We start from the raw sequence: 57,671 nt of genomic DNA, 5'->3' as shown, positions 1-57,671 counted from the left end.
CATATAGTCTAATTATTAAATCATCACTATCTTCCGCCTTTTTTATAACCTCAATCATTATATTATCTTTATTTACACTAGCCAGACTTAATTTACCTTCTAAGGTTCCTTCATTTGCTTCAGTAATTTTTGTAAATAAAGGTGTATTTAACTCATAGGCTTCATTAACGGTTTTTGCTTCCTTCCATGTTCCTGTGTGAGTATATATTGAGTATGTGAAGAAGTGTTCTTCCTTATCTGCATCTGGATTTGGATCACATGTTGATTTTAATAATGTTAATCTCATATTTCCGTCCTTTATATCATGACCATATTTACAATCATTTAATAATGAAACTCCAAAACCACCTTCTGATAAATCAGCCCATCTATGGCCACATACTTCAAATGCTGCAACATCCCAAGATGTATTATTATGAGTTGGTCTAGTTACATTCCCATATTGAATTTCATAAGTAGCCTCCTTAGCATTAATATCTATTGGGAAAGCTGTCTTAACTAAGATATCTTTTTCCTTCCAATCCATAAAGGTTTCAAAATCTATTCTCTCTACATCTTTATAAATATGTATTTTTTGAATTATTTTCGAATCTAAGAAATCTCTTTCAACCTTTAATGTACTTCTTACAGGACCTTCTTCAATAACTTCAATATTTTGAATATCATCTATTCTCCACATTTTTTCTTTATAATATATATCTATATCCCAGTTATCAAAGCTCATCGGTTTATCTTCAAAGGCTTGAAGTTCATTACCTATTGCTCCCTCTTTTAATATTTCTCTATTTGCTTCCTTATTTATAAATGAAATAATTTGTCCTTTACTATCAAATTTAATCTTGAAAAATCTATTTTCTGCTTCTTCCTTAGAAATCTTAACTAATTCATAGTTAGATTTTGTTGCTTCTATAATCCTAAAAGATTTATATCCGTTGGATGGAATATTTTCAGCAAAAAATATAGCCTTATTTCCCTCTATTTTTTGACATGGAATTTCAAAATTATTCTCATCAATAATTGCTGGATTTTTTATATCCTTTGGTATTTCAAAAGTTGCAATATCATTTCTATTGAAACCTAAAGTATTAAAAACTACTAGGCTTCTTTCCTTAATATTAATATTAGAAAGTATATCATCCATAGTATTTTTAATTAGATTATCCACATTTTCTAGCAATTCCTTATACTCAACATCTGTAACATCATAAACTTCTTTAATAGATGAGCCTGGAATAATATCATGGAATTGATTTAATAATATTTTTTCCCATGAATTATTAATATTATTTTGAGGATACTCATTACCTAATAATAAGGAAAGAGAATTAAGTTTTTCTGCAGCTGTATATAGATTTTCACATTTCCTATTATCTCTCTTATTTCTTGCCATTGAAGTATAGGTACCTCTATGGTATTCAAGATATAATTCTCCTACCCACTTTTTCAAGGTTTTATTTCCTAATACTTTTTTCTCTAATCTCTTAAAATAATCAAGTGATTTACCCATTTTTACTTTTGGTGCCCCTGGTATTCCTTTAGCTAATCTTCTAGCATTTTCAAGCATTTCAATAGTAGCACCACCGCCACCATCTCCCCATCCAAAGGAAACTAATACATCATTATTTATATTCTTATTTTGATATCTTCTCCATGCTCCCATTATTGCATCTGGCTGAATATGCCCATTGTATGTTGTGAAGTGAGACTCTCTATCCTGTCTAGGAGTAGTAGTTGTTATAAAATGTGTTAATACTTCACTTCCATCTATACCCTTCCACATAAATGTATCATTTGGAATTTTATTGAATTGATTCCAAGCTATTTTAGTTGTCATAAAATAATCTATATCTGATTTCTTAAGTATTTGAGGTAATGCTGCTGAATATCCAAAAACATCTGGAAGCCATAATATCTTATTATCTACGTTAAATTCTTCTTTGAAAAATCTTTTTCCATGAAGTATTTGTCTTACTAAGGACTCTCCTGATGTAACATTACAATCTGCTTCGAGCCACATAGATCCCTCAGCTTCCCAAACTCCTTCTTCAATTTTTTTCTTTACTCTTTCATATATTTGAGGATAATCTTCCTTTAGCATCTTATAAAGCTGTGGTTGAGATGACATAAATATATACTCTGGATACTCTTCCATTAGCTTTAATACAGTTGCAAAACTTCTAGCTACTTTTTCTCTTGTTTGTGCCACAGTCCAAAGCCAAGCTACATCTATATGTGTATGTCCTACACAAGTTGCAATTATATTTTCATGACCACACATTTCTCCATAAAGCTTTTCATTTAGAAAATTATTTGCCACCTTAACACTTTCATCATATTCTTTTGATTTTGCTCTTCTAAAATCAATTAAGTTTATAGCTTGATTTAAAATAGTTATCATATCTATTCTATTTTTATCCTCTATATCTAACTCTTTACATACATCTAAAGGAACCTTTAAATTCCAGTATAACTCTCTAGAATTCAAATCTAATTCTACTAATTTCCCATATAATGTAGCTTTTTTATTAGAAAGCATACCTGCATATGCCTGTAAATCTATATCATATCTTGTTCCAGCAATAGCATTATGAGTCAAAATTACTTCTCTATGATTCATATCTAGACCTTGTACTTCTTCTTCATTGACATATAACATAAATTGAGGATTTGTTGCATCCCATCCTTCATCAAAAGTATGGAAGTTTAGGGCTATTACCTTTCCATTAAGATGCTCTGGAACTTCTATAGAGCACTTAAACCATCCATGGCAGTCTCTTCCACCCCATAAATCTCCGCTTCTAAATTCTCTCCAGTCCTCTTCTTTAGCTCCCTTTATTAAATTTATGTTATTGTAATTCCCATCAATATACTTATAAATTTCAAGAGATATCTCACTTCTATGTATATTTTTAGCTATTTCATTGCAAGTCTTTTCAATTCTTTCTAACAAATAAAACATAACTCTTCTCCTAAAAATATTAATATTTTAATTTATACTCTTAATTAATCTTCTATTGATTTTATACCTAATTTATTTATAAAAATTATTCTTTTACTGCTCCAATTGTTAATCCACTTACAAAATATTTTTGGAAAAATGGATAAGCAAAAATAATAGGTATGGTAGTTATAACAACTATTGCCATTTTAACTGTTTCTTTTGGCATTTTTGCTACTGCTTCAGTAGCAGATACCCCCATAGTATTGGAATTGTTTATTAAGAATTCCATTGATGTTTCTAGCTTTATAAGTAGATATTGTACTGGTATTAAACTATTATTATCTATATAAAGCATTGCATTAAACCAATCATTCCAAAAGCCTAAGGTTAAAAATAAAGCTATAGTGGCTATTCCTGGTAGTGATATGGGTAGTACTACTTTCATAAATAATACAAATTCAGAAGCTCCATCTATTTTTGCAGATTCTACAATTGCATCAGGTACTGAAGTTTTAAAGAAAGTTCTTAAAATTATAATGTGAAATGAACTGACACAAATAGGTAATATAAGAGCCAGTATATTATTTTTTAGGCCTAAAAATCTTGTTACTACTAAATATGATGAAACCATACCACCTGAAAATAACATTGGGATAAATATTAGCTTAGTAAAGAATTTTCTATATGCAAAATTCTTTCTTGATAATGCATAAGCAAAAGTTGTCATTATAATTAAACCTAATATTGTTCCAGTAATAGTTACTATAATAGTTATTCCATAGGCTCTAATTATATTGCTTCCTGATTTAAATATATATTTATAAGCTTCTAAGCTCCACTCTTCTGGCCAAAATCTATATCCATTTACTTGTAAGGATGCCTCACTAGTGAAGGAAACCATTAAAACAAATAAAAATGGTACTATACATACTGCCGCTATTATTAAAAACATTATATTTAAAATTGTATTGGTTGGTTTTGATATTGAGTTAAATCTGTTTGGTGCTTCTTCCACCTCTTTTACTTCTTCTATTTCTTCTATATCTTCTTCTTTAGTCTTATTAGAAATATTTTTAATTCTCTCTTCCATATTCTACACCGCCTTTATTTTAGAAAAATGCATTTTCATTATCTACTTTTCTAACAATTCCATTAGTAACTAATATTAAAATAAGTCCTACAAAGGATTGATATAATGCTGCTGCTGAACTCATTCCTATATTACCTAAGTTCATTAATCCTCTATAAACATAAGTATCTATAACATTAGTTACTGAATATAAGGCTCCTGAATTTTTTGGAAGCTGATAGAATAATCCAAAATCTGCTCTAAACATTCCACCTACTGCTGTTATAAACATTATTAGCAAAACAGGCTTTAATGAAGGAATAGTTATATATTTTATTTGTTGCCACTTAGTTGCTCCATCTATCATTGCTGCTTCGTAGTAGCACTTGTCTATTCCGCATATAGATGCTAAATATACAACTGTTCCATAACCTACTGACTTCCATTGACTCATAAATATTATTATTATAGTCCAATACTTAGGTTCAGTATACCAAGATATTTTATCTTTACCTAAAGCTGTAATAATACCATTTATATATCCTTTTTCAGGACTTAAAAATACAAATAAACAATAACTTACAACAACCCAAGATAAAAAATAAGGTAAGAACATAGAGCTTTGATAAAACTTAGATAGTTTTTTATTTAATAGTTCATTAAGTAAAATAGCAAATGTAACTGGAACTACTATACCTAAAACTATAAAAACTATATTATATAAAACTGTATTTCTTGTAATTAGCCATGCATCACTACTATTAAATAAAAATTTAAAATTACTAAGTCCTACCCATTGGCTTTTTATCAAGCTTTCTATAAATCCACCACTAATTCTCCAATTTTTAAAAGCAATTACTATACCTATCATTGGTAAATATGCAAATATTAAAAACCACACTGTTCCTGGCAGTGTTAATAGTAAAAATTCTCTATTTTCTTTTAACTTTTTTAATGTTGATTTATTTTTCTTTTTATCTAAGTTCTTAAATTTAGCCATTTCTTAACCTCCTTTTCTGTAACTCTTCTTGCGTTAATTAAAATATATCATACTTAAAATTTACCATAAAGTTGAAATACTTTAGATTTAGTGAAGAAATTAAAGTTTTATAAGTTAAGAAAAGGAGCTGCCGAAGCAGCTCCTAAATTAAAAATGTAGAATGTAAAATGTAGAATTATTGATGTAATTCCAAAGGAATTACTAAAAAGATATATATTTTAGAAACTCCTAAGGGAGATTCTCCCTTAATTTTGCATTCTTAATTTTTCATTTTACATTACTTTATATCCTATTTTATGAATAATTCTTCATTTCTCTTAATGTTGATGGACAAACTCCATAATATTTTTTAAATTTTCTATAGAAATAACTAGTATCAACATATCCTACTTCTTTAGCTATATCGTTTATCCTCATATTTGTATTAAGTATTAACTCCTTTGCCTTAATATTTTTCACTTTGTTTAAATATTCTGAAAACGAACAGCCTATTTCCTTTGAAAAAATTTGTCCTAAATATGAACTATTTACATTATATTGATATGCTAGAGTTTTTAAGCTTAGCTCTTCATAATATTTCTCATTTACTATATGTACTATTTGTTGAACTACAGGGCTATATTTTATTGTGCTTTCACACATTGACTCAATAAGATCTTCTATTTCCCTAAGTATAAAGGCTTTAACACTTTTTCTAGTACTTTCATTACATAACTCTATTATTGTATTGCTTAGACCATCTTCGCCATATTTTTTTTCAATATTAAATTCATCTGATATCTGATCAATCAATACTATTACTCTTATTGAAAAGTCATAAATATTTTTAGGTGTTAAATTTTTATTCCCCAGTATTTCTGATATATACTTTCTTAAAGACTTTTTATCTTTTTCTATAATTAACTTGTTAATATAATCTATTTCATCCTTAAAGCTCTTATTATTTTCTTTTATATCTCTAATTTTCTCTTTATATATACATGTATTAACCCCTTCTGTTAATATATATTTTTTAAATTCACTAGCTACTTTATAGCTTTTTCTTATATCTTTTATATCAAAAGCAGTATCTCCTACACCTATAAAGATGTCATTATTAGACTCCTTAATAAGAGACTCCTTAATATTTTCATAATAATTAATAATATCTTTTCTAGACATATCTTTATCCCAAGAATTTATTAATATAACTTGATCATCATATTTATAAAGGATATCGAATCTATCATTTGTATTTCTTTCTATTATATCTTCAATGTACACTTTATTTTCTTCATTTTCTTTTCTTAGCATTTTTATATTAGCAACAGTATATATTTTGTTGTATATATCTATTGAAATGGGCTCTTCCATATTATATATAAAGTTTTCATCTATCATTTCTTCTAGATATTGAATTAATTTTTTATTCTTATCTAATAAAATGTTTTTTTCCTTCTTTTTTAAATCTAATCCTTCAACAATCTTACTCATAGCTTCTTCAAGTTCTTCTTCATCTATAGGCTTTAATATATAGCTTTCAACACCATAACTTATTGCCTCTTTTGCATAAGTAAAATCATCATATCCTGAAAGAATTGTAAATCTAGTATTAGAATTTATTTTTTTTATTTCATTAATTAATTCTAGTCCTGTTAATTTAGGCATATTAATATCTGTTACTATTATATCTACGGCTCTATTTTTAAATTTATTTAAGGCTTCTTCTCCATTATGTGCTATTTCTCTTACCTTTAATCCGAGGTTTTCCCAATCAATAATATTCATCAGTCCTTGAGTAATTAATTTTTCATCATCAACTAACATAACATCATACATAAATTACACCTCTTTACATAAAATTTTTAGTATTAAAGTTACTCCACACCCTTCATTCCTTAATATATTTACTCCATAGCCTTCCCCATATTCATTAACAATTCTTTTATTTACATTTACTATTCCTATAGAATCATTCTCCTGTTTATTATTTAGTAATTTGTCCTTTATTTTCTCTAATTTTTCATCAGATATACCTCTACCGTTATCTATTATCCTTATAAAAATATCCTTTTCTTCTTTACTTACATCTATTTTTAAAAGGTTATCATCATCTTCAAATCTAATTCCATGTACAAAATAATTCTCTATTAATGGCTGTATTGAGAATTTCACAATTTTATATCTTTCAAGCTCCTCTGGACAATTTATTTCGAAATTAAAATTATCATAATATCTAAATTGAAATATTTCTATATACTTTCTACAATAGTCTAATTCATCCTTTAAAGTTATTATGTAACTATCCTTTACTTGCTTTCTAAATAAGAAGGAAAGGTTATATAGCATTTTCCCAACATCCTTAGCTCCATTGCAAATGGCTTTCATTCTTATTGACTCTAGAGTATTGTACAAGAAATGAGGATTAATCTGGTTCTGTAGAGCTATCATTTCTGCTTTCTTTTGTTCAATTTCTGCTAAATATATTTTTTTAATATGTTTATTTAAATCCTTACACATTATATTAAAGTTTTCAGAAATATAATTAATCTCATCATTATCAGATGTAATTGGAATTTCTACATCTAAATTACCATTCTTCACTTTTTCCATAGCAACTAATATGTTATCTGTTCTATCACTTAATAGTTTTAATTTAATATATAAAATAGATAAGGAAATCATTAGAAGTAAAATATCCACAAAAAATATAGATTTAATTAATCCTGGAGATATTTTATTAACCTCTCTCTTTTCCATCTTAGATACAGAAATTATTTTTGAAGGATTCATAATTTTATTTATATAGTATTTCTTATCTAAATTTACCTCACCCTGGCTATTTAATATTTCATCATAATATTTATATTTTTCATAATTATATTCACCATCAGATTTGTATATAATATATCCGTCACTATCTAAAACCATCACTTGATGATCATTGTTATATTTTTTCACTATATCTTTTACATTATTTAAGTTATATGTAAGGATTATTAATCCTTTACTTTCTAAATTAATTGGATCTCTTACTTCCCTTATAAATCTTAGTGTATTCTTACCTGATAAAATGCCCTTAGTTCTTTCTTCTGTTGTTATATCATCTTTATTTATATCTATTACTTTAATTTGATTTTCTCTATTAAAAGAACTTTCCTCCATTCTACTGTAACTTACCAAGGAAATTTCCTCTAAATTATAATTTAAATTAAATGAATTTCTTACAAATCTTTCAGTACCATTATAGTAATTACTTGAACTTTCAGCCAGCCTGTCTAACTTATCTGTTACATAAGAAATTGTATCCCTTTCCATAAATCTAAGTATATCTTCTTCAACACTTAAATCACTATGCATATTCTTTATAATTATCTCACTAGAATTATTTATCCTATTTATTTCATCATTAATATCGTAAAGGATTTTTTCATTAATATAGGATTTCATTTCTTTATTGTTCTGTACAAATGTATTTACAAAATAAAAATCAAGTGCTGTTATTAAAAAAATAGTAACTAATATGTTAATGGTAAATAATCTTTTATATACTGTTGACTTTGTTATTTCCATATCTCTACCCTTTCAGTATATCTTATATATATATTTAATCATATTAAAATTTCTATTTAAAGTTGTTCATAGGTGCTAAATTATATTTTTATTGTACTTTTTCTAGATAAAACTGTAATTTTCCTCCATAAAATTGAATTTATATACCCATTAAACTATACTACTTATTACAAGTAAAAATTTAAGGAGGGATTTTTATGTTCAATAATTTATTTAATTTTGAAAAAATCTTTGACTCATTTAATTATGTTTTCTGGTTTTTCTTATTGAATTTATTTTTTATGATCTTTAATATTCCTTTAATACTCTTCTTTACATTTGTAGGCATAAGTAATATTTTCGAGTATTTTCCTTTATTTTTATTAAGTTTACTTCCAACTATGCCAACATTTACTGCATTACTTTATTGCATGAATAAAATAATGGTAAATAAAGATTTAGACATTATTAAAGATTTCATAAAGGGAATTAAACTTAATTTCAGGCAATCATTTCTAATCTGGTTCATTGAACTTTCACTAATAACTATACTTTATTTTAATATAAGATTTTTCGCTTTAATCAAGCATAATATACTCTTAATTTGCTTATTTTCTACCATTCTTATTATTTTAGCTACTGTTACCCCTTATATTTCTATACTTATTAGCAGATTTAAAATGAAAACCATTGATACCTTAAGAACAGCCTTTGTTCTATGTTTTACAAGACCAATATTAACTATAACTAATATATTGTTGTTTATTTTTTCTCTTATTTTATTTGAAGTAGCTCCAGGTACAATAGTATTATTTATCTCTAGTCTACTATCTTTTTTATTACTATTTATAAATAAATCCTTATTACTAGAACTAGATAGTATATCAAAGGAACAGAATATTTAGGATTAATAAATATATGATATATTTTAGGAGGAATATTAGTGAAATATAATAATGAAAAACTTAATATTTTTAAAGATACATTAAAAGAAATAGGAACAGAGCTTTCAAAATCAATCAAAGATGAAAAACTAAAAAAATTATTTTTAAATTGTTTTATAAATACTATTGATACAACTGTATTTTATCAGGAGAATGATACTTTTATTATAACAGGTGATATTCCTTCAATGTGGCTTAGAGATTCCACCTCTCAAGTAGAGCATTATTTACCTTTTGTAAACAAATATCCTATACTTAAGGATTTATTTATTGGGTTAATTAATAGACAAATTAAGTGCATTAAAATTGACCCCTATGCTAATGCTTTTAACAGAGAGGCTAATGGGCAAAAATGGGATAATGATATAACTAAGGATAGCCCCTGGGTTTGGGAAAGAAAATATGAAATTGATTCCCTTTGTTTTCCCATAAGATTAATTTATAAGTACTGGAAAACTACAGATGATATAAGCTTTTTTAATGGGGATATTAAAGAGGTTTTTTATACAATTATTAATTTATGGGAAACAGAACAATATCACTTAGATAAATCTGATTATTCTTTTCAAAGATTAAACTGTCCAGAAAGTGATACTTTACCTAAGGAAGGTTTGGGAAATCCAGTTTCTTTCACAGGGATGACTTGGTCTGGCTTTAGACCTAGTGATGATGCATGTAAATACGGTTATTTAATACCCTCCAATATGTTTGCAAGCGTTGTATTAACATATATAGAGGAAATTTCTAAGGTCATATATAAAGATGACTCTTTAAGTTCTAAAGCTAAATCTCTAAGAGTTCAAATAGATGAAGGAATAGAAAAATTCGGTTTAGTTGAACATAAGGATTTTGGTAAAATTTATGCCTATGAAACTGATGGCCTTGGTAACTACAATTTAATGGATGATGCTAATGTTCCTAGCCTTTTATCAATACCATATATAGGATATAAACCAATAGATGATGAGGTTTATCAAAATACTCGTAAATTTATTTTAAGTAAAAATAATCCTTATTATTATGAAGGTAAATATGCCTCTGGAATAGGTAGTCCACATACTCCTGAAGAATATATATGGCATATAGCACTTTCCATGCAAGGATTGACTTCTAATAACAAGTTAGAAATAGATGAATTACTTAAAACTTTAATCAATGCTGATGGGAATACACACTATATGCATGAAGGTTTTAACTGCAACAATCCTAATGAATATACAAGAGAATGGTTTGCTTGGTCTAATTCATTATTTGCAGATTTCATATATAAAAAATTAATAAAATAACTTCAAAATAATAAATGGAGCTACTCTTAGTATAGCTCCATTTATTATTTAAATTATCTAGTTTCTTTCCATTCATCTATTTGTTTTTGCATTTCAGCTATAACTCTATCTACTCCTTGTTCTTTTAACTTAGCATTTAATTTTTCTAAGTATTCATCTACATCAACTGAGCCACTAAAAATAGCTGATTTAAATTCTTCTATAACATTATTTATTGCAGCAATTTCATTAGATACACTTGAAGAATCAAACTTAAATCCTAGGGCTGGTGACATTATAGAATTATCGTTGAATTCTTTAAATTCTTCCCATTTAGTATCTGGTTCACCTTCTAGTTTATAAGTTATAAATAAATTTCCTAATGAAAAATATGGTACATCATAATTTTTTTGTTCTGGATTAATAAGCTTTATATGATCCTCTCCAACTTTTTCATAATGAAGACCTTCTACACCAAAGTTTATAATATTTCTTAAAGTTTTATCTGTATTCAATAATGATAAGAATTCAAAAGCCTTATCTTTATTTTTTGAATTGCTTGATATTGCAACTAATGACCCTGTTGTAGAACCATTTGTAATTAAGGTCTGTACTATAGGACTTGAAACTACAGGGTAGTTTAGTGATTTTGACCAAAGTTCATCAGCATAAGGTTGTCCATCTGCTTTTGTTACAAATCTTTTAACTGATTTATCATCTTGAGCAGTTGCAGAGTCTGCATTTATATATCCAGCTTGATAATACTTTCTTAAAGTATTTAATCTATCTTTCATTTGTTGTGTTTCAAATATATTCTTTATAGTTAAAGATGTGTCATCTGATTCTATACCAACTGGATCTACTATTGAATCAAAGAACACTCCATAAGAGAAGCCTTTGGTAATATATAAAGGAACTACATCTGGTTCATTTTCCTTAATAACTTTTAACCATGGCTCTAAATCTTCTAAGCTATGTATATCTTGATATGGTATATTATATTTATCTACGTATTCTTTAGTAAATACCCACATTGGTGCTACTCCCAGTTCTTTTTGATTTGGTGCAGCATAAACTTTTCCATCTATAGTTGCTCCTTCCCAAAATCTTGGATCGATAGCTTCTTTTAAATCCTTTCCAGAATCAGAATTTAAATAATCATCTAATTCTAAGAAAGCTCCTTTTCTGGAATTTCCTAAATAATCTCCTGCCCATGAAGATGTAAAGGCTAGATCATAATCTTCACCTGAATTAATTACAACAGACATTTTTTGATTATAATCCCCAAATCCTATAAATTTCATGTTTATATTAGCATTTATTTTTTCTTCTAAGTATTTATTTGCTTCAGCTAATACCTTATCTAAATCCTTTGGTTCTTCTCCAATGGTATACCAAGTTAAAGTAGTTGGAGTGCCGTTATTTGAGCCAGAAGCTTCTGTTGAATTCCCACATCCTGTTAATATAGCTGAAATTGCCATTATTGTGCATGTCGCAAGGGCAACCATCTTTTTTATTTTTCTCATTATCTGCCTTCCTCCTTATTTCATAGCTTTTATAAGAATTATTATAATATGTATAAATATCCTTTTATAGTGTACTTATTTTATATTTCATTAACTAAATCTAGGTAAATTATATAAAGTAAACAAAAATAGCCCCAAGAGCTATTAACTCTTAGGGCTATTTTTACTTTCATCTATGAAATTTAAAATTATCTAAATACTACAGAATTCACTTTAAAATCTTCACACTTATGAGTAACTATAGAATATTCAAAAGCTTGCCCATTATCTAAGTATGCTACTTGTTCTATTATTCCTAAAGGCTCATTCTTTTTAATATTTAAAAGCTTTTGCTCATATTCTGAAGACTTCTTTATAGTTATTGTCCTATGAGCACTTTTTATTTTTAAGTTAAGTATTCTTTCTATATACTCATAAATTGATCCAGATAAATGCTGTTTCTTTAAGCCTGGTATTATTTGAATTGGCATATACATTTCTTCTAAAACAGCTGAAACACCATCTACTACCCTTACACGAATTATTTTGTATACAAAATCCTCTTCAGTTACTAATAATTTTTTTGCAATGTTATTATCTGCATTGATTACTTTATATTCAATAATATTACTTTCAATCTTATGATTTACATAGAAGGAAGATAGACCTCTAAATTGAGTAGAAGCTATTAAATTATCTCTTTCCTTTGGATTTATATCTTTAACAAAGGTGCCACTACCTCTTCTCTTAACTAAAAGACCTTCTGCAACTAATATATCTAAGGCCTTTTTCACTGTCATCTTACTTGAATTATATTTATCACATATCTCTTTTTCAAAGGGAAGTCTTTCATTAGGTAGATACTTCCCATCTATTATCTTTTTTCTTATATCATTAGATATTTCAACATACTTTAACATAATCTCTCTCTCTTATATTTACAGCCAACTAAAGTCTATAGAATTTAAAAATGCTCTTGCTATAGCCATATGACCTGTTGCATTTGGATGAACTCTATCTAATGCAAAGGTAGCTGAATAATTATTTTCTAAAAGCTCATCAAAGGCTTTTTGTGTATCTACAAATATAGCATCATACTTATCTGCTAGTTCCTTAACTACTTCTCCGTACTTCTCTACTTCTACTCTCATTAAATCACTTTTATTGCTTTCAATAAAAAATGGTGTAATTAATATTAACTTCTTTAAACTAGGCAATGTTTTTTTTATTAATTCTTCTAAAGTATTTCTATATTCATCTATATACACATGTTCTTCTATTCTAAGAGGATGTTCAAATTGTCTCCAAATATCATTTATACCTACCATTATTGATAAATAATCTGGATTTAATTCAAGTACATCTCTATCCCATCTCTCTTTTAATTCCCTTACTCTATCTCCACTAACACCCATATTAATTACTCTATTATTATTATCCTTATAGAAGTTCTTTAATAAGCTAGAAACAAAACATACATATCCGAAACCTTCTGCTCCATTGCTTCCTTCTCCTATAGGTAATCTTCTACCACAATCTGTTATTGAATCTCCTATCATAACTAATTTTGTGTTTTTTTCTAATAACATCTAACCCACTCCTAACCCTTAAAGTACCTAGCAATTACACTTTCGGCTAATTTAAACTTAACGCTATAATCCCTAATAAGTTTCTCTTCTTCTTTTTTGGGGGATTTCATCGGCCAGTCCCAAAAGCAAAATCCTTTTATAAAATTTTTATTAATACTTTCTTTTAATAATTCATTATAAAATTCATATTGTTCCTTTTCACTTTCCTCACCATTTATGGTTACACACCAATCATTAGGTGCCTTTCCCGAAGCTTTAACTGATGGACATCCTGCTTCTGCAAAGAAAAAGGGCTTATTATACTTATTAACTACTCTTTCTATCCTATCAAGTTCTTTTCCAATATGTCCTAATGGATAATAACCTGATGATGATATATAATCTAAGCTATCCCACCATTTAACATTATGCTCTTGGTATTTATCACAATTATAAGTTAGTTTTCCACTATAAATCTTCCTTATTTCTGAAACTAAATATCTCCATTCCTCTTCTCTATGATCAGTTCCAACCATTTCACAGCCAATGATAAGCATATCCACATTATTTTTCTCACAAAATTCAGCATAGTAAAGCAAGTAATTATTATAATTATTAAACCAATCCCTCCACTTAGGTTCACAAGGAACATCTTCATCAAAAAATCTAATATAGGCTCTCCAATATCCATCCATAACATTCAGCATTGGCTTTAATATAACCTTTAAATCTTTACTTTTAGCATAATTTATTAATTCTACTAACTCTGTTTCCTTTGGCATGTGCTTACCTTGCCAGAAAATATCAGTTGAATAGCAATGTTCTTGTACTGCTGCAAAGGAAAAAGTTATTGTATTCACATAACATTTTTCTATCTGGTAATCTATTTCTCTTTTTACATCTTCACTAATTACATCTTTTGACCAATTCCATGTAATAAAATTAAAGCTTCTTATTTCAAAATTTCTTCTCATATCTCCTCCTATAGATTTTGATCCTTTTATTAATTTGTAATAGCTTTATGATTTAACTTTACAAATAAAAATCCAAATAAACTAATTGAAAATAATACTAATATTTCTTTCATAGCTATTCCTAAAAGTATTAAAGCAATAAAGATAAAAATAGTCTTTAAAAGTGCTTTAATATTTTTAAACATTATAATTACTATATTCATATAATTGAAATTCTTCTCTTCATATAATGTCCTTAGAGCATAGTAGCTCCAATAAACACTTATAATTGTGTAAATGTACATAAAGAGCATATTTACACTAGTAGCATATGGGATACTAATTCTTTTTAATAAAAATATAGCTATCAATAGCATTAATGTATAAATCCCAGTTAAAACTTCTTCCCTCTTATGTTTCATTAAATTAATAAGGAATTTTGAAGTAAAATATTTTATAATTCCTGAATAACCATCTATCTCTTCATCTATTAATTCCTTCATAACTTCAATTACAGTAAAAATAACGGGAACTAAGGTGAAGGAAAATAATCCTAAAGCAAGATAAACTATAGCTAATATATTTGTTATCATTATTACATAAAGTGTATTTACAAATTTAAAAGTCTTGTTATTCATTCTATACCCCTCTTATTTAACAGCTCCATCTACAAAGCCATTATAAATATATTTTTGTAAGGCTATAAATACTATTGCTGTTGGAATCATAATTAATATTACTCCTGCTGCTATTACATTCCATTGACCTCCATAAGGTCCTATAAACTTGTATAATGATGTAGCAACTGTTCCTAATTCTTGGCTTGGTGCATATAGGAATGGTGTATAAAAGTCATTATATATTCCAACTCCTCTTAAAATAATAATTGTGGCTATTGCTGGTTTTAATAAAGGTAAAATTAATTTATTAAAAATATATAAATAAGATGCTCCATCTAACATAGCTGCTTCATCATTAGCAATAGGAATGGACTCCATAAACTGCATCATTATATAAATACTCATTACATCTGCACCTAGATACAAAATTATAGGTGCCCAAATAGTGTTGTATAATCCCAGTTTAGAAATAATTTGGAAAGTTGCAACCTGTGTAGTAACCATAGGTAAAAACATTGGAAATAAATACATAAGTAAAATTAATTTCTTTAATTTAAAATCAAATCTTTGAAGAACAAAGGCAACCATAGCCCCCATTAATATAGTTCCTGCTAAGGAAATAACCATAATAATTGCAGTATTCTTAAATCCATTTAACATTCCACCATCTACAAAGGCTGTTGCATAGTTAGAAAAATTAAATAAATGCTTTGGTAGTGCTAATTTACTAGACTCATAAAACTCTTCATATCCCTTGAAAGATGCTAAAAATATAGTCAATATTGGAAGTATAAATATGAATGCTGCTAATATACATGATATATACTTTAATATATTCCAAGCAATTTTCCTTATTTTTGATTTCAGTATATCTTTTTCACTCATTATTTTTCCTCCTTAAAGAAAATATTTTGAATAAGTGCAACAGTTGCAACTACAAACATTACTACTACTGCCATAGCTGATGCCTTTCCTACTTGATTAAACTTAAAGGCAGTATTCATAGTTTCAATTACAAAGGTTGAACTTCCATTAGCTCCCCCAGTCATAATATATGGTATTTCAAATACTGAAATAGCTCCTGATATATTAAGAATTAAATTTAGCTTAATTATATTTTTTACTGATGGAACTAATATATATCTAATTTTATGCCATTCTCCTGCTCCATCTATTTCAGCAGCTTCAAGAACTTCTGTGGATACTGATTGCATAGCTCCTAAGAAAATAATGAAGCTATATCCTATATATCTCCAAACTGATGTAAATGCTAATGAATAATTAACTGCATTTTCATTTCCTAGCCATAATGTTATAAATTTCTCTAGACCAAATATTTTCATTATTGTATCTAAAGTTCCTTCTGGTTGAAAGAAGAATAAAAACATTAATGAAATAGCAACTCCATTAATTAAATATGGAAAGAAAAATATGGATTTGAAAAAGTTCTTACCTTTTAATTTTGAATTAACTAATACAGCTAAGTAAAAAGCTAAAATTAATTGAATTATTCCACCTACAAAATAATAAATACTATTTTTAAATGCTCCAAAAATATCTGGATTACTAAATATATCTATGTAATTTTGCAATCCAACAAAGGTCTTTGTTCCATATCCCTTCCAGCTTGTAAAGCTATAGGATATCATATTTATTGCTGGTAAATAGGTGAATAACACTAAAAAGGTTAGTGGTATTATTAAAAATAAGAATATTATTATTCTTCTTTGATATTTATAATCTAATCTACTAAACAAGACCCCATCCTCCTACTTAATAAAGAATAAAGTTTAAGCTGCCGCAAAACAACTCAAACTATTATTACATCTTTTTATTTTTTTATTATGCGACAGCCTAATATAAAATTATCTTTTAAAATACATATTTATTTGCTTAATTTTTCCTTACTCTTTTGCCAATTATCGTTATATTTATTAACAACAGATTCAAAATCAGCACGACTCTTCTTTGCTGCAATTACTGCTTCTTGAATATAAGTTCCTTCCCAGAATTTAATTCCTGCATCAGCTGCTATATTAGTAGTTAAATCACTTGCTGCTTGGTCAGTTTCTGCTGGATCTGAGAACATTAATTCAACTCCAGAATTCATATATCCTTTAACAACAGGATTTGTTGATTCTTGTTTTGTACTTGATGGTATTAAACCTTCTTTATCAGCATAGCCTGAGGTAGTATAGAATTTTACAAAATCTATAGCTTCTTCTTTATATTTTGAATGCTTACTTACTGCTATATATTGATCTGGACCAGCTTCTGCTTTTAATTTACCAGTATTATTTGTTGGGAATGGTGCTATCCCAATATCTTCTGGACTTGATGAAAGCCCTTGAACTTGAGGAACTGCCCACATTCCTAAAGCCATCATAGCTATCTTTCCATTTGCCATATCAACCTTTGATTGCTCCCAGTTAGTTGTAGTTAAATCTCCTTCAACCCAACCACTGCTTACAAATTTATATAATATTTCTAATACATCTCCTGTTGGTTTTCCTGATAATAATGCATTATCCATTTTTCCCATATCTCTATAATAATATGGAGTTCCATAAGCTACAGTTGCTACTGAATCATATTGCCCTAAAGGCCACTTATCTTTAGAATTTATTGCTAGTGGTACTACTCCACCAAGTTTAGCAAGCTTGTCCGCTAAATCATAAAGTTCATCTAATGTTTTTGGAAATTCATTATATCCTGCTTGTGCAACAACTTTTTTGTTATAAACTATTCCATTTGCTCCAAGTCCATTAGGAATTCCATAAACGGTATCTTTATCTGCTCTTTGATTAATTGACCTATAATCTTTAAGTTCCTCTACAGTTCCTAATGGTTCAAAGAATTGTGATAATTCTTCAGCAGTAATAGCTGGTAATATATTAAGTACATCTCCATAATCATTAGTGTTCATTCTTGTCTTAACAACACCTTCGTAATCTGTTATCCCTTCCCATTCAATCTTTACTCCAGTTTTGTTATAATACTCATCTCCAATTTCTTTAAGAGTAGTATCAATAATATCTGTTCTATGTGTTAATACCTTTAGCGTAACTCCCTCTTCCTTTGATGTTGTCTTTGAACCACAACCTACAAAAAGTGTTGCAGCAAAAATTGATAAACAAATAGTGCTTATTAATTTCTTTTTCATTAATTTCCCTCCCATTTATATTACCTTTTATACTTTTTAGAAAACGTTTCCTTTAAATACAATTTTATCACCCTTTATTTTAAATGTCTATACTTTTTATATTTATAAATATACTTTTATTTTTAAGTTATATTCATTTTTCGAGTTTATTATATAAAAATATTAATACGGTAATATTTTATAAATTTCTAATAAAAAAAGCTATCATTAGTAGATTTGTATCCACTAGTGATAGCTTTTTACATTATTTGGTCCCCTGGGGATTTTATTAGTTATTTCTTTGTAAGTAATGGAATAATGCACCCATGAGATTTGCATCATTTTCAAATTTACATTTTTCTATTACTGGTCTTACCTTAGCAGCAGTAATTTTATTCATTATAATATCTAGCTTTTCATTTATTCTATCTATAAAATCTTCCCTACCACTAATTGCTCCACCAATTACTATTTTTTCTGGATCATAAGTGTATTGTAAGTTAAATATTCCTATTGCATTATTAAAATAAAATTCATCTATTGCCTTAATACAATCCTCATCTCCTGATTCAGCTAATTCAAATATCTTTCTTCCATCTATTTCATCCTCTGAAAGTCCCTTTAGCTTAGCAACATTTTTTGCTAATGCTCCAGTTGCTCCTACTTCACTCCAAGTCTTAAAGATTGAATCTTCTCCATTTTTATTAGCTTCTAAAATGAAATATCCAAACTCTCCACCATGAAGATTGTTTCCCTTATGAATTTTCTTATCTTTAATTACAGCTCCACCTATTCCAGTTCCACAAACTACAAAAAGTACATCATTATTATCCTTTGCACTACCTCTCCAAACTTCACCTAAAGCTGCACAATTTGCATCATTTTCTATTTCCAAAGTTAGTCCTAAATCTTCTCCAAATATTTTCTTAAAGTTAGGTCCATGAATACAAGGCAAAGCACTTGCTCCTCCAATTATTCCAGTATCGCTGTCTACTCCTCCTGGAGCACTAACAGCTACCCCTGCTATATTATACTCTTCCTTAGCCTTTTCTACTTCTGAAATCATAGAAGACTTAAAATCATCAAAATTATTTCTTACTGATTTATAACTTCCTTTTTTTATAAATTCTCCTTTTTCTGTCATAATAGCATATTTTACACTACTTCCACCAATATCAAATACAATATAGCTCTTCATCATTTCTCTCCCTTATATAAAATATTTAGACTTAATATAGTCTATTTAAAACCCATTATTTTTAGACACTTCTTTTATCCATTTTCCTGACTTCTTTATAGTTTTCTTTTGCGTATTTAAATCTACAGCTATATATCCATATCTATTTTTATAAGCATTAGTCCAAGACCAACAATCTATAGGAGTCCATGAATGATATCCAAAGCAATTAGAACCTTCTTCAATAGCTTTATGAAGATAACTTAAATGTTCTTTTAAAAAGTCTATTCTATAATCATCTTCTATATATCCTTCAGAATTTATAAATTTATCTTCTCCTTCAACTCCCATACCATTTTCAGAAATATACCATGGTATATTGTTATAATTGTCTCTTATATTAATTGCAATATCATAAATAGCTTCAGGATATATCTCCCAACCTCTGTATATATTCATTCTTCTTCCTGGCATTTCATAATTATCAAAGTATTTATCAGGCATCCATCCATTAGAATTATCGAAGTCGCTCTCCTTTGCCTTTACCCTTCTTGGTTGATAATAATTAACCCCTAAAAAGTCTACAGTATAGTTTTTAATAATATCTAATTCTTCATTTGTGTATTTCCAAAGCACATTTTCATCTTTTAAAAGCTTTACAAGGTCCTTTGGAAACTCTCCTTTTACTGCTGGATTTAAAAATGAGTTATTAAAGAAGTTATCAGCAATTTTAGAAGCTTCTAAATCCTTTTCATTTTTAGCATCTCTTGGATATGCAGGAGTTAGATTTAATACTATACCAATTTGTCCACCATCTTTTCCATATCCACCATCTTTATATTCCTTAATTACCTTAGCTGAAGCTAAATTTAAGTTATACAAAACTTGCATTGCTTTTTTACCATCTACTATTTTAGGATAATGGAACTTATATAGATATTCTCCTTCAACTATTACAATTGGTTCATTGAAGGTTGTCCAATATTTAACCCTATCTGCAAATAAATCAAAGGCTACCTTTGCAAATTTAACAAATAAATCAACCACATATTTTGATTCCCATCCACCATACTTTTCATACAATTCTATTGGTAAATCAAAATGATGTAAATTCATCACAGGAATCATTCCATTTTTTACAATTTCATCAATAACATTATTATAAAACTTTACTCCATCTTCATCAACTTCTCCAGTCTCAAAATTTTTAATAAGACGAGTCCATTGAATAGAAGTTCTTAAGCTATTTAATCCAATTTCCTTAATCATTGCTATATCTTCTTTATAGGAATTATAAAAATTTGATGTAACATCTGGCCCTATCCTATCAAAGAATGCCTCTGGCTCTATTTCATACCAATAATCGAAAAGATTTTTATTCCTCTTATTAAAATTACCTTCGCTTTGTGGTCCTGAAGTTGCTGATCCCCACCAAAAACCTTCAGGAAAAATATATTTATTTCCCATGTTCCTTCTCCTCCTCTAGCTATTATAAATAAATTATATCTATATACTTAAAATATGTCTATACTTTTGTATAATATATATATATTTAGATTGAAACTTGTAAAAATAGCTATAATTATTTGATAATTATAGCTTTAAATTCATGGGTATCATATCTATGTCTTGAAAATGAATATTCAAATACTTTTCCGTTGTCTAAATATCCGATTCTTTCTATTTCAAGTACAGGTTCATCACTTAGTAATTTTAAATATTTCTTATCTAGCTCATCTGATTTTCTTGCTCTTGCTGTAGAATGACAGCTTTGTATCTTATATTTTAATTTATCTTCTATATAACTATAAATTGATCCTTCAACATCTGGCTTCTTTATTGAAGGGAAAAGATATAATGGCATATATGTTTTTTCTATAACAATTGCTTTTCCATCTACATATCTAACTCTATGTATAAAACAAACAAAATCATCCTTTTCAATCTTTAGATTTTCAGCCACCTTATCATCTGCATTTATAATTTTAAAATCTAATATTTTAGTTTCTACATTATGCCCAACCATAGTGGCTGTTAATCCTGCAAATTGATTTTGAATAGACAAATCCTCTATTTCATCCTGTGATATATCCTTTACGAAGGTACCTGATCCTCTTCTTTTTACTATTAAACCTTCAGCAACTAATAAATCTAATGCTTTTTTTACAGTCATCTTACTAGCATTAAATTTTTCACACATATCTTTTTCAAAAGGTAATTGATCATTAGCTTTATATTCCCCACTGGCTATTTTATGTTTTATGGAAGTAGCTATTTCCTCATATTTAGTCATTTAAAATCCCCTTATCTTCTATTAAATACATATATTATATATTATAAAGTATATATATCATAAAGTATATATCTACAATTAAAAAGCAATAACTTTTTAAAACTGTAAATTAAAGAAAAAAACTCCTTTCGGAGTTTTAATCTTTTAATTATAATTTGTAAGTTTTCGATATTAAACTACTGGGTAACTCTTTAATACTTTAATATTTCCTTTAATTTTATAACTTCCTAAAGTTGCTGGAATTAAGAAGCTATCACCCATTTTTATATTTTCTAGGAAGTCTTTACCTTCAATTGTTCCTTCACCTTCAACACAAGTATACATATCAAAGTTATCTTCATTACTTTTATCAAGGTATTCACTATCTATTGATATTTTTTCTATTCCAAAATATTGATTTTTGCAAAGAATACTTTGTGAATATCCTTCGTACTTAACTTCTTCCTTCTCACTTAAATTTTCACATTGAAGGTCAAAATTAATAACATCAAGGGCTTTATCAACATGAATTTCTCTTGGTCTTCCATAATCATAAACTCTATAAGTTACATCACTATTTTGTTGGATTTCTGCTATAATAACCCCTTCACAAATAGCATGTACTAACCCACTATTAATTAAGAAGCAATCTCCTTTTTTAACTTTAATTTTATTTAAGCATTCTTCCACTGTATTATTCTTTATTGCTGCTTCAAATTCTTCTTTAGTGCACTTCTTTGTCCCAACTATTAAAGAAGCTCCTGGTTTTGCATCTATAACATACCAAGCTTCAGTCTTACCATAATCGCCTTCATACTTTGCTGCATATTCATCTCCTGGATGGACTTGTACTGATAATTTTTCTTTTGAATTTATTAATTTAATTAGTAAAGGAAATTTTTCTAATGTTACTTTATTACCAACTAAAGCATGTCCAAATCTATTTATTAACTCATCAAATTTAATTCCTTTAAATTCACCATTTTCCACTATTCCAGTTCCATTTGGATGGCAAGCTATATCCCAGCTTTCTCCTATTTCACCTTCTGGAAGATTATTTCTAAAATTCTCAAAATCTCTTCCACCCCAAATTTTTTCATAATATAAATTTTCGAATTTAATTGGATACATAATTTTCCTCCTTTTAAGCAAAAAATATATACTTTGTATTTATAATTATATATATTTTGAATTAATTGACCAACATAAATTTTTCAATACATTCTGCAACTGATGAAACTATATATTTTGAATATCTTTTTAGTTCATCTTCAGCATAGTGAAAGGTAAAAGAATGTTTTACAGCTTCAAACATGCTAACATCATTCCATGAATCCCCTATAGCATAAACATTCTCTTCAGTAATTTGTTCTTTTTCTATTAAATCCCTTAAGGCATTTCCTTTTGAACATCCTAATGGAACTATATCTATGTATTTATCATTTCTATAGGCAATAATACTATCTCCATATTTTTCATTTATGTTATTTTTAATATTTTCAATTTCATTTATTTCCTTCTTAGGACTATACATGGTAATTAAACTTATATTTTCTTTTATTTCTTTGAAGGAATTTACTCTTATTTTAATAGGATATGGTAAATCATCACCCTCTGTTAATATATATGTAACATATCCTGATTCTAAAGAAATAAAAGTATTATCATCAAATATATTTTCAAGAATATTTTCTATAATATCTTTTTCTATAAACCTTTGCTCAATGATATTTCCTAATGAATCTACAACTAATGCTCCATTTAACAATATATAATAATTTGCAATTATATTACTTTCTTCTTTTAGCATACCTATTCCATTATAAGGTCTTCCAGTTGAAATTACTAATAGGTTTCCTTCCTTTTGAAGTTTATAAACAAAATAATTATTTTCTTTAGTAACTTTATTATCCTTTAATAAAGTTCCATCTAAATCTGTAGCTAATAATTTTCTCATTTTAACCCCCTTAACTCTTTTTCTCAAGATTATTTTACCATAATTTATTAACCTCTACTTATAAATTTTATTTTACTAATACAATATTAGAAGATAATACTAGGAATTAAAAATCCTTTCCTTCAAATAATATTTATATAAGGAGGAGTTTATATGTCAAATATTCAAAATAACAAAAACATTTATTTACCAGAACATAGAACAGGATATGCTCCAGAAGCACATTCTTTAATTAGCCATGGTAAAGTAGAAGGTCCCTCTTCAATATTACCTAGTACTGTTGAAGATCCAATTGTTGTAAATAATATTTCTAATGCAGAATTTGATTACACAGAACAGTTGGATACACCTTTAAGTGATGATATTTAAAAAATTTATAGGAGGAATGTACTATGTCTAAATCTAATAATAAAAAGAAAAGAACAGATGGAACAATTCCTATGAAAAATAAAGATTTTGCCACACCAATAAAACCAAATAACCAATCAGCTTCCTTTGATTATAACTTTGATAGGGAGCACATAGATAGAGTAAGTAAAACCAATCAGTTTTATTAATATTAAATAATTATTTATGATAACCACTTAATTATCTTTATTTTATATCGATAATTAAATTGGTTATCTTTTTTTATTTGCTTAATTTATTTTTAATATATAAGGAGATTGGTATGAAAAAAAAATTAAAAAACAAGAACACTAAATTAAAAAAAATCAATATGATTTCAACTAAACTTATAATTACCTTTACTTTACTAATTGTTTTATTATTATTTATTTGGGGATTAGGAATTTTCAGTATGCATAAAATTAATGTAGCTAGTAAAAACCTTTATTTAAATAATACTCTTGGAATTTCATATATAAATGAATTAAGTGAAAACTCTACATATAATTATCTTAGTAGTAAGCTATTACTTAATATTACTAACGATAACATTCAAAGAAAAACAACAATTCAAAATATCTCATATAATAATACTCGTAATGAACAACTAATTGACTTATATGATAAAACTATTACTTCAGATGAAAACAGGAAAAGATTTGACGAAGTAGTTGAAAGTATAAAGAAAAATGCTGATACTTCTAATAAAATTATGGATTTAGTAGAAGATGATAAATATGAAGAAGCCTCTACTTATATTCAAGAACTTGATAATTTAAGAAATGAACTTACACTTAAATTAACTAGATTAGTTGAATTAAATAATGATTGGGCTAAAGATTCTATTAAAACAAGTGAAAGTATTTATAGTTATTCTATTGAATTATCTACTATAGTACTAGCATTTGCATTGGTAGCAGCATTAGTAGCAGCAGCAATAATAACTTCTAGAATATCAAAATCCTTAAAAAAAGTATTAAAACTATCAGATAGATTATCTAAATATGACTTATCCGAAAGTATAGAAATCAAGTACAAGGATGAATTTGGAGAAATTTCAACGGCTTTAAATATAGCTCAAGAAAACTTAAAAAATATAATAAATACTGTTACAAATACTACTAGGGATGTTAATGTATCTAGTGAAAACTTTGCTATGGGAATTGAAGAAATTACTGTCCAATTTGATCAAATCAATGAGGCTACACAAGATATTAATTCTACTATTCAAGAAACTAGTGCAATAACAGAAGAGTTAGCTGCATCTATAATAGAAGTTTCTTCTAGCATAGGAATTCTTTCTGAAAAAGCTAATGATGGTAATATGAATGCTGAAAAAATACAAAGAAGATCTACAAAAATTAAAGATAATACTGAATATGTAATTAAAAATACAAATTCTATTTATAAAGACTTTGAAAATGATATAAAATCTTCTATAGATAAAGGAAATGTAGTTAATGAAATAGTAAATATGGCAAACTCCATTGAAGAAATTGCAGAACAAACTAATCTTTTGGCATTAAATGCAGCTATTGAAGCAGCTCGTGCAGGTGAGCAAGGAAAAGGCTTTGCAGTAGTAGCTGAAGAAGTTAGAGTTCTTGCTGAGCAATCTAAGGCTTCTGTTCAAAATGTTAAAAATACAATAAGTGAAGTAAAAACTGCCTTTAATGATATTACTACTAGTAGTAATAATCTTCTAAACTTTATTGATAAAGAAATAATGACTGAATTTAATAAATTTATAGATGTTGGTAATAAATACGAAAAGGATGGAATATTCATAAGAGAAATGAGTGAAAATATAGCTGCTATGTCTGAAGAAGTTTCAGCAACTATGTCTGAATTAAGCGACGCTATTCAATCACTAGCTTCTATGTCACAAAATTCATCTGGTAATGTGGATAACGTAAAAACTAGCATAACTGAAACTACTGATACTGTAATAATGATGGTGGATACCGCTACAAGACAAGTTGAGTTATCTCAAGAGCTTCTTGATCTTGTATCAAAATTTAAAATTTAAATCTTTTTATAATTTAGGGACAGTAATTAGTTTTCTATAAAAACAAAACTAACTACTGTCCCTTACAATTTTTTATTCATTTGTAGCTTTTCTATTTCTCATAATTCTTTGTCCAGTACCGTTGCAATTACCATTTCCCTTATTTTCTGAATTATAACCATATCTATTTCCTTGTCCAAGCCCTTCGTTATTTCCATTATCACCTTCTTCATAATATGGACAATCTGCATTTCCTAATCCCTTATTCTCTTCACTATAATAAGGACAATTTGGATTCCCATAAGTTTTACTTTCATCAGTAGTTATGTTTGCTTCATTTACTGTAGTATCTTCATTGGTTTCTGCTGCAAAGGTTGCAACACTACCTCCAACTATAATTACAGACATTAAAGCAATTGATAGAGCTAACTTTTTCATAATCATCATTCCTCCTAACTTCTTTATATCTATATAATAGCTAGTATTTTTTATAGTATAATGATTAATTTGTGATTAATTTGTGAAAACTATCTCTTTATTAAATTACTTGGGATAATAAAGTAAAATTCACAGCCTTCCATCTGCTTACTTCTAATTCCATAATTAAAATTATGTACTGTAAGTACTTCTTTTGAAATAGCTAATCCTAATCCCATTCCTCCACTTTTTTCTCCTTTATAATATCTATCCCATATATTTTTTTCATCAGTTTCATTTATGCCTACTCCATAATCCTTAACATAAACTTCTATTCCTTCTACTACATTTCTTACGCCTAAAATGATATTTTTCTCACTTTTAGAATGCTTTATGGCATTAGTTATAAAATTACTTAAAACCCTATATAGATATCTATTATCAATAGGAACCAAGAATTTTTCTTCTTCTATTTCACTTTTTAAAATTAGCCTTGTATTTAAATTCAATGTATTTTTTAATTTGTAATAACTTTCTTCGATAAATTCTATAAAATCAGTATCTTTAGGATTTATAATACTTTTATTTTCTCTAATCTTACTTAATACTAATATCTCATTTACTAAGTCAACTAATATATCTACCTCGTCTATTATATTTTTAGCATATTCTATTAATTCTTTTCCTTCAACTAATCCATCTTTTATAACTTCACTATTGGCTCTAATAACAGTTAAAGGGGTTTTTAAATCATGAGTAACATTGCTAATAAATTCCCTTTGAAGTCTATCTTTTATTTCAAGCTCCTGAGACATTTTATCAATACTAGTATTTAACTCTTCAATTTCATCCTTAGTATTAATATCTAACCCCTTTGAATATATTCCTTTTGAAATATTATCAGCCCTTTTTTGTAATTCTACTATTGGCTCTGAAAATTTCTTTCCCATATATAAGGCACTAATACTTGAAATTATAATTGAAATTAAAAATATTAAAGCCATTATAAGGTTAACACTTTTTATTAAGGACCTTATTTCTTCAAATTCTTTATATACTACTATATCCCCATATTCTGTTGTAATTTTTACTCCTATATAGGTATTATTATTTTTATCTTTAAAGATTTCCTTACCACTAATGCTAGTAAAATCAATATCATTCATAGGATTATTCATACCACCCATTTGTGCCATATGTCCTTTTCCATTTCCGTTTGGTTTACACATATTTGTAATTGAATCATCATCTATTAATACAGCATAAACATTAGCTAAATCTACCTTTGCATCATTTTTTGCTGCTTCTAAAACATACTCACTTAATTTCTCTAAATCAGAATACTCATTGTTAATATAAATCTTTGGAAGTATAAAAGAAGTCAATAATATTCCTACAACTGCTACTATTAAATTAACAATAATCATATATTTAATAATTCTTTTACCTATCTTATTCATTTTCAATTGTAAGGCTATAGCCTACCCTCCATATAGTTTTTAAATTATCTCTAAAGAAAGTAATCTTCTCCCTAAGTTTTTTTATATGAGTATCAACAGTCCTTGAATCACCATAAAAGTCATATCCCCAAACCTTTAATATTAAATCTTCTCTTGAATATACTCTATTTTTATTTTCAATAAAGAATAACATTAAATCATATTCCTTAGGAGTTAATATTATTTCTTTATTATCTTGGAAGACTCTTCTATTATTATTCTCTACCTTTAAGTTTCCTAAATAAAGCTCGGCTATTTCTTCTTTTTTTAAATTCCTTAGTCTTAATGAAACCCTTAATACTAATTCTCGCATACTTATTGGCTTAACCATATAATCATCTGCACCTAGCTCAAGCCCAAAGATTCTATCCTCTTCTTCTCCTCTAGCACTAGTAATAATAACTTGTGTATTATTATTTATAGATTTTATCTTTTTTAAAAGATACCATCCATCCTTATATGGCATCATAATATCTAAAATTACAAGGTCATAAGTATTATTTTCTATTAATTCATCTGCTATTTTCCCATCACTGGCTAAATCAATTAAATATCCTTCTTTCTCTAGATATAATTTCATTACTTTACTAATTTGTTTTTCATCCTCTACTATAAGTAACTTTTCCATATTTCCTCCATAAACACATAGCAATTTATTAATTAAATTGTTTTCTAATATAATTATCTCATTATTTTTACTCAAAGGGAAATATTAGGGCTAAGTCTGATAAACTAAAGTTAATTGGATCTTCTGTGGCATAAGAATTATTTCCAAAGAATAATCCTGGATTATTTTCTAATCTATTTAATATAAATAAGATGTAATAATTTAGAGGAGATATATTTATTATATTTGTATATAAAGAAAGAATAGCATTACTGTTAGATATAACTATTATTAATTGTGGTGCATAGTCCACTGTTATCTCTGGATTATTTTCAAGGGTAGTGTTAATAAAATCATTGGCTTCTTTATTACTATGAATAGTATTTTCTTTAGAATGCTTAATATTACCTATTTCTACTTCATTTATATATAACCCTACTAAAAAAGTTTCTAAACTTATTTGTAAATTAGTTTGAACATTTGAACTTCCAAGGGCAAAGCACCCTGTGGTGGAATTATTAATTTGTGAATTTGTACTTATAAAATAAAATACTCTATTATAATTTCTAAAAATTAATTCTCCATCTTTAATTATAGGATTAGCATTACCTAAAAACTCACTACAGGGTGGAACTTCTCCACCAGCAAAGGGATTACAATTATTATTGCTCATTTATATCACCACATCTTCTGCATAAATCTATATAATAAATAAATCTATAATATTAAAATATAATGTTTTATACCAATATATTCTATTTCTATTAAAATTTATGTATAATAATATATAAAATATACTATCTATAAAGATTGGAGGAGAAATGGAATCAAAATATTTGATAGTCATATCATTTGATGCTGTATCATCAGAGGATATTGATAAACTAAAGGAATTAAATAATTTTAAATACTTAATAGATAACGGTAGCTTAATAACAAATGTTGAGAGTATTTATCCAACATTAACTTACCCAGCCCATGCTACAATTACCACTGGTATGTATCCTAAAAATCATGGGATTATAAATAATACTTTAAATAAATTTTCTGACATAAGCCCAAATTGGTATTGGTATAGGAAATATATAAAAGCTCCTACCTTATATGATTTAGCAGCTGAAAAAGGATTAACTACTGCTGCTTTATTGTGGCCAGTTTCTGGACGCAGCAGCATAAATTATAATTTAACAGAAATATTTGCTCCAAAACCTTGGCAAAACCAATTGGTTATGTCTGCTTTATCTGGAAGTGTTAAATATCAATTAGATTTAAATAAGCGTTTTGGACATTTAAGACATGGCTTGTCTCAACCTGCTTTAGATAATTTTGTACATGAATCTGCAAAATATACTATTGCTAAATATAAACCTAATTTATTATTAATTCACTATACAGATGTTGATACTAATAGACATTATCATGGATATGATAGCAAAGAAGCTAATGAAGCTTTAATAAGACATAACGAAAGATTAGGAGAGTTAATAAATACTTTAAAAGAAGCAAATATATTTGAAGAAAGTACTATTGTTGCTTTAGGTGATCATAGTGCTTTAGATGGTGATTATTTAATTAGACTTAACTCCTTATTTAGGGAAAAGGGCTTACTTAAGGTTAATGACAAAGGAGTAATTAAATCCTATAAGGCTGTAGCCAAAAGCTGTGATGGTTCTTCTTATGTATATCTAAAGGATAAAAATGATAGCAAAACTTATACAATAGTTAAGGAATTATTAGAAGAACTAAAAAATAGCGAAAATTCACCTATTGAATTTATATTAACATCAAAAGAAGCTGAAAATGAAGGTGCTGATCCTAATTGTAGCTTTATGATTGAAGGTAATAATAATTTTTATTTTGTTAATGAAGCTTTAGGAAGTGTAATTGAAAAAGTTAAAGAAAATGAAGTTGGAAAGGTACCTCATAGAACTAAGGCAACTCATGGATATCATCCTAAAAAGGCTAACTATACTACCTTCTTTATGGCTTATGGCAATGGCATAAAAAAAGGATTTAAAATTAATGGTGGGAAGCTTATAAATCATGGCCCTACACTAGCTAAAATCCTAGGAGTTGATCTTGGAAAAACTGACGGAGAAGCAGAATTAAGGATTTTTGAGTAGGTTAATGCAAATTACATATAGTGTTCTCCGTCTCCGTCGCAAGCTCCAAGTCGACTTCCAAACAATATATGTAATTTGCAATACTATAATTAAAAAAAATAATTTAAAATTTAAATAATGAAGAAACTTAGTAATTTCATTTTTAATTTTTTCATTCTTACATTAATGTATTTCAACATAAAATTATACTCTATATTTTATAGAGTACTTATAAAATAAATTCAGACAAGCTGAATTTTTAAAGGGGGAAAATATGAAAAGTTTAACAAAACAAGAAAAGAGTTGGGCATTTTATGATTGGGCTAACTCTGCTTATTCAATGACAATTACCTCTACTGTATTGCCTATATATTTCAAATCTGTTGCATCAGCAGGTGGAATGTCCTCCGCTAATTCTACAGCTCTTTGGGGATATACAATTTCTTTATCTACTATGGTTGTATCATTACTTGCACCAATTCTTGGTACCATAGCAGATTATAAGGGAAATAAAAAGAAGTTTTTTAAGTTCTTCTTTAGTATTGGTGTATTTTTTACAACCTTACTTGCTTTTATTCCAGAAAATAATCCTATATTATTATTAATTTGCTACGGCTTTACCTTAGTTGGATTCTCTGGAACTAATATTTTCTATGATGCATTTTTAATAGATGTAACTAATCAGGATAGAATGGATAAGGTTTCCTCCTATGGCTTTGCTCTAGGATATATTGGAAGTACAATTCCATTTATAATTTCAATAGGAGTTGTTTTACTTTCTCAAAAGGAAATTCTACCTATTAGTCTTCCCCTTGCATGTAAGATAACCTTTTTAATTACATCAATATGGTGGATGATATTTACCATTCCAATATTAAAGAATGTTAATCAAATATATTATGTTGAACCTGAAAAGAATCCTGTACAAAAATCCTTTAAAAGATTATTTACTACACTTAAAGCTATTAAAAGTCATAAAAATATATTCTTATTCTTAATAGCATACTTCTTCTATATAGATGGTGTAGATACTATTATAGGTATGGCTTCCTCCTATGGAACTGACCTTGGAATTTCTATGGTATCCTTACTTATAATTTTATTATTGACTCAATTTGTAGCTTTCCCATTTACAATATTATATGGCAAGCTATCTGAAAAAATTGGGGGTAAAAAATTACTTTATATTGGAATAATTACTTATACTATAATATGTATTTATGGATACTTTATAAAGACTACCTTAGACTTTTGGATTTTAGCCATGGCAGTTGGATCTGCTCAAGGTGGTATCCAAGCAATTTCTAGATCCTTCTACGGAAAGATGGTACCTAAAGAAAATGCAAATGAATTCTTTGGTTTCTATAATATCTTTGGAAAATTTGCAGCTATTATGGGTCCATTCCTTATGGCAATAATAACTCAAGCAACTGGTCATACTAGAAATGGTATTTTAAGCTTAATAGTATTATTTGTAATAGGATTCCTTTGCTTAACAAGAGTAGATGATACTAATCATAAAGCTTCTATGATTAAAAATAAAGATTTATCAATGTAATTTCTTCGGATTCTGAAGTGCAAAAATTAAAATCACATTAAAATTCACATAGCCCTAAATCAAGTATTTAACTTGCTTTAGAGCTATTTTTATAAAATATATATTCACAAAAAAATTAATATTTTTTCAAAAAAGTATTTTAATGGTAATAAATTGAATTTGATGGTATTATAATATCAAATAATATTTCGTAATATTAAATTGAGAGGTTATGTTGATGAAAAGTTTAATAAAATCTACATTATTAATATTATTTTTTGCACTGCTATTAATAGGGTGTAATACTACTACTGCTGATAAAACTAATAACGAAATTAGAGAAATAGCATATAACTGGTTAGATGATACCATTAAATCAGAAATAATTAATTCAGATACTGCAACTATAGGGAAAGTAATATTTACAAGTGAGCATTTTGTTGCTACAAAAACGAAGAGTATGGATATAAGAAATATAGAAACTTTTAGAGTAATTTTTAATACATCAAAGGACGATTTATTAGGATATATAGTTGTATATTTAGAAGAAGATACTCTTAATGTATTAGGTATGGATTATAGAGAATAATTTTTAAACTATTAGGAATTTAAAAAGGTCGAGCTTATGCTCAACCTTTTTTGTTATAATTTTGCTGTATCTTCCCTATTTAATTTTTTCATTCTTTAATTCTTTCATAAAAATCTTCATTTAAGAAACTCCTAGGGAGTTTCCTCCTAAATTCTACATTTTACATTCTTCATTATTCATTTCTCTATGCTGTTACATCACTTTTTCTGCCTTCTATTGCAGAAGTAATCTTTTCTCCAACTTTCTTTAGTGAAACTGAAATAGCAAGGAATATTACTAATATTAATCCTAAGATTAATAAGTCTTTTCCTACTATACTGTAATTTATAACATCAGCTGATATTACTTCTCTTAATGCTTGTACCGCATAAGTAAATGGCATAAATGGATATAATACTTTGAAGAACTTAGGTAATACTTCTAATGGGAATGTTCCTGCACAAGCTGTAAGTTGTAGTATTAGTAATATTATTGATAACAATCTTCCTGCATCTCCAAATAGGGATATAAAACATTGCACTATTGCAACGAATACTAAGGATAAGAATATATTAGTTAAATAATACACTCCTATATTAGTTGGTTTTAATCCTAACATTAGTACTACAGTACTTACTAATATAGCTTGTAAAATTCCAACAAAGGCATAGGATAAATACTTTCCAGCAACAATATCAAAATTAGATAGATTTTCTTCATCCTTTAACTTAGAAGGGATTACGAAGAACATCATTATTGCTCCAATCCATAAGGATAATGGCATAAAATATGGTGCAAATCCTGTACCGTAATTTGGTATCTTATTTATTGCTTCTGAATTCATATTAATTGCTTGGGATGCAAATTCACCCATATCTTTTGCTGAATTAACTAAGCCATTTTTTAATTTATCTGCACCTTCACCTAATTTATCACTTAATTCCTTACTACCATCATAAAGTTTATTAACTCCATCTGTTAATTCTGGAACTGCTGAAGTTAATTCAGTTATACCTGAATTTAGTTGTTGTTGGCCATCTACTAACTTATTTGAACCCCTTGATAATTCATTAGTACCATTTGCAAGAGCTGTTGATCCATTATATAAATCAGTTATTCCTGCTGATAATGCTGGAAGATTAGAATTTAATTCATTAGCTCCTGCATTTAACTTACTAGCTCCTGTATTGATAGTATTTAATCCATTGCTTAAATTAGCTGTGCTATCAGCTATAGTTTTTAATCCAATTCCAAATTCACTATTTGAAGGATCTAAACCAGCATTTAATTGATTTAGTCCTGAACTTAATTGTCCAACCCCCTGTTGAACTTGTCCAACTTTAGAAATTAAAGAAGTTGTACCATTTGCTAAGGCTTTTGAGCCTGCTGTGTATTCAACAATACCTGTTTTTAAGTTATTGTTACCTTCTACTAAACTTTGTACTAATGGTTCATTAGTTTTTGAAGCTTCATTAATTTTTTCAGTAATTTGTAATGCTTGATTAATTAAAGCATTTTTTACATTAACATCTGTTTCATTTGCTGCTTTAGTTAATAATGAAGTAACCATAGCATTTGCATCAGATGAACTTGATACTCCTGCAACTAATTTATTTATTCCTTCACTAACTTGTGCATATCCTGCTGATACAGCATCTGACTTATTAGCAATTGTATTAGCACCTTCACTTAATTTTGCTATATCTTCTTGTCCTGCATTTAATGCTTCATTTAATTGATTTGCCCCACTTTTTAATTGTCCAACTGAAGGATAAATAGTTGAAGTATAGGCATTATATAATGCTTTACTTCCGTCAGCAATTTGTTGTGATCCTGAATTTGCTGTAGAAATTCCTTTACTTAAATCTGAAGCTCCATTACTTAATGCAGTAACACCATTACTTAATGTTGGAACTTTTCCATATAATTGTGAAAGTCCAGCATTTAATGCTTGTGATCCATTTGAAACTTCATTTATTCCATTGTTTAAGGCTACTTGACCATTTAATAATTGTGATGAACCATCACTTAATTCATTAGCGCCATCTGCTAATTCTGTAACCTTGTCATTTAAGGTACTTAAACCATCATTTAGCTTTTTGCTTCCATCAGCAGCTTGTGTTAAGCCATCCTTTGCTTCATACAAACTATCAAAGGCTACCTCAATATAATTGCTTGATATTTTGTTTGTAATTTTTCCTTTTAATTCTGATTGAACCTTTGAATTAATTTGTGCTGCTAAGAAATTCTTTTTATCATTTGTAACGAACTGAATTTTTGCAGTTTCTGGTTTTCCTTCCTTTGCAGAAGTTACCTTTGATGAAAAATCTTCTGGAATAACTACCTTTGCATAATAGCCACTTCCTTCTAATCCATCATTAGCTTCTTCTTCTGAAGTAATAACCCAGCCAATTTCATTATTATTCCTTAGTTCATCTTCGATATCCTTCCCATAATTTACACTTTCGCCATCCATAACAGTTCCCTTGTCATTATTTACCACTGCTACATGAACGTCTTCCAGTTTGGAATAAGGATCCCAAAAGGCATACAAATATAACAATGAATATAAAAGAGGAACTATTATAATTGCAATTATTGATACACGTATAAACCTATTGTTGAGAATACCTTTAATATCTTCCTTTGCAATTCTTAGGAAATTCATATAATCACCTTCTATTTAGTTTTTTGTACTGATTAGTCAGTAAATTTGTTCTGATATATTTATACTACTTTTGTACTGACTAGTCAATATCTATAAATTAGTTTTACACTTTTATCTTAGTAATCATTTTCAATTATTAAAAAATAATATTTTACCTTTCCTTCTAAATAAATATGCAAAAAAGTGTACCTACAAATAATAGATTTTATATCTATACTCGTAAGTACACTTAATTAAAATAAATTAAAATAAAAGGCTTAAACCTAATGTTTAACTTGAAAATCAAATTACTAAAACAATTTACTTTTGGGAACTCTGCAAAGAGTTCCTTCTACAATTCTTAATTTTTAATTCTTCATTTTACATTGGGCTCTAGCCCACTTATATTTTGTTTATTTTTAATTCTAATAATTTCTCACAAACTTCATCTAGGGATCTGCCAAGACTCATTTCTATTGATGAAATAACTGCTCCTTCCACCATAGCAGAATCTGCAATTCTCACATTTTCTCTGCCTTCCATCTCAAAGGCCTCTTTCACCATTTCCGCTGTTAAATAAGAGCTTCCTAAATCAAATAATATTAACACGCCATCATCAGTATAAATCTTATCTAAAGCTTCATATATCTTACTATAGTCATTTCCAAGTCTACCATCCTCAGTTCCACCTACAGCCTCTATTACAACATCTCCTGACATTTCTTTAGCCAGTTCCTTTATTCCTTTTGCTAATAATTCACTATGTGATACTATTAAAAGTGATACCATAACTATTCCCTAAGCTCCTTAACAGTATTAAAAATTACTTCTAAAATCATAAAGGATGATGTTGCTCCTGGATCTTCATGACCTATACTTCTATCTCCTAAATAGCTTGCCCTTCCTTTTCTAGCAGCAATAAGTTTTGTATATTCCATTCCTTTTTCTGCAGCTATTACTGAGTTTTTAAGAGTCTCTAAAATAGGAAGATTATTATCAATTCCTTGGCACACTTCATTATATGCTGGTATTAATGCATCTAGAATAGTCTTGTCTCCTTCTTCTGCCTTGCCACGCATCTTTACACCTTCTATTGAAGCCTGTAATATATCTCTATAATCTATAATAGTTATTTCTGTTTTTCCCTTACCTAACATAGAAGCTTTCATAAATGCAGTTCCATATAGCGGTCCAGAAGCTCCTCCCACATTAGATACTATAGCCATCCCTACGGTCTTTAAAATTTCTCCCCAATCTTTAAAATCTATATTTTGTATTTTTTCCTTTGCTACTCTAAAGCCCTTACTTAGATTTATACCATGGTCTCCATCACCAATTGCTGCATCTAAGTCAGTTAAAAATTGTTTATTTAAAGATATTTTATTTTCTATTTTATCAAATATATATAGTATTTCTTTTAATGTTAATCCCATAGGTTTCACTCCCATCCTATAATTGTTTAAATGCTGGAGTATCTGCCTTCGCATCTAATAAATTCTTTAATTCTTCATCTAACTTTAATAAACTAATTGAGAATCCAGCCATTTCTATAGAAGTCATATATTCACCAATTAAAGTTTTATATACTTTAATCTTCTTTTCTTCTAATATCTTATTTACTTTTCTATTTATAATAAATTGTTCCATTAATGGAGTTCCACCTAATCCATTAACTAAAACAGAAACTTCTTCACCTTCTGATAAAGTCATATTTCCTAAAATCTTATCCATTAAATGAGTAACTATTTCATCAGCAGTCTTTAATTCTTCTTTATGTGTTCCTGGTTCTCCATGAATACCCATTCCAATTTCCATTTCATTTTCATCTAAAGTGAAATTAGGTTTTCCAGCAGCTGGAACTATACAAGGAGTAAGTGCCATCCCCATACTTCTAACATTATCTATTACCTTTTCTGCTACAGCTTTAACTTCTTCTAAAGTAGCTCCTGTTTCTGCTTTAGCTCCTGCTATTTTATGAACAAAAACTGTTCCTGCTATTCCTCTTCTTCCTATTGTCCATGTACTATTTTCCACTGCAACATCATCATTAACTATTACAGATTCTACTTTAATCCCTTCCATTTCAGCCATTTCTTTAGCCATATCAAAGTTCATAACATCACCAGTGTAATTTTTAACTACTAATAATACACCTGCATCATTAGCAACTGCTTTAATGCCTTCATAAATTTGATCAGGTGTTGGTGATGTAAATACAGCCCCTGCTACAGCTCCATCAAGCATTCCATATCCTACGAATCCACCATGAGAAGGTTCATGTCCACTTCCTCCACCACTTACTAAGGCAACCTTATCAGTTTTCATTTCTTTTCTTACTAAAACGTTTGCATTTTCGACTTTACTTAAATATTGAGGGTAGGCATATAACATACCTTCTAACATTTCTTCCACAACATAATCAGGATTATTAATAACCTTTTTCATAAACGCAACACTCCTTAAAATATATATTAAAAACTCACCTAATATTATTTTAAGTTCTTATCCAAAGATTTACAACCTATATTTTACATAACATGGATATTTTATTACTATAAGACTTTATTAACATTAATCCACAAAATATAAAGTTAAATAAAAATAAAAGCTCTCTAAGGAGCTTTTATTCCGTGTTCAAAATACTTCATAAACTTTTTAGCTACTTCTTCATGATTATATTCTTTTTCATTGATAATTTCATAAAGTGCTGCTGAAACTAGAACTCCAACTAAACTATAGCTTAAAAGTTCTGGGTCTTCGTCTTCTATAAAGCCACCAATTATACCTGCTTTAAACTTAGATGTACTATTATCTATAAGAGTTTTTATCTCATCTCTAAGAATATCATTACGTTCTTCATTTCCCCATAACTGGCTAATTATAACCTTAAATAAATCCTTATTTTCATATACATACTTAAGCATTACCTTAACAGACTCTTGTATGATTTCATAAGGATTATCCATGCTTTTAGTTGCCTGTTCTACTTCATCATGAATAAGGTCAATACCTTCCTTAATAATAAATATGAAAAGTTCTTCTTTACTCTTAAAGTGATAATATAAACTTCCCTTAGCAACACCTGCTTTTGCCACTACTTCATCCATAGTTGCACCAGTATAACCTCTTTCTGAAAAAACCTTTATGGCAGATTCAAAAATAGCTCTTTTTGTTTTGTTCATTTACTCTCCACCTTCTTAGAAATTATCCCTACGGATACGATTATAATAATCTATAACATTCCTACTATACTCTTTATTAATATTAATGGAGGTTAAAAGAAAATCTGCAGTTGATTTACTCATAGCAACAGCTACATCATACAAAACCGCTATTCTTAATAAAGCTTTAACATCTGGATCGTGAGGTTGAGATGTTAATGGATCCCAAAAGAAAATCATAATATCGATATCACCATTTACTATAGCAGCACCTATTTGTTGGTCTCCACCCATAGGCCCACTTTTAAAACCTTCTACTTTTAAGCCTGTTCTTTCACTAATAAGTTTTGCTGTAGTTCCAGTGCCACAAAGTTTATGTTTGTTTAATTCCTCTTTATTTTCCTCTGCCCAGCTTAATAAGGCTTCCTTCCTATTATCATGAGCAATAAGAGCTATTTTCTTTACCACTTCCATTGTATAATCTTCCATAATTCTCCCCCATATCATATATATAAGTATTTATATTGTTAATAAAATTATACATAAAGGAAAATTAATTTACAATGTATAATGCTTATATGATAACTACTATTTGAAGCTCTCCCTTATCCTTTGGAATTAAATTATTCTCTTGCTTTGCTCCATTTATAAATATTCCTTTTTCTTTACCTCTTCTAATTATTATATTATAATTTTCTAATTTATTTTTAATATTAATTTCATATTCCTTCCATTCATCAGGTATACAAGGCTCAATTAAATAACCCTTTCCCTCTAGCTTTTTAAGTCCTAGAATATCCTCTATTCCTACCTTATACATCCAACCAGAAGCACCAGTATACCAACTCCAGCCACCTCTTCCTCCATGAGGTTCCTTTATGTATACATCAGCAGACATTACATAAGGTTCTACCTTATATCTTCTTGCTTCTAATTCTGTATTAGAATGATTTATAGGATTTATCATATTATAGTACTTCCATGCCTTAGTCCCTAAGCCAAGCTTAGTTAGTGCAAGAATTACCCAAACAGCAGCATGAGTGTATTGACCTCCATTTTCCCTAACTCCTGCAACATATCCCTTAATATAACCTGGTTCTAAGGAAGATTTATCAAAAGGTGGTGCTAATAACTTAATTAAACCATTATCCTTATCAACAAGATATCTATCTACAGCTTCCATGGCTTCCATTGCTCTTTCTTCTTTTGCAGCCTTTGAAATTATTGCCCAGCTTTGAGCTATAGAATCTATTTTACATTCATCATTTTCTCTTGAGCCTAGAGGCTTACCATTATCAAAATAGGCTCTTCTATACCAGCCTCCATCCCAAGCTTCCTTTTCTTGATTTTCTTTAATAAATTCCTTAAAGCCTTCATATTCTTGAGATTTCTCAATATCATCCTTATACTTACAAAGTTCTTCAAAACCATCTAGTATCTTATATAAGAACCAGCCAACCCAAACACTTTCTCCCTTGCCCTTATTTCCAACTGTACTCATACCATCATTCCAGTCACCGCTACCCATTAAAGGTATGTTATGATTACCAAATTTTAAAGCTCTATCTATGGCTTTTAAGCAATGCTCATAGATGCTTCCTTCTTTACTTGATACATTAACTATAGTATATCTTTCATCTTCTCCATTTCTTAAAGGTTCATCTTCTAAATATGAAGCCTTTTCTTCTAAAATACTATAATCACCTGTAGATTTTATATACTCAATAGTTACATAAGGTAGCCATAGTAAATCATCTGAAAATCTAGTTCTTATGCCAGAATTAATAACAGGGTGCCACCAATGTTGAACATCACCCTCTAAGTACTGTCTTGAAGCACTTCTTAATATTTGCTCCCTAGTTATAGCTGGATTTAAAATACCTATAGCCATAGAATCTTGAAGCTGATCTCTAAATCCATAAGCTCCTCCACTTTGATAAAAGGCAGTTCTAGATAAATATCGACAACTTAAGGTTTGATACATTAACCACCCATTTAAAAGGTAATCCATTGAAGGGTCTGGTGTCTTAACTTGTATATTTCCTAGGAAATTTGACCAATGCTCCTTTACTTCTTCTAAGGCAATATAAACATTTTCTATAGCCTTATATTTATTAATTTTTTCTTCTATTAAGGCTTCCTCTTCTTCCTCACCTAGTAATATAACTACTTCCTTTTCTTCTCCTGGCTCTAAATAAATATTTAATTGAGAAGCTAAACATGGATCATATATGCTTCCATATCTATTATTTAAATTACTTTCAGATAAAGCCCTTGGATTAGTTAAATTTTCACCTATTCCAACAAAACTTTTTCTATCACCAGTAAAAAATTGATTTTCTTCTCCTTGTATAGATAAATAAGCCTTTAACTTTCCAAAATATTTAGAATATGGATTAATACCATAAATATAATTATCTTTTTTTGTAGTACTTATATATTTAGCACTTCCATAGTTATATACTCCAAGTACTAATTGAGCATAATAAAATAATGATAAATTTCTATCACTACTTGATAAATTTTTAAGCTTTACCTTACATATTTTTAATTTTTCATTATTTGGAGTAAATACTTGAAGTTCACCTTTAATATTATAAGCTGTATGTTTAAAGGTAGAGTAGCCAAAGCTATGCTTTATAATATATTCCCCACCATCTCTAACTGGCATAGGGGTAATTGTAAAATAAGCACCACTTGAATTATCTCTAATATATAAAGCTTCACCTGTTGGATCAATTACCCAATCGTTACTCCAAGGTGTTATTTTATTTTCTCTACTATTTCTACACCAAGTATAAGTAGAACCTACTTCAGAAATATGGAAGCCAAAATCTTTGTTAGAAATTACATTTATCCAAGGAGCAGGAGTATTAGCATAATCCTTAAGCTTAATAACATAGCTTTTATCCTTCTTATTAAAGCCTCCATAACCATTAAAGAAATCTAAGTCTAATTCTTCCTCTAAATCTTCATAAAAAGTAACTAAAGAATCTTTAAAATCAAAGGATTTTTCATAATTATCTATATTAATATTTTCTTTAAATTCTTTAATATCTAAAGCTTCTTTACATAGCTCTTCTTTAATTAAATCTTCAGTCCTTATCTTATCTTCTTTGTTTCCAAAGCTCTTAATATAATCTCCTTCATTAATATTAACTTTTATTCTATTTATAGGTGCTACATCTTCACTATTTTTATATTTATCATAATCATAATTAATTGCTTCCATTAATTGCTTTGATAAATTACCCTTTTCTGAATCAATATATATTCTAGAAATTCCTATTAAAAAGTCCCTTACTTCTTCTCCCATAGTAGATTTATTATGAATAAATACTCCACCTTGTTTATTTATAAATTCTCTTTCTAATGAATTATTAATTGTTGATATAATCTCCTTTTGAAGTGGCTCTTCATAAGATACTTCTTCTTCATTGTAAATTACTAAGTCACATTTAATTCCCTTATTCCTAAAATAGTAATGCATATTAATTGTTTGTCTTAATAAATCAATATCCTCTTCACCATAAATAACTAATAAAATTATAGGTAAGTCTCCAGATATTCCATAGGCCCATAAATTTTCTTGATTCATATTTATATTTTTTATATAATCTTCTCTATTTTTTCTTCCACTATGTAAATAAAGTAAGTATGATGCTAAGCTTTGATAAATATTAGCTTGAGATGACCTAATGCCTATATGCTTAAGCTCTAAAGCATTAGAATAGTTGTAGGCATCTAAGGATTTTTCAATAATAGGTATATCCTTATACTTATAAATTAAATTTAAAATTTCTTCTTTAGATTCTCCTACTCCTGTTAAATAATATATACTTTCTTCTTCACCTGGTTTTAATGTTATTCTACATCTAATGCTCATAATTGGATCTAATACAGTTCCCATAGTATTTTGCAGTGGTGCATCATTATCCATAACCTTTGGAGATTTCAAATCTCTATTTCTTCCAATAAAATTTAGTCTAGAAGTTTCATAAGTTATATTACCTTCAAATTCCTTATTGCTAACTACATTATGAAAAATATAATGAGTAATTGCTCCTTCAGCTCTTGGCCTTCTATTTCCAATTAAAGCCTTAGCCTCTTCATTATATTCTGTACTTATAAATAAATTAGAGAAACTTGGATGGACAGCATCGCCTTCAAAACTTTGAAGTGTTACTTCTAAATAGCTAGTTATCTCTAGGCTCCTTTGCTTTTCCGAATTATTTTTTAATGTTATTTTTCTAAACTCTAAATTATCCTCACTTGATAACATAACTTCATATTTTGTACTTATATTTCCATCAGTACTTTCAAACTTTGCCTTATCTAAGGTAAACTCAACTAAATAATCATCCTTTTCCTCTTTGCAAGGCTCATAGGTAGCACTCCAATAATCATTAGAATTTAAATTCTTTATATAAAAGAACATTCCACTGGAATCAGATGTACTATCTCCCTTCCACCTATAAACTGTCATATCATTCTTTTTAGAATATCCACTACCGCTATCTGAAATCATAGTGGAATAAACTCCATTTGAAAGTAATAAAACCTCTGGATTTTCTCTTTTACTTCCTTTAAAGACTCTTGGTATAAATTCCTCTCTCTCCACTAACTTTCTATTAACATTAATTACATCTACGTCTCTATCAAATACTATATATTCTGGTACCTTTTCTTTTAATAATATTTCTGCTGCTTTAATTTCTGGTATATTATGAAATCTTTCTTTTAATATATTATTATTTATTACATTATCTAAAGCTAAAAGAGACATTCCTAAATGATGAACCATATAACATTTTACTTCCTTAGAGTCATCCTTTCCTTCACTATAATCTATTGCTTCAATGAATCCATATCTTCCATAAGCATTTAAATCATATAAATGCCTTAAATTATCTAGTGAAGCCTTTGTATCTAAGGGTAAAGTCATAATAGATGAATATGGAGAAACTACTAATTCATCATCAAGACCTCTCTTTAAACCAATTCCAGGTACCCCAAATGCTTTATATTGATAGACATCATTAATATCAAATACATAATAAGCTGATTCTGATATCCCCCATGGTATATCCTTCTTATCTCCATAGGACATTTGTGCCTTTAAAACCGAAGAGTAAGTTAATGACCAAATAGTGTTATCAAAGGATTTCATAATTTGATAAGGCATAAAGTACTCAAACATAGTTCCACTCCAAGATGCAAGAGTTTTAAAGCCAAAGGCCTTACTCATATTCCTATTTAAGTTATACCAATGCTCCTTTGGAATTTCTCCCCTGGCTATTGTTAAGAAGGAGGTTATTCTTGATTCAGAAGCCATTAAATCATAATAGGAATTCCCTAAGGATTTTTCTTCCACATTGTATCCAATAGAAAATAATCCTCTATCCTTGTTATATAGAAAATCAAATTTCATATCTTCCATAATACTTTCAATTTCTGAAGATAAAACTAGTAACCTATCATCAAATTCCTTTAATTTAACTATTCTTTTATCTAATACTTCTTTAAATTCATCTCCTGAGGCTTCCTTAATATCCTCTAATATATCTATTATTTGAAGCAATGTTGGAACCTTATAGCTTTTTAAATAATTTATAACTATTTTTTCTATCCCATCAAAAATAAAGTCATAAAAATCTATTTTAGCTTCTATTTGCTTTTTTAATTTTTTAAGCCAATACTTTTCTTTACTTTCATCTAAGTCTTTATTACAGTTTTCTAATTTTATTTTAACTTTAGTTAATTCATCCATTAATATATTTTTATATTCTTTTAAATCTATATCATCTGGAAGTCCATGATAAAATTCTTCTTTATCATCTTTTCGTATTAATTCATAGGTATCCTTTAAAGCTAAAATTTCTTTTTCTCTAATTATTGGTTTATTTCTAAAATTCTTAATTTCTTTCTTAATTATCCACAGGTAACCTAAAAGATTTCCACTATCAACTGTGGATACATATCTTGGCCATAGGGATAACTTTGTTTTTGTATCATACCAATTTAAATAATGGCCCTTATATTTTTCTAAGCCTCTCATTCCATCTATAGTAAGTTCAAGCCTATAAATTACTTCACCAATAGATAAATATCCTAAATCATAGGCCACAATATTACTTATTAATCCCATGCCAATGTTAGTGGGAGAAGTTCTATGTGCCAATCCTTTATAAGGTTTTTCTTGATAATTATCTGGTGCTAAATAATTATTTTCTTCATTAACAAAATCCTCGTAATAAGCAAAAATTCTCCTTGATAATTCTCTTAAGAAATCTTCATCTTCAATTTCTAACCTATCTTTAACTATTATTTCTTCCTTAGATATTTTGCAGGCTATAAAGGGTGATAAAGCCCACAATATAGCAATAGGTATTGTGACTACTACTATTTCATAGGAGTTAAAAAAACTTAGAATTAATATTACTGCAGACATTAGTACACTTATCCACATTTTCTTGTAATACCAAGAATAAGTATTTTCCACTGATGATTCTACCTTTTCTGCTGTTTTCCATTGAAGTAGATTTTTATTAGATATAGTCATCCTATATAAGCTTCTAAATATTGCATCTAGCATTAAATAAGCTTGATAAGGTATAAAGCTTATTATTAATACAATTTGTCTCAAGCTTTTAAAGCTCCCCATTAATTTTCTTTTTGGAGTTACTACAAAATCTGTAACTGTAAATACCAAGGGTATTATAATAGCTAAAAATAATAAAACTGATATTTGAATTGCATTATTTAAAAATGTTAATGTTGCAATTAAACCTATTAATAGGCTAGGAGCAAGTAAACTTCTTCTTAAATTATCAAATATCTTCCACTTAGATATTGGTGATAATTTATTAGAAAACAAATAATTAAATATTTGCCAGTCTCCTCTAACCCATCTATGTAATCTTAAGGCACTAGCCATATAACTTGATGGATATCCATCTACTAACTCAATATCAGTAACTAAGCCACATCTTGTTAATAAGCCCTCTATTAAATCATGGGATAATACTTTATTTTCTTTTATTTCATCCTTTAAAAGATTATAAAAACTATTAATTTCTATTATTCCTTTTCCTGTAAATATTCCCTCATTAAATAAATCTTGATAGGTATCTGATGAAGCTATAGAGTAGGCATCCACCCCTGCATCTCCTGCAAATATCTTTGAAAAATAAGTCTTATGCTTATCTTCTAAATTAACACTTATCTTTGGTTGCATTATGCTGTAGCCTCTTACTACTTTCTTATCTTTAACGTAAGGCTTATTTAAGATATGGCTCATAGCAGAAATTAATTTTTTTGCACTTCCTATAGGCAAAAAGGTATCACTATCTAAGGTAATTATGTACTTTGAATCTATTAAATCACTAATATCACTACTTATTATATTGTAGCTAGTATTTTTATCTCCTTTAATTAAGGCCATAAATTCCATAAGCTTTCCTCTTTTTCTTTCATGACCCATATATATATCTTCTGATTTGTTAAATTGTCTTTTTCTATTTAAGAAGAAAAATCTATTGTTATCCTTTGAGTATTTATTATTTAAATCATTGGCAAGCCTTATTCCTTCCTCATTAATTACTTTATCTTCTGCTTCTATTTCATTTTCTGCATCTGATAAATCTCCAAGTAATGCAAAATAAATATTATTATCTCTGTTTCCTAAATAATATACTTCTAACTTTTTCATTAAGTTTATTACATCTCTACTGTCACTTAAAATAGCTGGAATAACCACTATGGTTTTATCACTGTTAGGTACTCCATTAGAATAATCCATTTTAGGAATAAAACTAACTTTAGTTATTTTTGCTATAAACCAATTAAATAAAGCAATAACTACTTCACTTGATGGAATTAGCATCAATATGAAAGCAAAAATATATTGAGAAATGCTAAAGCTTAAAGGAATAAAATAATTTAGTAGTAAAATTAATAAATCTACTGCTATAGTTCCAAGAAATATAAATGCTATATAACCGCCCTGTGATAATTTTTTATTTATATTTCTATTTATATGAAATCTTTTTAAAAGCTCTTCTAATCCATCATCTACTATGTAATATCCAATATGATCTTTAAAAATATCTTTATCCTCTAAATGTAAGCTACTAAGCTCTAATGCTGTTTTTATTATATCAATTTCATTTATAGTAGTTTTTCTAGAGATCTCTTCAACCTTATGTCTGTAATAATCCTTAGTTTCAAAATCCATTTCATTATAAATTCCAGAGGGATCTTCCATTAATAATTTTTCTGCCTTTGAAGTTTCATTAAAAAATCTTTTCCAATTGATAGAATCCATTATTCTTAAGGAATTTATATTACTTCCTATGGAGGTTGCTATAGCTCCTTCTTTTATATGTTCTTTTATTATTTCTTTATCAAAGCTACTATTTTTATTTCCCTTTAATCTTTTTAATGCAAACTTATATATTCTTTCATCTTCTATTGAATTATCTCTTAAAATAGTAAAAAACTTATCTATAAATTCTGGTGAAAATAATCCATCATGTAGAGTTTCTGAATCACCAAAATAATTATTTTCAATTTCATCTTCATTACTTTCATCACTACTAACTAAAGGATATTTTTCTTCTAACTTTTTTAATATCCACTCTAAATTATTTTTTTCATAATTCTCTATAACTAAATTAGCTAAGCTTTTAGCTCCAAGCCTTTGTTTTTGAAGGACTACCATATCATTTACTATTAAGGCTAAATTAATAATTAAAGCTATTCTTAACATTAATGGAAATGCCCAAAGCTCTCCAATTGTAAAATCCTCTTCTTGATTATTAATAAATCTTACGCACTCTTCTTCATTTACAACACTATTATTTATTTCAATATAATCCTTTGCTAAATAATAAATTCTAGGATAGCTAAAATCATCAATTTCTATATTAGGTAAATTATCAAAATAGCTACGGGGTAAATTATGCTTTATAGTTTTATATTCCTTTTCAATTAAATAAATATTATCTAGAAGCCATTCTGCGGAAGGAATAGCCTCCTCCCCCTGTTTCACTAGCTTATTTAAATATCTATGATTATGAAGAATACCCTTAAAGGCATCATTTAATTCCATTAGTACAGTTTTTCTTATCTTTCTTACTGCTTCCTTCTTCACAAATAAGTCCCCTTTCTACTAAGCTTTATTACATTAGATAAAAGTATTATTCGCAAAAAAGTAGAATATTAATCATATGGAACTTACTGGTTTTAAATTCACTATCCTTTAATAATAATTGAAATCAAAAAAATAAGGCTGTTATACAGCCTTAAAACTTCAAAACTCCTAAGGGAGTTTTTCCATTAATTCTTTCATTTTTTCATTCTTTAATTATTTAATTATTTTATCTTAAATTCTTCTACAGCACTTCTAGTTATTCTTAACTTTTCTTCTATGCCTTTTAGGTTATTTCTAGCCATACCTAAAAATAACATATCAATAACTGCTAGTTGTGAAATTCTTGAACTCATGGCTCCTTCTCTTAAGGATTTTTCCACAAAAGGTATTCTTAAAACTATATCAGACATATCTGCTAAAGTATTATTTATACTTGCTCTTGTAATTGATATAACAGGAATCCCTTCATTCTTAGCATTATATGCGCATTTAAGAACTTCTTTAGTTTCTCCTGAATAGGATATTGCAACAGCAACATCGCCTTTTTCCATAAGTGCAGATGCTGTCATTTGAAGATGAGTATCGCTATGAGCTATACATCTTACATTAATTCTGCTTAATTTATAATAAAAATCCATTCCAACTAAACTAGAACTTCCAACGCTAAATATATAAATATTTTTTGCTTTATTTAATAATTCTATAGCCTTTTCTAATTCTTCTTCCTTTAAAACTCCTACAGTTTGATTCATTATAGAATCTATGGAACTTTTTACCCCTCTTATTATGTTTTTTGTAGATAAGTCATTATGAAGATATTCAAAATCTGAATTATCATCATCATTTTGTAAACTAACTGATAACTGTAATTTCATTTCATTTAATGAATCAAAGCCAATCTTTTTAGAAAATCTAACTACAGTTGGCGCAGATGTATTTGTAATATCACCAATCTCCTTAGCTGACATACTAATAATACTTTTTTTATTACTTAATAAAAATTCTGCTATTGATTTTTCCCTATCAGTAAAACTATCAAAATTTTGTTTAATATACTGCAATACGTTCATTTTCACACCCTACTATTCTTTTATTTATTGATATTAAATTGAAACTGTTTGCTACCTATTATATATTTTAATAAAAATAAATCTTTTTGTAAAACAAATCCTACTACGTTAGTCCTAAGGTCTTTATTTTGATCACTTTTCAATATCTGAAGCTCTCCCATATATCTTTGGTAATCTTTATTGTCTATAGTTATGTCTCCATATTTTTTATCTACTGTATTAAATGGTTCAATAATATCTCCATTTAATATAAGTCTACTTTCACTTGCCCTAATAGCATCTCTAGCTTCATCAGTTCTTGCTGAATAAACTTGATTTAATAATCTAAGTGTAACTTCATCTTTAGTATTAACATGTATATTTAATTCAATTACATTTGGTTTCAAAGTTGATAAATCCTTAAGTTCATCCATACTTGGCAAGGAATCACCTATAAATACAGAGGTATTTCCTAGGGCAAATAGATGATTAGCTGCTTCTCTAACTTCTTTATTCCTATGCTCTTCTAAGGTTGGAAGACCATCCTTTAATGGACTTCTTTTTCTATTATTTGATTGCACAAAAGCAGAAGCCTTAATACCCTTTTTCTTTAATAATTTATTTTTTCTAATCATACACTCTTCAGAGATTCCTGTTCCCACCCTTGGATAAAAATTATGAAGAGCATCTACATTTTCATAATTGGGATTATATTTATCAAGTCTTTGGAAAAATTCTTCTGTAACGGTAGATGCATTTAATTGAATTTTAATTCCATATTCATTCTTAGTCATATGAGAAATATCTTTTTCATCATAACCAAAATCGATTCTTATAGTCTTAACTCCCATATCTCTTAAGCCTTTTAAATCCATATCCTCTAATTCTAAAAACTTAAAAGTATTTGGAGAAATATCACTAATTATATCCATATCATAGTTTTTAGCTAATTGAAAGAATTCTTTAACTTCCACTTTTAAAACTTCATAATTTGCCTCAGGTATATGCAAAGAAGTAAATATTCTAGTAAAGCCTAAGTTATGAGCATTCTTTAATAATTTTATATTTTCTTCCTTAGTATTATCTAGTCCAAAATAAACAGAAAATCCAAAACTCATACAATCACCTCAATCTATATATTAAAACTATCACTAATATCCTTTAAAACCTGTGGATACATTTCTCTCCAGCTTTCCCAATTGTGTGGTGCTACATCTTTAAGTTCATATTTAATATTAAATCCTTTGTTCTTAGCAAAGGCAAAGAAATTTTCTATATTTTTATAAGATATTACTTCATCATCTTTGCCATGATAAGTAAATATGTTTATATCTTTATTATTTTCTTTACTCATTAAAATCTTATAGGAATTATTATAGTATAAATTCAACAATGGAGTTCCATATATAGGATTATCAGTAGGTTCATCCCAAATTGCTGGTGACATTAAACCAATTGCTGTAAATATATTTCCATTACTTAAGGCAACATTTAAAGCTCCATATCCTCCCATAGAAATACCTGCTATAGCTCTACTTTTCTTATCTCTTAGAGTTCTATATTTGAAATCAATAAAAGGTATTAAATCATTAATTATTGCCGTCTTCATTTTAAAGGTAGGCCCATCTAAATAAAAGCTATTGAATCCATCAACAAATATAACTATCATAGGCTTAATTTCTTTATTTTCTATTAATTTATCTAGTACTGCCTTTGAATCTATTCTAGTTTCATCACTTGTATTAGTAACATTTCCACCCCATCCATGTAAAACATAAAGTGTAGGATATTTCTTATCTAGGTTTTCTTTATAATCCTTAGGAATATAAACCCTATAATTCCAATGTATTTTCATTACCTCTGACCACATAATTTCAGCAATAATTTCTGATGACTTTTCTATAATATTGTCCAAGTTAATTCCATCCCCTCTATATTAATTAGAAATATATAAAATAAATGGATAGCATTATATTCTCTAAATACTATCCTTCTATAATTCAAATTTTATTTAGTTAATGCTTTTTAAGGCTTCAGCAATATATCCTTTATTTTCATCTAAAATTCTCTTTGCTTCATCTTTATTTAAATTTGAAAGAATCATAAATATTGAAAGCTTAACATCAAAATCAGTAGCTTCTAATGCCTTTTCAGCTTCTTCTCTTTCTACTCCTGTTGCTTCACAAACTATTTTTTTTGCTCTTTCCACTAGCTTCTCATTACTTGCTCTTACATCAACCATTAAGTTTCCATAAACTTTACCAAGCTTTATCATAGTGCCTGTTGATAGCATATTTAAAACTAATTTTTGTGCTGTACCAGATTTTAATCTTGTTGAGCCAGTTACAACTTCTGCACCTACTACTGGTGCTATTGAAATCTTAGCAGCCTTTGCAACTTCTGAATTTGCATTGCAAGTTATTGATACAGTTAATGCACCTATTTTATCAGCATAATTTAAGCCACCAATTACATAAGGTGTTCTTCCTGAGGCTGCTAATCCAACTACAGTATCATTTTCACTTAAAGATATATTTTTCAAATCTTCCATTGCTAGTTCCTTAGAATCTTCTGCTCCTTCTTTAGCTCTAAAAATTGCTTCATGTCCTCCAGCAATTATTCCTTTAACTAATTCTTCTGAAACTCCATAAGTTGGTGGGCACTCTGATGCATCTAATATTCCTAATCTTCCTGAAGTACCAGCCCCTATATAAATAAGTCTTCCTCCTCTATGGATTCTTTTCACTATTCCATCTATAGCCTCAGCTATCTTTGGTAATTCTTCTTCAACTGCAAATGCAACTTTTTTGTCTTCAGAATTTATTATTTTTACCATCTCTAAAGTTGAAACTTTATCTATATTTAGTGAATTTTCATTTCTACTTTCTGTTGTTAGCTTTTCTAAATCTATTTTTTTCATATAAATACCTCCGAACACTTATAGCTTATATTCTAAAAAGCTGTTACATTATAATAGTATCATATTTGAAATATTATTTCAATAATAATAGCATTTTTTTGAATTATATTTCAATCTTTCTTTGATATTTTTTAATATTCCTTATTATTCACTTATATTTTTAATAAAAAAGGAAGCCTAGTATATATTTTCTAAGCTTCCGTAATTTATTTATTATTTTAAGTTGTTATGATTAATATATATTATGAAATTATATTTCAAGTTATATATTATAGAAATGAGTAAATAACTTAATAGTATATTCATTATCCTTAACAGCTGCAAGCTCTCTAATTGAATGCATTGATAATAATGGAGCTCCCATATCCATAACTGGAATTGTTAATAATGATGATGTTATTGGTCCTATAGTAGTACCACCTCTAACATCAGATCTATTAAAGAACTTTTGATATGGAACTTCTGCTGAATTACAAAGTCCTTCAAATATAGCTGCATTATAGCTATCTGTGCTATAGCTACCTGATGCTGCTGTTTTTAATACTGGACCCTTTCCTAATACAGGTCTATTAGTTGGATCATGTTTTTCTTCCACATTTGGATGAACAGCATGAGCTAAGTCTGCAGAAATCATTAATGAATTTGCTAAAGCTCTATAAAGTCCTTCTCTATCCTTTCCTAAGGCTAAAGTTATTCTTTCTAATATATTTAATAATAAAGCTGAATTTGCTCCTTGTGCAGTTAAGCTTCCTATTTCTTCATTATCCATACATACCATAACCTTAGTTGATTTATTAGGTTTGCTTTCTACTAATGCTTGTATTCCTGCATAAACCATCCACATATCATCTAATCTTCCAGCTGAAATAAATTCTTCATTTAAGCCTATAACAGCTCCCTTTTCAATTTCATAAAGTCCTAAATCAAAACCTAGTATATCAGCTGCAGAAACCTTTAATTCTTCTGCTAATACCTTAACTAAGTATCCATCCTTTTCAAACTTTTCATTTATAAGACTTAATAAAGGTAATGTATCCTTTTGTCTGTTTACATTTAATCCTTCATTTACGTTTCTGTTCATATGAATAGCAAGGCTTGGTATTATTAATAATGGTTTATTTATATTTACAAGTTTAATTTCTGGCTTTAATGGTGAGCTTCCCTTTAAAGTAACCTTACCTGCAATACCTAAAGGCCTATCAAACCAAGTATATAAAATTGGTCCTCCATAAACTTCAGTATTTAATTTTAAGTAAGTTCCTTCTGAAATCATTTCTGGATTTGCTTTAATTCTAAATCCTGGTGAATCTGTATGAGCTCCAATTAATTTAAAACCATCTTCTTCAATATCACCATTTCCAATAGTAAAGGCAATAAGAGCTGAATCGTTTTTTATAACATAATACTTACCGTCCTTTTGTAAGTTCCACTTATCACTTTCTTTTACTTCAGTAAATCCATTCAAATCTAATCTCTCTTTAATAGTTTTTACAGAGTGATGTGCTGTTGGACTTTTATATAAAAAGTCAATTAAATCTAATGCTAAATTCTTTTCCATTTGTATCCTCCTAGATATTTTATTTTTATTATATCATATAAAAAGGGATATAAATATCATATTCATTGCGACCTCGTAAACTCCAAGTCGCCTTCAGATTATATTTTTAATATATATGTTATTTATAAGGTAAACTTTTTATAATTGAAATTACTATTCTTTGGTATATAATTAATTTATGTCCTTTATAACAATATAATATTAATAATTAAAGTATGAAGGCTTAAGTTTTATAATATTAAAAAACTGCATATAAATAATTATTAGATAAAATAATATAACTTATGTAATCAATCAAATAAATATTTTCTATAAACAGGAGTGATAGTATGCTTTCTAAATTCTTAGTTAATAGCTTTATTAAAAATAATGAAGATATTAAAAATCCTAAAGTCCGTAATGCTTATGGAACTTTAGGTGGTATAGTTGGAATCGTTATTAATTTTATTTTATTTTTAATTAAATTCTTTGTAGGTATGCTAGTTGGATCTATAGCAATTTCTGCTGATGCATTTAATAATTTATCAGATGCTGGATCCTCTGTAATTACTATAATTGGATTCAAAATGGCAAGTAAACCTGCTGATGCTGAGCATCCCTTTGGCCATGGAAGAATAGAATATTTATCTGCACTTATAGTTGCATTTTTAGTAATGCTTGTAGGCGTTCAATTTATTAAATCTTCTGTAGAAAGAATTTTAAATCCTACAACCATAACCTTTGAAATTATACCTTTTATCCTTTTATTAATTTCTATTGGATTTAAAGTATGGTTATCAACCTTTAATAAATTTGTAGGTAATAAAATTAATTCATCAGCCTTAAAGGCAGCAGCTACAGATGCTCTAGGAGATGTATTTACTTCAAGTACTGTTGTAGTTTCTTTCTTGCTTGCAAAATTTACAACCTTCCCACTAGATGGGTATATTGGTGTTTTCGTAGCACTAGCAATATTATATGCTGGATTTGGCTTAGTTAAGGAAACTTTAAATCCATTACTTGGTGAAGCACCTGATCCTGAACTTGTAAATGAAATATGTGAAAAGGTATTATCTTATCCTCTTATTTCTGGAGTTCATGACCTTATAATTCATAATTATGGTCCAGGAAGAATTATAGCTTCATTACATGCTGAAATACCTGCTGATAAAGATATAATGGAAATTCATAATGTAATAGATAGGGTTGAAAGAGAACTATCAAAGGATTTAAACATACATTTAGTAATTCATATGGATCCTATTTGTGTTATTACAGATGAAATTAAGGAAACCTGGGATTACGTTGAAACTGTCCTTAGAAAATATCCTGTAATTAAATCCATGCATGATTTTAGAATAGTTGGTGAAGGTGATACTAAAAATCTTATATTTGATATAGTTGTTTCACCTTCAATTTCAGGACATAGAAAAGAAAAAGAAAAGATGCTTAGTGATATTAAGAACTCAATTCATGCTGAGCATCCTCAATATAATTGTGTAATTACAGTAGACTACGACTACATGGAATAGTCAGAGGATAAACTATATGCTGCTTTCTCCGTCGCAAGCTCCAAGTCGAGGCAACATATAGTTTATCCTCTCTCCTTTTAATACTAAAGGTAATAATTCCTCAATGCTTCGGAATTATGAACGCACTCTTGATATTATTATTTAAGTTTAATTGTCATTGCAGTTGCGACCTCGCAAGCTCTAAGTCAACCTGATATGTTCTTAATACTCCCTTAAAACTGAAGGTAATAACTCCTCAATACTTCGGAGTTATAAAAATGTCGAGGTACTTACTGCATGAGCTCTTTTAACTTATATAAGAATTTCTACTCGACCTCGCAAGCTCCAAGTCGACGCAACATAGTGTTGACACTCTTTCAGCACTAAAGGAAATGGCTCCCACTTCTAGATATTATTTTTCTTTAAAATCTATACACTGTTCAATTCAAAGTAATATCAATTTTACTACAGTGATTTATAATTTAATATTGAAATCCATTAAAACAAAATAGAATTAAATTAAATAATCCATGTGCAATCATTGCTCTGATAATAAATCTTTTTTTCTTTGAAGTAATGTTAAAGCTAATCCAAACACAAATGAAAGTAATAAGGTGCTAAAATACCACTTACAAATTCATGAGAAGTCAATTTTCTAATTTTTGTATTTAGTATCCTTCTTTATTAAAGTTGCAGTAATAATATTCCATTTTATTCCTCTGTATATATTCTACATAATTATGGTATAATTCTAAAGTGTTATTTAGAAATACCGTAGTGGATGGCTACGAGGGTTTTGAACATTTTATCCCCTTGGACTATTGGTGAATATTTCATCATGGTTAGGGGGTGGTATTGTATATGATAGAATTAATTATAAAAAGCTGTGTTTCTGTTTATATTATTAAATTAGTTTTAAAACATAATCTTTTTGTATCTAAGTTAATAATTAAGATTAAATTTATTGGTCTTCACATAGAACTTAATGGCAAAGAGAAAAAGCACCCATCCCACAAAGAATAGTGCTTTTAACTCTTAAATTCATATCACAAATTTATCCAATAGCCCTAAAACAAAACAAATGCTCTAAGGATTGCTTAGTGTTGGCCCAATAAGCTTTTCTTATTTATATTATATCAAATTTTAATAAAAAATAAACATATATATTCTTTATTAAAAATATTTACTATTTTCCAATTTAATCCTATAACTTATTTATATTAAAATTCTTAAGTTTTTAATAAGTAATTATCCATATTATCACATTGTATATCTCATTTTCTCCATATACAACTAATAAATGTTCTTTCACCTATGCTATATAATTTATAATTTTTTATATTCATTTCTTAAAATATTGTAATATAGAACATTAACTTCCATGTTATCTAAGGATTTTAATATTTCTTTTTTGGTAAATTTATAATTAAAGCCACATTTTTCATTAACCCTTTTAGAATTACTATTGAAATCAAAATGACCACACCATATTAAATCTAAATTCATCTCCATAAATCCATATTCTATTAATGCTTTTACTGCTTCTGGAACATATCCATTTCCCCAGTAATTAGGATTTAACACATAACCAATTTCTCTCTGTTTTAAAGCTTTCAAAGAAGAATCTGGCTTTCTTTTATGTAAGCCTATTCCACCAATCACCTTGTTTTCTTCCTTTAGCACTATAGCATAAGAATCATTATTTTTTATGAACATCTTTATTGTTTCTTTGCTTTCCTCTTCTGATTTATGTGGCTTCCATCCAGCTCTTGGTCCTACTAATTCACTTTTAGAATACTCATATAAATCTTTACTATCACTAAGCTGCCAAGGTCTTAATATCAATCTTCTTGTTATTATATCTCTCATTTTACCCTCTCCCCTTATATATCTCTTAGCATTTCTAATTTATAATTATTTTTTTGAATATATATAAGTAAATATTATTCTGCCTAATCCCATACAAATGATAACTATTAAGTTAAAGATAAGAATAATTCCCAATATATTTTTAGGTAATTCTAATAAATATTTAAAATAAAAGATAGCTATAATTACTCCTAAGAAAAAATTAACTGGTCTTAACTTAGGATTTATTTCAGCAATTCCCTTCATATCACTAACTAAATATATATTTCCAAGAACTAAATAAGTAATTATTTCTACTAAATTTAAAGAAATAAATTGATGTATAAATAAATTTATATAACTATTATTTATAGAGAATTGTGAAATTAGTATAAATCCTAATATTGAAAATATAAAATTCGCTATAATCCCACCATAAGAAATTAATAAATTTTCTTTATCTGATAACTCTCCTGCCTTTTCTTCATCTACAGGCCTTGGTGTAGAAAAGAATAGATATGGCTTTACAGTAACCTTCATCCAATTATCCTTACAACCATATTTCCAATATAAAAATGAATGTCCCCATTCATGAAATAAAATAACTATGTATAAAGCAAAATAACTAATAAGAATCTTAAGCAATAACTCCATTTTATCCTCCTATAATTTAATCTTTTTATAATATATATATTAAATTCACATTTCAGCTCTTATATAACAGTTCAATTTAATAATTATATTAAAGCTTTAATGACATTTTATTATTTAATTATAA

The 57,671-nt window shown here is 28.0% G+C and carries 46 protein-coding genes (1 of these 46 running past the window's edge); 10 read left to right on the top strand and 36 right to left on the bottom strand.

Annotated features, from left to right (window positions below; translation table 11 throughout):
• The 5 genes from ACFYH6_RS03130 to ACFYH6_RS03110 form a co-directional block, all read right to left on the bottom strand.
• A protein-coding gene (locus ACFYH6_RS03130; RefSeq protein ID WP_416179148.1) for an alpha-mannosidase crosses the window boundary here: on the bottom strand, positions 1–2,959 show its 5' portion. The gene continues 173 nt to the left of window position 1, outside the view; the window shows 2,959 of its 3,132 coding nt (coding positions 1–2,959); the start codon lies at positions 2,957–2,959; its stop codon lies beyond the left edge, outside the window.
• 85 nt (positions 2,960–3,044) lie between these two features.
• The gene (locus tag ACFYH6_RS03125; protein WP_316342920.1) at positions 3,045–4,031 is read right to left on the bottom strand and encodes a carbohydrate ABC transporter permease; all 987 of its coding nucleotides are present in this window, start codon (positions 4,029–4,031) and stop codon (positions 3,045–3,047) included.
• 19 nt (positions 4,032–4,050) lie between these two features.
• On the bottom strand, positions 4,051–5,010 hold the full coding sequence (locus tag ACFYH6_RS03120) for an ABC transporter permease (RefSeq protein ID WP_416179149.1): 960 nt from the start codon (positions 5,008–5,010) through the stop codon (positions 4,051–4,053).
• 294 nt (positions 5,011–5,304) lie between these two features.
• Positions 5,305–6,828 carry a response regulator gene (locus ACFYH6_RS03115; protein WP_416179150.1) on the bottom strand — a complete coding sequence of 508 codons (1,524 nt, stop codon included), beginning with the start codon at positions 6,826–6,828 and terminating at the stop codon, positions 5,305–5,307.
• Between the two features lie 3 nt (positions 6,829–6,831).
• Entirely contained in the window at positions 6,832–8,562 is a 1,731-nt protein-coding gene (locus ACFYH6_RS03110) for a sensor histidine kinase (protein WP_416179151.1), read from the bottom strand.
• Between the two features lie 197 nt (positions 8,563–8,759).
• Between ACFYH6_RS03110 and ACFYH6_RS03105 the strand changes: the two genes are divergently transcribed.
• Positions 8,760–9,446 (top strand): DUF624 domain-containing protein, encoded by a 687-nt coding sequence (locus ACFYH6_RS03105; RefSeq protein WP_416246472.1) that lies wholly within the window; start codon positions 8,760–8,762, stop codon positions 9,444–9,446.
• Positions 9,447–9,484: 38 nt separating this feature from the next.
• The gene (locus ACFYH6_RS03100) at positions 9,485–10,771 is read left to right on the top strand and encodes a glycoside hydrolase family 125 protein (RefSeq protein ID WP_416179152.1); all 1,287 of its coding nucleotides are present in this window, start codon (positions 9,485–9,487) and stop codon (positions 10,769–10,771) included.
• Positions 10,772–10,824: 53 nt separating this feature from the next.
• Here the strand turns inward: ACFYH6_RS03100 and ACFYH6_RS03095 are convergent, their stop codons facing one another.
• The 13 genes from ACFYH6_RS03095 to ACFYH6_RS03035 form a co-directional block, all read right to left on the bottom strand.
• A complete protein-coding gene (locus ACFYH6_RS03095) occupies positions 10,825–12,276 on the bottom strand; it encodes an ABC transporter substrate-binding protein (protein WP_416179153.1) in 1,452 nt (483 codons plus the stop codon).
• Positions 12,277–12,464: 188 nt separating this feature from the next.
• Positions 12,465–13,175: a GntR family transcriptional regulator gene (locus tag ACFYH6_RS03090; RefSeq protein WP_416179154.1), complete on the bottom strand. Its 711-nt coding sequence runs from the start codon at positions 13,173–13,175 to the stop codon at positions 12,465–12,467.
• A gap of 18 nt (positions 13,176–13,193) precedes the next feature.
• A complete protein-coding gene (locus tag ACFYH6_RS03085; protein WP_416179155.1) occupies positions 13,194–13,844 on the bottom strand; it encodes an SGNH/GDSL hydrolase family protein in 651 nt (216 codons plus the stop codon).
• 11 nt (positions 13,845–13,855) lie between these two features.
• Positions 13,856–14,797, bottom strand: coding sequence for a glycoside hydrolase family 113 (locus tag ACFYH6_RS03080; protein ID WP_416179156.1), 942 nt, complete (start codon positions 14,795–14,797; stop codon positions 13,856–13,858).
• A 29-nt stretch (positions 14,798–14,826) separates the two neighbouring features.
• Positions 14,827–15,414, bottom strand: coding sequence for a hypothetical protein (locus ACFYH6_RS03075; protein WP_416179157.1), 588 nt, complete (start codon positions 15,412–15,414; stop codon positions 14,827–14,829).
• Between the two features lie 12 nt (positions 15,415–15,426).
• Positions 15,427–16,281, bottom strand: coding sequence for a carbohydrate ABC transporter permease (locus tag ACFYH6_RS03070; protein ID WP_416179158.1), 855 nt, complete (start codon positions 16,279–16,281; stop codon positions 15,427–15,429).
• The gene (locus ACFYH6_RS03065) at positions 16,281–17,153 is read right to left on the bottom strand and encodes a carbohydrate ABC transporter permease (protein WP_416179159.1); all 873 of its coding nucleotides are present in this window, start codon (positions 17,151–17,153) and stop codon (positions 16,281–16,283) included. The genes ACFYH6_RS03070 and ACFYH6_RS03065 overlap by 1 nt, the downstream gene beginning before the upstream one ends.
• A 128-nt stretch (positions 17,154–17,281) precedes the next feature.
• Positions 17,282–18,559: an ABC transporter substrate-binding protein gene (locus ACFYH6_RS03060; RefSeq protein ID WP_416179160.1), complete on the bottom strand. Its 1,278-nt coding sequence runs from the start codon at positions 18,557–18,559 to the stop codon at positions 17,282–17,284.
• A 268-nt stretch (positions 18,560–18,827) separates the two neighbouring features.
• Positions 18,828–19,736 (bottom strand): ROK family protein, encoded by a 909-nt coding sequence (locus ACFYH6_RS03055; protein WP_316344737.1) that lies wholly within the window; start codon positions 19,734–19,736, stop codon positions 18,828–18,830.
• A 45-nt stretch (positions 19,737–19,781) separates the two neighbouring features.
• A complete protein-coding gene (locus tag ACFYH6_RS03050; protein ID WP_416179161.1) occupies positions 19,782–21,182 on the bottom strand; it encodes a glycoside hydrolase family 1 protein in 1,401 nt (466 codons plus the stop codon).
• Positions 21,183–21,297: 115 nt separating this feature from the next.
• Positions 21,298–22,008, bottom strand: coding sequence for a GntR family transcriptional regulator (locus ACFYH6_RS03045; protein WP_316344739.1), 711 nt, complete (start codon positions 22,006–22,008; stop codon positions 21,298–21,300).
• Between the two features lie 171 nt (positions 22,009–22,179).
• Complete coding sequence (locus ACFYH6_RS03040; RefSeq protein WP_316345687.1) at positions 22,180–23,118, bottom strand: type I phosphomannose isomerase catalytic subunit; 939 nt, start codon at positions 23,116–23,118, stop codon at positions 22,180–22,182.
• A gap of 61 nt (positions 23,119–23,179) precedes the next feature.
• Positions 23,180–23,944, bottom strand: coding sequence for a Cof-type HAD-IIB family hydrolase (locus ACFYH6_RS03035; RefSeq protein ID WP_416179162.1), 765 nt, complete (start codon positions 23,942–23,944; stop codon positions 23,180–23,182).
• 153 nt (positions 23,945–24,097) lie between these two features.
• Between ACFYH6_RS03035 and ACFYH6_RS03030 the strand changes: the two genes are divergently transcribed.
• From ACFYH6_RS03030 to ACFYH6_RS03020, 3 genes are all read left to right on the top strand, one after another.
• Positions 24,098–24,313 (top strand): hypothetical protein, encoded by a 216-nt coding sequence (locus ACFYH6_RS03030; RefSeq protein WP_316345138.1) that lies wholly within the window; start codon positions 24,098–24,100, stop codon positions 24,311–24,313.
• A gap of 23 nt (positions 24,314–24,336) precedes the next feature.
• On the top strand, positions 24,337–24,501 hold the full coding sequence (locus tag ACFYH6_RS03025; RefSeq protein WP_316345139.1) for a hypothetical protein: 165 nt from the start codon (positions 24,337–24,339) through the stop codon (positions 24,499–24,501).
• A 113-nt stretch (positions 24,502–24,614) separates the two neighbouring features.
• Entirely contained in the window at positions 24,615–26,357 is a 1,743-nt protein-coding gene (locus tag ACFYH6_RS03020; RefSeq protein WP_416179163.1) for a methyl-accepting chemotaxis protein, read from the top strand.
• 72 nt (positions 26,358–26,429) lie between these two features.
• Here the strand turns inward: ACFYH6_RS03020 and ACFYH6_RS03015 are convergent, their stop codons facing one another.
• From ACFYH6_RS03015 to ACFYH6_RS03000, 4 genes are all read right to left on the bottom strand, one after another.
• Positions 26,430–26,774, bottom strand: coding sequence for a hypothetical protein (locus tag ACFYH6_RS03015; protein ID WP_416179164.1), 345 nt, complete (start codon positions 26,772–26,774; stop codon positions 26,430–26,432).
• Positions 26,775–26,863: 89 nt separating this feature from the next.
• Positions 26,864–28,213: a sensor histidine kinase gene (locus tag ACFYH6_RS03010; protein ID WP_416179236.1), complete on the bottom strand. Its 1,350-nt coding sequence runs from the start codon at positions 28,211–28,213 to the stop codon at positions 26,864–26,866.
• Positions 28,206–28,880: a response regulator transcription factor gene (locus ACFYH6_RS03005; protein WP_416179165.1), complete on the bottom strand. Its 675-nt coding sequence runs from the start codon at positions 28,878–28,880 to the stop codon at positions 28,206–28,208. The genes ACFYH6_RS03010 and ACFYH6_RS03005 overlap by 8 nt, the downstream gene beginning before the upstream one ends.
• A gap of 67 nt (positions 28,881–28,947) precedes the next feature.
• On the bottom strand, positions 28,948–29,532 hold the full coding sequence (locus ACFYH6_RS03000) for a hypothetical protein (RefSeq protein WP_416179166.1): 585 nt from the start codon (positions 29,530–29,532) through the stop codon (positions 28,948–28,950).
• A gap of 148 nt (positions 29,533–29,680) precedes the next feature.
• On the opposite strand from ACFYH6_RS03000, the gene ACFYH6_RS02995 reads away from it, so the two are divergent.
• The 3 genes from ACFYH6_RS02995 (at position 29,681) to ACFYH6_RS02985 (ending at position 33,087) form a co-directional block, all read left to right on the top strand.
• Complete coding sequence (locus ACFYH6_RS02995; RefSeq protein WP_416179167.1) at positions 29,681–30,982, top strand: ectonucleotide pyrophosphatase/phosphodiesterase; 1,302 nt, start codon at positions 29,681–29,683, stop codon at positions 30,980–30,982.
• Positions 30,983–31,235: 253 nt separating this feature from the next.
• Positions 31,236–32,519, top strand: coding sequence for an MFS transporter (locus ACFYH6_RS02990; RefSeq protein ID WP_316343260.1), 1,284 nt, complete (start codon positions 31,236–31,238; stop codon positions 32,517–32,519).
• Positions 32,520–32,736: 217 nt separating this feature from the next.
• Complete coding sequence (locus ACFYH6_RS02985; RefSeq protein ID WP_316343259.1) at positions 32,737–33,087, top strand: hypothetical protein; 351 nt, start codon at positions 32,737–32,739, stop codon at positions 33,085–33,087.
• Between the two features lie 184 nt (positions 33,088–33,271).
• On the opposite strand, the gene ACFYH6_RS02980 is transcribed toward ACFYH6_RS02985, so the two are convergent.
• From ACFYH6_RS02980 to ACFYH6_RS02925, 12 genes are all read right to left on the bottom strand, one after another.
• The gene (locus ACFYH6_RS02980; RefSeq protein ID WP_416179168.1) at positions 33,272–35,734 is read right to left on the bottom strand and encodes a YhgE/Pip family protein; all 2,463 of its coding nucleotides are present in this window, start codon (positions 35,732–35,734) and stop codon (positions 33,272–33,274) included.
• Positions 35,735–36,115: 381 nt separating this feature from the next.
• Positions 36,116–36,502: a dihydroxyacetone kinase phosphoryl donor subunit DhaM gene (gene dhaM, locus ACFYH6_RS02975; RefSeq protein WP_316343257.1), complete on the bottom strand. Its 387-nt coding sequence runs from the start codon at positions 36,500–36,502 to the stop codon at positions 36,116–36,118.
• Positions 36,503–36,504: 2 nt separating this feature from the next.
• Positions 36,505–37,146, bottom strand: a complete 642-nt coding sequence (dhaL, locus tag ACFYH6_RS02970; protein WP_416179169.1) for a dihydroxyacetone kinase subunit DhaL — start codon at positions 37,144–37,146, stop codon at positions 36,505–36,507.
• A 16-nt stretch (positions 37,147–37,162) separates the two neighbouring features.
• Positions 37,163–38,158, bottom strand: coding sequence for a dihydroxyacetone kinase subunit DhaK (gene dhaK / locus ACFYH6_RS02965; protein ID WP_416179170.1), 996 nt, complete (start codon positions 38,156–38,158; stop codon positions 37,163–37,165).
• Between the two features lie 167 nt (positions 38,159–38,325).
• Entirely contained in the window at positions 38,326–38,895 is a 570-nt protein-coding gene (locus ACFYH6_RS02960; protein ID WP_416179171.1) for a TetR/AcrR family transcriptional regulator, read from the bottom strand.
• Between the two features lie 15 nt (positions 38,896–38,910).
• Positions 38,911–39,363 (bottom strand): methylglyoxal synthase, encoded by a 453-nt coding sequence (locus ACFYH6_RS02955; RefSeq protein WP_416179172.1) that lies wholly within the window; start codon positions 39,361–39,363, stop codon positions 38,911–38,913.
• Positions 39,364–39,448: 85 nt separating this feature from the next.
• Entirely contained in the window at positions 39,449–47,986 is an 8,538-nt protein-coding gene (locus ACFYH6_RS02950) for a GH36-type glycosyl hydrolase domain-containing protein (RefSeq protein WP_416179237.1), read from the bottom strand.
• Between the two features lie 263 nt (positions 47,987–48,249).
• Positions 48,250–49,098, bottom strand: coding sequence for a MurR/RpiR family transcriptional regulator (locus ACFYH6_RS02945; RefSeq protein WP_316343251.1), 849 nt, complete (start codon positions 49,096–49,098; stop codon positions 48,250–48,252).
• Between the two features lie 20 nt (positions 49,099–49,118).
• Positions 49,119–50,195: a DUF871 domain-containing protein gene (locus tag ACFYH6_RS02940; RefSeq protein WP_416179173.1), complete on the bottom strand. Its 1,077-nt coding sequence runs from the start codon at positions 50,193–50,195 to the stop codon at positions 49,119–49,121.
• Positions 50,196–50,209: 14 nt separating this feature from the next.
• Positions 50,210–50,992, bottom strand: a complete 783-nt coding sequence (locus tag ACFYH6_RS02935; RefSeq protein WP_416179174.1) for an alpha/beta hydrolase — start codon at positions 50,990–50,992, stop codon at positions 50,210–50,212.
• Between the two features lie 96 nt (positions 50,993–51,088).
• Complete coding sequence (gene murQ, locus ACFYH6_RS02930; protein ID WP_316343248.1) at positions 51,089–51,997, bottom strand: N-acetylmuramic acid 6-phosphate etherase; 909 nt, start codon at positions 51,995–51,997, stop codon at positions 51,089–51,091.
• A 262-nt stretch (positions 51,998–52,259) separates the two neighbouring features.
• Positions 52,260–53,555, bottom strand: coding sequence for a M18 family aminopeptidase (locus tag ACFYH6_RS02925; protein ID WP_416179175.1), 1,296 nt, complete (start codon positions 53,553–53,555; stop codon positions 52,260–52,262).
• Between the two features lie 329 nt (positions 53,556–53,884).
• On the opposite strand from ACFYH6_RS02925, the gene ACFYH6_RS02920 reads away from it, so the two are divergent.
• Together ACFYH6_RS02920 and ACFYH6_RS02915 are read left to right on the top strand one after the other, a co-directional pair.
• A complete protein-coding gene (locus tag ACFYH6_RS02920; RefSeq protein ID WP_416179176.1) occupies positions 53,885–55,066 on the top strand; it encodes a cation diffusion facilitator family transporter in 1,182 nt (393 codons plus the stop codon).
• Positions 55,067–55,906: 840 nt separating this feature from the next.
• Entirely contained in the window at positions 55,907–56,068 is a 162-nt protein-coding gene (locus ACFYH6_RS02915) for a hypothetical protein (RefSeq protein WP_416179177.1), read from the top strand.
• A 303-nt stretch (positions 56,069–56,371) separates the two neighbouring features.
• Here ACFYH6_RS02915 and ACFYH6_RS02910 read toward each other — a convergent pair whose 3' ends face one another.
• Positions 56,372–56,914, bottom strand: a complete 543-nt coding sequence (locus tag ACFYH6_RS02910; protein ID WP_416179178.1) for a GNAT family N-acetyltransferase — start codon at positions 56,912–56,914, stop codon at positions 56,372–56,374.
• A 45-nt stretch (positions 56,915–56,959) separates the two neighbouring features.
• Positions 56,960–57,547 (bottom strand): hypothetical protein, encoded by a 588-nt coding sequence (locus tag ACFYH6_RS02905; RefSeq protein ID WP_316345622.1) that lies wholly within the window; start codon positions 57,545–57,547, stop codon positions 56,960–56,962.
• Positions 57,548–57,671: the final 124 nt, after the last annotated feature.

Source organism: Clostridium sp. HCS.1 (genome assembly GCF_047900555.1).
GTDB lineage: Bacteria > Bacillota > Clostridia > Clostridiales > Clostridiaceae > Clostridium.
This window is presented reverse-complemented; position numbering and strand designations above follow the sequence as displayed.

Coding starts and splice junctions, on each gene's coding strand:
- ACFYH6_RS03125 (WP_316342920.1), bottom strand. CDS start 4,031: ATGGAAGAGAGAATTAAAAATATTTCTAATAAGACTAAAGAAGAAGAT.
- ACFYH6_RS03120 (WP_416179149.1), bottom strand. CDS start 5,010: ATGGCTAAATTTAAGAACTTAGATAAAAAGAAAAATAAATCAACATTA.
- ACFYH6_RS03115 (WP_416179150.1), bottom strand. CDS start 6,828: ATGTATGATGTTATGTTAGTTGATGATGAAAAATTAATTACTCAAGGA.
- ACFYH6_RS03110 (WP_416179151.1), bottom strand. CDS start 8,562: ATGGAAATAACAAAGTCAACAGTATATAAAAGATTATTTACCATTAAC.
- ACFYH6_RS03105 (WP_416246472.1), top strand. CDS start 8,760: ATGTTCAATAATTTATTTAATTTTGAAAAAATCTTTGACTCATTTAAT.
- ACFYH6_RS03095 (WP_416179153.1), bottom strand. CDS start 12,276: ATGAGAAAAATAAAAAAGATGGTTGCCCTTGCGACATGCACAATAATG.
- ACFYH6_RS03090 (WP_416179154.1), bottom strand. CDS start 13,175: ATGTTAAAGTATGTTGAAATATCTAATGATATAAGAAAAAAGATAATA.
- ACFYH6_RS03085 (WP_416179155.1), bottom strand. CDS start 13,844: ATGTTATTAGAAAAAAACACAAAATTAGTTATGATAGGAGATTCAATA.
- ACFYH6_RS03080 (WP_416179156.1), bottom strand. CDS start 14,797: ATGAGAAGAAATTTTGAAATAAGAAGCTTTAATTTTATTACATGGAAT.
- ACFYH6_RS03075 (WP_416179157.1), bottom strand. CDS start 15,414: ATGAATAACAAGACTTTTAAATTTGTAAATACACTTTATGTAATAATG.
- ACFYH6_RS03070 (WP_416179158.1), bottom strand. CDS start 16,281: ATGAGTGAAAAAGATATACTGAAATCAAAAATAAGGAAAATTGCTTGG.
- ACFYH6_RS03060 (WP_416179160.1), bottom strand. CDS start 18,559: ATGAAAAAGAAATTAATAAGCACTATTTGTTTATCAATTTTTGCTGCA.
- ACFYH6_RS03055 (WP_316344737.1), bottom strand. CDS start 19,736: ATGAAGAGCTATATTGTATTTGATATTGGTGGAAGTAGTGTAAAATAT.
- ACFYH6_RS03050 (WP_416179161.1), bottom strand. CDS start 21,182: ATGGGAAATAAATATATTTTTCCTGAAGGTTTTTGGTGGGGATCAGCA.
- ACFYH6_RS03045 (WP_316344739.1), bottom strand. CDS start 22,008: ATGACTAAATATGAGGAAATAGCTACTTCCATAAAACATAAAATAGCC.
- ACFYH6_RS03040 (WP_316345687.1), bottom strand. CDS start 23,118: ATGTATCCAATTAAATTCGAAAATTTATATTATGAAAAAATTTGGGGT.
- ACFYH6_RS03035 (WP_416179162.1), bottom strand. CDS start 23,944: ATGAGAAAATTATTAGCTACAGATTTAGATGGAACTTTATTAAAGGAT.
- ACFYH6_RS03030 (WP_316345138.1), top strand. CDS start 24,098: ATGTCAAATATTCAAAATAACAAAAACATTTATTTACCAGAACATAGA.
- ACFYH6_RS03025 (WP_316345139.1), top strand. CDS start 24,337: ATGTCTAAATCTAATAATAAAAAGAAAAGAACAGATGGAACAATTCCT.
- ACFYH6_RS03020 (WP_416179163.1), top strand. CDS start 24,615: ATGAAAAAAAAATTAAAAAACAAGAACACTAAATTAAAAAAAATCAAT.
- ACFYH6_RS03015 (WP_416179164.1), bottom strand. CDS start 26,774: ATGAAAAAGTTAGCTCTATCAATTGCTTTAATGTCTGTAATTATAGTT.
- ACFYH6_RS03010 (WP_416179236.1), bottom strand. CDS start 28,213: ATGAATAAGATAGGTAAAAGAATTATTAAATATATGATTATTGTTAAT.
- ACFYH6_RS03005 (WP_416179165.1), bottom strand. CDS start 28,880: ATGGAAAAGTTACTTATAGTAGAGGATGAAAAACAAATTAGTAAAGTA.
- ACFYH6_RS03000 (WP_416179166.1), bottom strand. CDS start 29,532: ATGAGCAATAATAATTGTAATCCCTTTGCTGGTGGAGAAGTTCCACCC.
- ACFYH6_RS02995 (WP_416179167.1), top strand. CDS start 29,681: ATGGAATCAAAATATTTGATAGTCATATCATTTGATGCTGTATCATCA.
- ACFYH6_RS02990 (WP_316343260.1), top strand. CDS start 31,236: ATGAAAAGTTTAACAAAACAAGAAAAGAGTTGGGCATTTTATGATTGG.
- ACFYH6_RS02985 (WP_316343259.1), top strand. CDS start 32,737: ATGAAAAGTTTAATAAAATCTACATTATTAATATTATTTTTTGCACTG.
- ACFYH6_RS02980 (WP_416179168.1), bottom strand. CDS start 35,734: ATGAATTTCCTAAGAATTGCAAAGGAAGATATTAAAGGTATTCTCAAC.
- dhaM (WP_316343257.1), bottom strand. CDS start 36,502: ATGGTATCACTTTTAATAGTATCACATAGTGAATTATTAGCAAAAGGA.
- dhaL (WP_416179169.1), bottom strand. CDS start 37,146: ATGGGATTAACATTAAAAGAAATACTATATATATTTGATAAAATAGAA.
- dhaK (WP_416179170.1), bottom strand. CDS start 38,158: ATGAAAAAGGTTATTAATAATCCTGATTATGTTGTGGAAGAAATGTTA.
- ACFYH6_RS02960 (WP_416179171.1), bottom strand. CDS start 38,895: ATGAACAAAACAAAAAGAGCTATTTTTGAATCTGCCATAAAGGTTTTT.
- ACFYH6_RS02955 (WP_416179172.1), bottom strand. CDS start 39,363: ATGGAAGATTATACAATGGAAGTGGTAAAGAAAATAGCTCTTATTGCT.
- ACFYH6_RS02950 (WP_416179237.1), bottom strand. CDS start 47,986: ATGGAATTAAATGATGCCTTTAAGGGTATTCTTCATAATCATAGATAT.
- ACFYH6_RS02945 (WP_316343251.1), bottom strand. CDS start 49,098: ATGAACGTATTGCAGTATATTAAACAAAATTTTGATAGTTTTACTGAT.
- ACFYH6_RS02940 (WP_416179173.1), bottom strand. CDS start 50,195: ATGAGTTTTGGATTTTCTGTTTATTTTGGACTAGATAATACTAAGGAA.
- murQ (WP_316343248.1), bottom strand. CDS start 51,997: ATGAAAAAAATAGATTTAGAAAAGCTAACAACAGAAAGTAGAAATGAA.
- ACFYH6_RS02925 (WP_416179175.1), bottom strand. CDS start 53,555: ATGGAAAAGAATTTAGCATTAGATTTAATTGACTTTTTATATAAAAGT.
- ACFYH6_RS02920 (WP_416179176.1), top strand. CDS start 53,885: ATGCTTTCTAAATTCTTAGTTAATAGCTTTATTAAAAATAATGAAGAT.
- ACFYH6_RS02915 (WP_416179177.1), top strand. CDS start 55,907: ATGATAGAATTAATTATAAAAAGCTGTGTTTCTGTTTATATTATTAAA.
- ACFYH6_RS02910 (WP_416179178.1), bottom strand. CDS start 56,914: ATGAGAGATATAATAACAAGAAGATTGATATTAAGACCTTGGCAGCTT.
- ACFYH6_RS02905 (WP_316345622.1), bottom strand. CDS start 57,547: ATGGAGTTATTGCTTAAGATTCTTATTAGTTATTTTGCTTTATACATA.